Here is a 57671-nt window from a genome sequence, read left to right on the forward strand (position 1 = left end):
ACGACAACGGGCGCTTTGAACTCCTGTTACGCCAGCCCGGCATGTTACGTCCACTGACCGCCGCCGAGCTGTCCGACGGAACGTTGCGCTATCTGCTGTGGGTGGCTGCGTTGCTGACTCCAAGACCGCCGGAGTTGCTGGTGCTAAACGAACCCGAGACCAGTCTGCACCCAGACCTGTTGCCCGCCTTGGGCAAACTGATCGGCTCAGCCGCCCGCAACGCTCAGCTCATCGTTGTCACCCACGCCTCAGCACTGGCCGACGTGCTGGAGAAGCAGCCCGTGGACGTTCAGATGACCCAGCTCGTCAAGGAACTAGGCGAGACAACCGTTGAGGGACAAGGAAGACTCGATTCTCCCTTGTGGTACTGGCCGGACCGTTAACCTAAGTTTGTGCTAAGTGGGGGAGCGGAAACTGGAGCCGTAGACATAGGCGGCTGACAATCGGTGCCATGGCCCGAAATTTGTTTATGAACCGTCCTAAGCAGAGACGGGGGGTCGCGGCCTGTCTAGCACTTGCCGTGACCGCAGCGCTGATGGCGGCCTGTAAGGGGCGGGCGACCGCGCCGACTGACATCACCGCCACGACGGCGATCCTGCACGCGCAGACGGAATGTGTCGCCGACACCATGAACAACCCGTGCACCGGCTGGTTCCAGTATTGGGCTGACGGCAGCACGACTGTCCTCACCACGCCAAAAGTCACCGTCAACGCCAGCACCGGCGGGATGATTGACTTCAAGCAAACGGTAACCGGGCTGACACCGGACACGTTCTACCGGTACCAGTTCTGCGGTTACGGTGACACCAATGTCGCCCAGCCGGGCTTGTGTGTGGGCTCCTTCGGCGGAGTCGTGACGCAGCCGGGCACTCAGCCCGCCGCCTCGGATTACAGTGCCACGCAGAACTTCCGCACGGCCTCGGCCAGCACGGGCGGGACCGTCGACATTGGACGTGTTCTGTCTGGCGCGGACACGACGGCCAAGCCGATTGGCCGCGATGGCGGGCACAGCATCGCCTACTCGCCGAACCAGTCGCTGTGGCTGTTCGGTGACACCGTGCAGCGCAACGGCCCGGCGTTCCTGGCGCTGGGCACGGCCGCGGCAGGGCCCTTCGTTCCCGGGGTCGCGCCAACCACCCTGAACGAACTGCCCCGTCCACCGGCCGCTCCCATGCCTGGGCTCACCTCACCGGCAAATTTCTTCCCGACGGTGACCGGGCTCGTGACGCCAGACGATCCACCGGTCGCGTGCGGCAGCTCCGGCAGCGACAGTTATGCCGCCGCTTGGGAATCGGGCGGCGCCCGCATCCCGGGCACCAACCGCGTGCTTCTGTTCTGGGCGGAGATCTGTGTCGCCATTGGAGATGGCCGCGGCTGGCCGGTGCAACGCTGGCGCATGGCCGAATACGACCCGGCGACGAACCGGTTCCTTCGGTTCTTCACACCCTTCGTCTCCAACCCGATGTCGGCCGGGCTGCCGCCCGAGCTGACGATGTCCAACCCCGTGTTCGGTAACGACGGCTACCTTTATCTGTTTGGCAGCAAGCAGAACCCGGACACCGTCTTCGTCGCACGAGTCAGCGCCGACCCCGCGATGTGGGGCAACGCGGCAAACTATCGTTGGTGGGGCCGTCCTGGTGGCGCCGCCGCACAGTGGACAACCGACTACGCCTCGGTGACGTCGGTGGTCACGGGTATCCAGCCGTGGAGCATTCACGTCGCGGATTTCAGTGGCGTGGGCGGCGGCAAGAAGCTCGCCATGATGGTCAAGGACAGTTTCTTCGACAGCCCGCATTTCCGGCTCTACACAGCTGATTCGCCGCTCGGGCCGTGGACCGCGGGACCGGCCGGACGGGTTCCGGACCACTGCCAGGGTGGCGGCTTCGGCTGCTACGCGTTTGTCGGGCATCCAGAGCTCAGCTCAGCAACGTCCTATGTGTACTCGTGGTACTCACCTGGCGATCGTCAACCCGACGGCGGCCACGTCCGCCTCGGCACCATCCGCTGGTAAGTCCTTGCGCCCCTTCACCCACTGCGGCGCCACGGCGCTGCAGTGGGCGAAGGGGCGTGCCCCGCCTTACATGGGTGCGGAAAACGCGTACGCTCGCTGCCCGCGTATAGGGGGACTTACATCGGATGGGGATTGCGCGCGGAGCTGCTGGTCAGGACTCTGCACTAGTGCACACGGGCAACAGCGGCGAACGCCCAATGCGGCTGAGCTGGAAGCGGGCAAGGCCGTCACCTGGCGGTGTTGCCCGCTTCCGCTGGTGCAGACTCCTGACCTGTGCGAATGACTAAGCCAACGGATCGGATGTTAGCCCGCGTGTATGCGGGCAGAAACCATACGCACTCTGCGACTACCTACCGGCCATGGCGTCACCGCATGAGGCCGGCGGCAGTGGACCACGCGTAGGGGGCGGCAGGGTGACCCCACGTGGGCGGCGGCCGTTGACCCGCAGGCGCTGGCGGCGATGGCGCAACCTGGGGGCGGTTGTGATGGAGAACGTCAGGTGGTCGTGAAAGATTGCATGGCTTCGCGGGAGTTGGGCAGAGAGTAGGCGCTCATCATCATGCTGAAGTTGCCGAAGGTGGAACCGTTGTAGAGCCACGCGTTCGGGCATTCGGCTAGGCGGCTGGTGAACTGCCGCTGGCGGGAGTCCAAGGCGGAGAACGGGGTGCCGGGAGCGATGGCGCCGTTGGGGAACGCGAGCTGGAGGGCGGCTGCCGTGACGGGGAGTGAGGCGGTGCCGGACATGGAGCCGAAGCGGGCCAGCATGGCGGCGAAGGCGGCATCCGCGTTGGCGGGACCTGTTTGCACCGCAGCCATCGCGGCGTAGCCAGACAGATCGCCGTTGAGGAAAGGGATGCGCTCGTCAGCGGCGTCGGGGCTGGCCGTCCAGTGGAGGAGTTCGGTCACGGCGAGAGGGGGAGTGGTGTCGCGGTGCGTTTGGGCGAGTGCGACCGCGGCGCCCCAGCGGGTCAGTGGTTGCGCGTCGGTGAGGAACGCCTCACTGATGTCACTGCCGAGAAGACCAAGAGCGGCAACGGAAGTGGCCGACAAGACCGGGTCGCTGGCCGTGGCGGCGGAGAGCACCGGGATGCTGTCCGCTGCTTCTTCGGGGAACCAAGCCAGGGCGTAGGCGGCACGGGTCGCCACGGCGAGGTCTGGATCGGACAGAAGGGTCCGCAGGAACGCAACGCCGGCCTTCACCGCGTCGTAAGCGGCGACGGCGATATAAGCGAAGTAGCGGTTCTGGTCCTCATCGGACAGTTCCTCAAGGAACGCATACTCCTCTACTTCTTCGTCTTCTTCCAAGTCGTCAGGCGCGTAGTCGTGTGACTGCGCGACCAGTTCCGCACCACCGGCCGACTCTTCGCGATGTGCGGCGATCGGCAGCGGGAACGGCAGCCACTGCTCGTCATAGCCGATCGCGATTGAGGTGAGAAGACCCAGGATGTCCGCCCGGTTCGGTGCGGCCGGATTGCCAAGCAGCTCAAGCAAAAACGGGACGGCGTAAGCCGTGGCCTCATAACGCGTGCCCTGGTGGAAGATGTTGCCGTAGAGGTCGTATAGGGCTTTGCCGCGCAGGCCGGCGTCATCGGACGCGAGTGCCCGCAACTGGCCTGGCACATCGTCGGCGGTGCCGTAGGCGTGACCAAGGCGAGCCCAGTCGATTGAGTCGAGTCCCTCAAGCATGCCGGCCATCGTCGCACAGGCGGGGTGCAAGGAAACAAGTCCGTAACAAGCTCTTGACGCCGTGGACCTTACGGGTGCAGACTCCCGTAAACGTTTACAAGATGAGAAGCGGAGGTGCGGATCGTGGATCGTAAACGTTTACAACCTGCGGATGGACGGCCGACAGTGCACACGGTCGCCGCGCTCGCTGGAGTTTCGATCGCGTCCGCATCGCGGGTCCTCAATGGACTCGGAGCCAGCCCCGAAACGGTCCGTAAAGTGCGGGCCGCGGCGGCAGAGGTGGGGTATGTCCCGAATGCAATCGCACGCTCGCTGCAATCCCAGCGCACCGACCTAATCGCCTTCGCGGTTGAGGACATCGGCAACCCGGTTTACGTCGAAATGATGCGTGCCATCGAGGCAGTGGTGGCCGAGTCGGGCCGTCAGCTGGTCGTGCACGCGACCGGGGGAAATGTGGCTTCAGAGACGGCTTTGCTGCGCCGTCTGGCACACCGGTATGTCGACGGGATGATTATCTCGCCGATCCGTGTCACCGACGCCCACGTCGCGGCGATCTCAGATAGCCCCGCGCCCGTTGTCGTCATTGGACAGTTGCCAGACGCGGTTCCCGTGGACAACGTGCGCACAGACTCACGCACCGGTGTCGCGATGGCCGTCGAACACCTTGCGGCACAAGGGCGCAAGCGCATCGGCCTGATCAACGGCCCGCTCGACACCGTTCCGGGCGCCGCTCGTGACGCTGGATTCCGGGCCGCCCTGGCCGCGCATGGCATGACGATTGACGAGGATTTGATTGAGATAGGCGAGTTTCAGTACGCCGCCGGCCGTGCCGCCGCCGAAAGAATGCTGTCCCGGACCGTGCCTGACGCCCTGTTCTGCGCTAACGACCTGATCGCGGTTGGGGCCTTGCACGCTCTCCTGGTCGCGGGACTGCGCGTGCCACAAGACGTCGCCCTCGTGGGCATGGACGACACCGAGTTGGGGCGGATGTCGTTCCCGCAGATCTCCAGTGTGTCGCTGGGTTCGGCGGCCCGCGGGGGCATGGCGGCCAGGCTGCTGCTGGAGCGCATCAAGGACCCTGCCCTGCCTGCCCGCCGGGAACAAGTCGCACCGCATCTGGTGATCCGGGCGTCAAGCGAGGTGGCGCGGTGAAGCGGTCCGATCGCGCGACTATCTACTTCCTGCTGCTGCCGTCGCTGATGCCGATCGTGCTGCTGTCGCTGTTTCCCTTGCTGCGCGGCATGTACCTCGGGTTCACCGACGCCAGGGCGGGCCGCAACGTTGACGTGACGTTCACGGGACTGGCCAACTATCAGGAGCTGTTGCAGGACGATCTGTTCTGGAGCGCGTTCAAGGTCGGCCTGATCTGGGCGTTCGGCGTGACCGTGCTGCAGTTCTTCGCCTCTCTTGGCCTGGCGCTGTTGCTCAACCAGCCGTTGCGGTTCCGTGGCCTGGCCCGGGTGCTGGCACTGGTCCCGTGGGCGATGCCGCCCGTCGTGGTAGGCATCCTGTGGCGGCTCGTGTATCACCCCGACGCCGGACTGCTCAACGAAGTGCTCTATCGCGTGGGGGCAGACGGCTTGCGTACCAACTGGTTGGGTGATTTCTCGACCGCACTGCCCGCGGTGATTCTGGTCGGAGTCTGGGCGGGCATGCCACAGACGACCGTCGTGCTCTTGGCTGGATTGCAAGGCGTGCCAAAGGAGCTGCACGAAGCCGCCGAGACTGACGGCGCCAGCCCGTGGCAACGGTTCCGCAACGTCACGCTGCCCTCGCTCATGCCGGTCATCGTGGCGATCACGTCGCTGGACTTCATCTGGAACTTCAACTCCTTCGGCCTTGTCTACGTGCTCACGCAAGGCGGTCCGGGCGGAAAGACCATGCTGCCCATGCTCTTCGCCTATGAGGAGGCGTTCCGTTACGGCAACTACGGTTACGCGGCCGCTCTGGGCAACGTGATGGTGCTGATCATCGTGGCACTCCTGGCTATCTACTTGCGGCGCCGGCTCCGGGAGGCGAACCAGTGAAACGTTTCCTGCAATATGTGGCGCTCACGGCGTACCTCATCTTCCTGGGTTTTCCCTTGGTTTGGATGTTGTCGACGTCGTTCAAGCCACCTCGTGAACTCGTCCAGTTGCATCCGTCGCTGATCCCGGATGCGCCCACCGTGAACAACTACGTGCAGGCGTTCACGGAGCAGGAGCTCGGCAGGGCCGCGTTCAACAGCCTTCAGGTCTCGCTCGCGTCGGCGTTGCTGACGGTGCTCGTGGCCCTGCCAGCTTCCTACGCCCTGGCCCGGTTCAAAACGAGACTCGGCACGCTCGCGCTGGGCTGGGTGCTGCTGTCCCAGCTGTTCCCGTTCGTGCTGCTGATCATTCCGATCTTCCTCATCCTGCGGGAGGTTCAGCTCGCCAACACGCACACCGGGCTGATCCTGATCTACGTCGTGTGGGCCTTGCCGTTCGCGCTGTGGATGCTGCAGGGATTCGTTCGCAACATCCCACGGGAGCTGGAGGAAGCCGCGTCGGTTGACGGGGCGACTCGCCTGCAAGTGTTGCGGAAGGTGGTCTTCCCGTTGCTCGCACCAGGGGTGGTGGCCACCGCACTGTTCGCCTTCATCTCGGCGTGGAATGAATTCTTCTTCGCCCTCGTGCTCCTCAAGAGCCCTGATCTCGCGACGTTGCCAGTGACCCTGGCCAGGTTCGTCGGGATCGAGGGCACAGCCCGGCTCGGTCCGCTGGCGGCGGGTTCCCTGCTCGCCACCATCCCCAGCCTGCTGTTCTTCGCCTTCATGCAACGCCGGCTTTCCTCAGGATCCCTAGCCGGAGCAGTAAAAGGCTGACGGCGTCTCTCACACGCCGTCAGCCAGTTCCCTTCAACAAGGAGGTTCAATTATGTTCCGTCGACTCGCTGCCGTCACGGCGGCGGCCGTCGTCGGTTTAGGCGTCCTCGCCGGGTGCAGCGGAAGCGACCCTGGCGATGACACCACCGGCCCCGTCAAGCTGCGCTTTCTTTCCCTTGCGTGGCAGAAGGAATCGCTCCAGGCCAACAAGGATCTGGTGGCGAAGTGGAACGCCGAAAACCCCAACATTCAGATTGAATATGTTCAGGGAGACTGGAACTCCGTTCACGACCAGCTGCTGACCTCGTTCGAAGGCGGCGACGCCCCCGACATCTTCCAGTACGAGTCGGCCGCTATCGGCGAGTTCAGCAAGCAGGGCTACCTGGCCGACCTGTCGAGCCTGATGTCCAGTGAACTCAAAGGCCAGATCAGCCCCGGCATCTGGGACACCGTGACCTTCGATAACAAGGTCGCCGGAATTCCGTTCCTGCTGGAGTCACAGGTCATCATCGCCAACAAGAAGCTGCTGGACGCGGCGGGCGTCGCTGTTCCCCCGGCGACGGGCGGCTGGACCTGGGACGAGTTCCAGGCCAACGCGCAGAAACTGACCGCTGGCGAGAACTACGGCGTGGCGTGGGCACTCAAGTCGCCGACGAACCGCGTCATGAACCTGTCGCTGAACTTCGACGGCAAGTTCTTCTACAACGAGGGCGGCAAAAACGTCGTGAAGATCGGCGACGCCGAAACCGCTGTCCCGAAGCGGATTCACGACATGCTCTACACGGCCAAGTCGGCCTCGCCCGCGGCACTGGGAATGTCCGGAGCGGACAGTCTGCCGGGCTTCTTCGCCGGAAAGTACGCGATGCTCCCCGGATCGGTGTCGTTGCGTCAGCAGATGGTCGAGCAGGCTCCCGCCGGGTTCGAGTGGGTCACCATCCCGCCGCTGAAGGGGGTTTCGTCGAACCACGCCGCCAACCCGCAGACACTGTCCATTTCGGAGGACTCGAAGGCCAAGAAGCAGGCCATGCAATTCCTTGAGTACTTCCTCAACCCGGCCAACATGGCCACGCTGGCCAAGGGCGACTGGCTCGTGCCCACGGGCACCAAGGCCAACGAGGAACTCGTCAAGCTCACCCAGGGCAAGCAGGGCTGGGATGTGGCCGCCGACAGTGCCAAGGACCTGACCGTCTCGGCGTTCCAGAAGGTTCCCGGCTACCCGGAGTGGAAGACGAAATACGCCACCCCGGCGCTGCAGCAGTACTTCGCGAACAAAATCACGCTCGATCAGCTGAAAACCCAGCTGACCGACGGAGGCAAGGCGGTGTTGAAGTAATGAGCACCCTGCTCGACAGGTCGGTGGGCTGCCTCGTTGGCGCCGCGGTGGGCGATGCCCTCGGCGGTGCCACCGAGACGGCGTTGCCTGAAGAGATCCGCGCCCGGTACGGCGGATGGGTAGAGGGCATCGTGGCCCCGTTCTATGAGAACTGGGCGACGGGCCGTCCACTCGCGCCGTATCACAAAGGCGACGGGCATATCACCGACGACACCCTGCTCACCCACGCCCTCGTGCGGGTGTATGCGCGCAAGCGCGATCACCTCGACGCGTTCGACGTGGATGCGCTGCTGGTGCCAGATCTGGTCGAGCAGGTGGTCTACATTCCGGACATGGAACGCGAGGCGGTGGCCTTTCACCGCCTCGCGGCCGCGGAACGCTGGCTGATCACGCGGCTTCGGCACGCTCACGCCGATCCGCGTGAGGCCGGCGTGGGCAACATCTGCAACTGCGGTGCGGCGATGTACATGGCTCCGGTGGGTGTGGTGAACGCGGGCGATCCGGCCGGGGCCTATGCCGAGGCGGCCGACATCGCCGGCGCACATCAGCACAGCTTTGGGCGCGAAGCGGCCGCTGTTTTCGCGGCCGCGGTGGCGGCGGCGATGTCGCCGGGCGCCACGGTCGAAGACGTCGTGGACGCTTGCCTTTCGCTGGCCAAAGACGGGACGTATCAGGCGATCGCGGCGGTGCGGCAGGCAGCTATGAAAACGGGTGACTGGCGTTCGGCGATCGTGCCGTTGCGTCAGGCGATCGCGCCGTTTGACACCGTCGGGGAGGACTACCGCAATCCGGGACTGGGAGCACGACGGCCCAGCCGGCTGCACTCCATCGAAGAGCTGCCCGTTGCCCTGGGCATGCTGCTGGTGTCCAAAGGCGACTACCGAGGCTCCGTCCTGGGCGCGGTCAATTACGGCCGGGACGCCGACTCAACCGCGACCATGGCGGGAGCCATCGCTGGCGCGCTAGGTGGAGAGGTCCCCTCCGCCTGGGCCGAGTCGGTGTCCCGTGCTTCGCAGACCGATCTCGCCTCGCCGGGCCGGGTGCTAGCTGAAGTGGCAGCCGAGGTCTTCGACCGGGACCAGACGCGGTTTGCTCTGCGCTCGCAACGGTTTCTGGCGCTGCGGGGGTGAGATTCTAGATGCGCTTGACGTGGGTGCAGCCCGAAGACTTGTTGCCGCACGAGCTTGCGGCCTGCCGGGACGAGGGCCGTGACGTGTCCGAGGTGCAGCGGCGCTGGGTGTCTGCCGGAGGCTCAGTCGTTGCTCCCGTGTCCGGCGCGTCGGGCGTGGCGGCTGATCCGTTGCTCCGTGCGCTAGCCGTCGAACTGCTGGACGAGCTCGACGCGGTGGCGGGACCCGTTCCGGTCATTAATGAAACGCTGCAGGCGACGACGCACGCGGCGGGGCTCGACGTGGAGCGGGTGCACCGGGCGTGGGCCGGGCGGGCTGCTGGGTGCCTGCTCGGTAAGCCCGTGGAAAAGATTCCGCGCCAAGGGATTCGCGAGATTCTGGAGTCGAGCGGGCGTTGGCCGCTCAGTGGGTACTTCACAGCCAACGGTGTGCCCACGGAAGTTCTGCGGCGGTGGCCGTGGAACCGGCGCAGTGCGCCCACGTCACTGGCGGAAAACATTGATGGGATGCCCGAGGACGACGACCTCAACTACGCGTTGCTAGCGTTGCATCTCCTGGAGACTCACGGCCGCGAGTTCACTTCCGCGCACGTCGCGCAGGCGTGGCTCGATCTGCTTCCGGCGGGGCGGGTGTTCACGGCTGAGCGCATCGCGTACCGCAATCTGCTCTTGGGTCTAACGCCACCGCAAACGGCACGGCACCACAACCCGTTCCGGGAGTGGATCGGAGCGCAGATCAGGGCTGACGTTTACGGTTGGGCTAGCCCGGGACAGCCCATTCTTGCCGCCGCGATGGCCGCGCGCGACGCGGCGGTCAGTCATGTGGGCGATGGCATCCACGGGGCGAGATGGGTGGCGGCCATGACCGCGACGGCTGTCGTCGCGTCCACCGTGGACGAAGTGCTCGACGCCGGGGAAGCGGTGCTTCCACAGGACTCCCGGCTCGGGGCGGCCGTCCGCAAAGCGCGGCGGCTCACGGGCGACTGGGAATCGCGCGTGGACGAGATCTACCGTGAACACGGGCATTTGCATTGGGTGCACGTGCGCAACAACGCCTCGCTCGTGGCCGCAGCCTTGGCATATGGGCGGGGCGACTTTAGCGCGTCCATCACGGCTGTCGTCAGCGGCGGCTGGGACACGGACTCCAACGGGGCTACCGTCGGCTCCATCGTTGGCGCACTGAGCGGTTCGATCGCTCCACAGTGGACAGATCCGTTGAAAGACACGTTACGCAGCAGCATCTCCGGATTCGACGGCGTGACGTTCTCCGAACTAGCAGCGCGGGTGGCAGCAGTATGACCAAGGTCGCCGTCGTCGGCAGCGTGAACATGGATCTGGTCGTGAGCACGGTCGCCCTGCCCAAGCCGGGGGAAACCGTGCTGGGCGAGTCTTTCGTGACCATCCCGGGTGGCAAAGGCGCCAACCAGGCGATCGCGGTGGCACTCGCTGGCGGGCGGTGCACGTTCATCGGGGCCGTGGGCACCGACACGTTTGGACCCACGTTGCGTGGCAACCTTGAGTCGTCTGGCGTTGGTATCTCGAGGCTGCGCACGGTGCCCGGACCGTCAGGCGTGGCGCTCATCGCCGTCGACAAAGCCGGTGAGAACAGCATTGTCGTGGCCCCAGGCGCCAACGCGACCGTGACGAAACTGGAAGTCCAGGACCGGCTCACGATTGAAGAGGCCGACTCGCTGTTGTGCCAGCTGGAGATTCCGCTTCCCGCCGTCGCCCAAGCCGCCGCCGCCGCGAAATCAGCGGGCACGTTCGTGGTGCTTAACGCGGCTCCAGCGCGGCAACTGCCCGCCGAACTGCTCGGCGCGGTGGATCTGCTCATCGTGAACCAGACGGAAGCCGCTGCCATTGGCGGACCGCTGGCGACAGTCCAGGATCTGCTGCGGCTCGTGCCCAGGGTGGTGCTGACGCTCGGGGCGGCCGGTGCCGAATACGCCTCGCGGGATGGGGAATTCCTGACGGTTCCGGCGCCACGGGTGACTGCCGTGGACACGACCGCGGCGGGAGACGCCTTCACCGGCGCGCTCACCGTCGCGTTAGGACAGGGCCGTCCGGTGGAAACCGCGCTGCGCTGGGCGTGCGCGGCCGGGGCGGTGTGCGCGACAAAACGGGGAGCCGTGCTGCCAACCGCAGCGGAGATCGATCAGCTATTCGAGGCCAGCTCATGAACCCGTACGTGCCCAGACCCATCGACCTGCCGACCTCGCTGCCGCTCGTGCCGGGAGCCGATCTGTCGGCGATAGACGAAGCGAAGATCTTTGCCGGCCCGGATGACTTGAGGCTGCTGCCCTTGTGGCGCGAGCAGCTTGGCCGGTGGCGTGCCGAAGCCCGGGACCGGATCGCCTACGACGGCAGCCACTACGACGAGGTAGATGGCGATTGCTTCACCATCAGCCTGGCGTGGCTGTGGGACGAGACGCTCTATGACCACGATCGCGGTGTCTTCACCGTTGACACGTTTGTCGACGCGGCCGAGCGTGACTTCGGCGGCATCGATGGCGTGGTGCTCTGGCACGCCTATCCCGTCATCGGGATCGACGACCGGAACCAGTTTGACTTCTACCGCGATATTTCCGAGCTTTCGGCTGTGGTGCAAGCGTTTCAAGCTCGTGGTGTGCGTGTGTTCCTGGACTACAACCCGTGGGACACGGGAACCCGCCGGGAGACCGCGACCGACGCCGAACTCATGGCCGAACTCGCACGGGAATATGGCGTTGACGGCATCTTCCTCGACACTCTCAAGGAAGGCGCTGGAGAACTGCGCCGTGAACTCGACGCCGTGCGTCCCGGAATCGTGCTCGAAGGCGAGTCGCGGGTGCCGCTCGTCCGCATTGGCGATCACGCGATGTCGTGGGCACAGTGGTTCGCCGACTCGGAAGTGCCAGGTGTCTTGCGGGCCAAGTGGTTTGAACGCCGGCACATGCTGCACCACACGCGCCGCTGGCACCGGGATCATCTTGAGGAGCTTCAGTCAGCCTGGCTCAACGGCTGCGGAGTGCTCCTCTGGGAAAGTGTGTTTGGCGTCTGGGTCGGCTGGAGCGAACGCGATCGTAATGTCCTCAAAGCGATGCGCAGGGTGCAGAAGCGCTATCCAGAATGGCTGCGTTCCGAGGACTGGACGCCCTTAGCGTCGGCCGCCAACGGCGTTTACAGCTCGCGGTGGGTCCACAACGGGCAGCCACTGTGGACAGTCGTGAACCGCGGAGATACGTATGACGGCCCGTGGCTGATCACTGAGGAACTTGAGGGCTGCCACTGGTTCGATCCCGCCAGCGGGATTCCGCTCACGGTCACGCCTATTGGCGGCGGGCTCATCGAGATTGGCGGCCTCCTGCCGCCGGGCGGGATCGCGGCGGTGTTCGCCTCACCCGTGCCAGAGGAAGTTTCCCGCCTGAGCGAGGGCGATCCGTCGTTCCCGGCGCGGTGCGCCGAGCGGGTTCCCGTCGCACGAGCTTTCGTGCCTAACGTGCCGCTGGGGATGGTTGCCGTCGATGGTGGCCGATATGAGCTCACGGTGCGCTATCGCCAGCGGGAGACCGGGCTTTACGGCGAGACGCCGTATGTCAACGAGTGGAAGCCGTTGCCGCCACGCTTGCACCACCTGGCGACCGTGGCGCGCAGTGTCCACTTGGGACGGTTCGCCATCGCGACGCACGAGGTGAGCAACGCCGAGTTCCGAGCTTTTCTAAACGCCACCTCCTATCGGCCTGCGAGGGAGGAACGTTTCCTGGCCGGCCACGGTCTCGATGACGCTCCGGTGACGCACATCGACCTCGACGACGCTCGTGCTTACGCGCGGTGGGCCGGGTTGCGGCTGCCGACGGAAGACGAATGGCAAGTCGCCGCTGCCGCAGGGCTTTTGGAACGCCGCGGCCCCGCCGTGTGGAACTTTACCGAAAGCGAGCACACGGACGGGCGTACCCGCTTTTGTGTGCTCAAGGGCGGAGCCGCCTTCCAGGCCGCTGGCTCCGACTGGTATTTCGACGGCGGACTTCGCTCAGCCAGTGTCTCGGCGAAGCTGCTGCTCCTCGGCGCGGGCATGACCCGTTCCGCCTCCATCGGCTTCCGTTGCGCGGCCGACTTACCCCACTGAGGTGTGTCCATGAAACGCACGCTGACGTCCCTCGCGTTAGCTCTCACCCTGGTCGCGGTGTCAGCCAGCGCCGCTCCCGCCAACAAGCCCCGCCTAGGCACCTTGCAAACGGCCAGTGCACCGTCAGCGGCGCTCGGGTCAGCTATCGACTACACCGTCTACTTGCCCTACGGCTACACGGCCGGAAACGCCCGCTATCCCGTGCTGTATTTGCTCCACGGCCGTGGCGACACGATGACCGCGTGGGCACAGGTCAAGTCCGAACTCGACGGCCTCATCGAATCCGGTGCCGTGCAACCGGTTATCGCCGTCATGCCGGACGCTTCCTGGAGCAGTCGCGGAAACTATTACGTGGACTCGGCTTACACCGGCGCCGACGATCCGGGCCGTCCCGTCGAGACCGCGTTGACCCGTGACCTGATCGGCCACATCGACGCCACCTACCGCACGGCAGCGCATCGCGGTGCACGCCTTGTCGGCGGCTATTCGATGGGTGGCGCGGGCGCGTTGCGCTATGCCTTGGCGCATCAGGACCTTTTCGCTCACGCGCTCGTGCTCAGCCCCGCTGTCTACACCCCGCAGCCGCCGGATGATTCGTCTGCCCGAGAATTCGGCGCGTACGGCAACGGAACGTCGCGGTTTGACGAATCGGTCTACGAGCGGCTCAACTATCCCGCTCTGTTGTCTGGCTTGAACGAAGAATTGCCGGTCCGCATGTTCATCGCGGTCGGCGACGATGAGTGGGCTGGACCGGAACCAGACCACGACCTCGACTTCGAAGCCGCCAAGCTCTACAACACGATCCGTCGCAGCGAAGCCGTCTCGGCCCAGTTCCGTGTGCTCGATGGCGGACACGAGTGGGCGGTCTGGCGCGCCGGTTTCGTGGACGGGCTCAAACACCTGAGCAAAACCCTGAGCGCCAAGCTTCCCGTTGGCCTGCCAACGCCGTTGTACGGCGGCGCGACTGTCGACCGGGCAGGCGGAGTCGCCGCGCACGCCGACGGAACGATCACCCTCGGGCTGTCCGAAACCGGTGCCACCTCGGGGCTGGACGCTGTCGTGACGAAACTGAGCAACGGGACACCGTTGTGGCGCAAGCAGTTCTCGACACCATCAAACGACCGTCTCTATGGTGTCATCGGGTTGCCTGACGGCGGCGTCATCGCGGCCGGGTACACCCGCGGCAACCTCGACGGCTCGCACCCGGGCAGCCCGGCCGACGACATGTTCGCGGTTCGCTTGTCCGCCTCGGGAGAAACGTTATGGCTACGCCAATTCGGCGACGTGGCCAAGGCGGACCGCATTTACGGCATCGCACCCGCTCCCGATGGCGGCGCCTACCTGACCGGCTACACGAGCGGGACCTTCGCCGGCCCGAGCGCTGGCGACAAAGATGCCGTCCTGATCAGGATTTCCGCCGACGGCGATCCACTGTGGACGAAGCAGTTCGGCGCGGCGACCGAGGACAAGGCCTTCGCCGTAGCCGCGAACGCCAGCGGCGCCTACGTTGTTGGCTCGGCCGGCGGGGGTGGCTGGATCGCCCGCTTCACCGCTTCAGGTTCGCAGGAATGGCTCAAGCAGGACGGGACTTTGCTGGCAGGCGTCGCTATCGATGCCGCGGGGCGCGGGGTCGCGACGGGCGCCGCCGGCGGTGATGTGCTTGCTGTCGCCTACACCTCAGCTGGTACTCCTTCGTGGCGCACGATTCTGCCCAACCCTGGCAACGATGCTGGGGCGGAGGTCATCGCGCTGCCCGGTGGCGACGTGACCGTCGTCGGGTTCACCGATGGCATCTGGACTCTCCCGGCCGGTGGCCGTGATGTCCTCACCGTGCGCTTGGACAGGCGCGGCAATCAGGTGTCGGCCGCACAGTTCGGCTCGGCGCGCGACGATGGCGCTGACGCGTTCAGTGAAGAGAATGTCTACGCGACGCTGGCGGGTGGCCGGATTCTCGTCACGGGACTGACTAACGACGACGTCTTCCTCGCCACCATCGATCCGGCGACGGGACTGCCATGATTCCCGCGCTGAACGGAATCAAGGTAATAGAACTAGCCACGTTGTTCGCCGGCCCGCTGGCCACCGCGTTCCTCGGTGACTTTGGTGCCGACGTGGTGAAAGTCGAACACCCCCGCAAACCCGACCCGTCGCGTGGGCACGGCCCGTCTCGAGACGGAACCGGGCTGTGGTGGAAGGTGCTGGGGCGCAACAAACGCACCATGACCTTGGATCTGTCCGCACCCGACGGTGCCGCCGTGCTCAAGCGGCTCATCGCTGACGCGGATGTCGTCGTGGAGAACTTCCGGCCCGGCACGCTAGAGCGGTGGGGTATCGGGCCGTCGGTTCTGCACGACATCAATCCACGGCTCGTCATCGCGCGGATCACGGGGTTTGGGCAGAAGGGGCCATACTCAGCGCGCCCCGGGTTCGGGACATTGGCGGAAGCCATGAGCGGGTTCGCCGCGGCCACGGGAGAACCTGACGGTCCGCCCACGTTGCCGCCCTTCGGGCTCGCCGACTCGGTGACAGCGCTCGCGACGGCATATGCGGTGAGTCTGGCTCTTTTGGGACGCTCACACAGTACCCGCGGACAGGTTATTGATTTGGCGATCATCGAGCCGATCATGGCGATGCTAGGTCCGCAGATCACCTGGTTTGACCAAGTGGGATATGTGCAGCCGCGCCAAGGGAACCGGTCGGGCAACAACGCTCCCCGCAACACCTACCGTTGCGTGGACGGCAGTTGGGTTGCCGTGTCCACAAGCGCCCTGAGCATCGCCGAGCGGGTGATGACCCTGGTCGGCCGGGCGGATCTGATGACGGAGCCGTGGTTTGCTACCGGATCGGGCCGCGCGGCCCATGCCGATGTGCTCGACGATGCCGTGTCGGCGTGGATCGGCAAGCGCAGCCGGGCCGAGGTCATCGCCGAGTTCGAGAAGGCACAGGCGGCCGTAGCACCGGTTTATGACGTGCGCGATGTGCTGGCCGATCCGCAGTTCGCGGCTCTGGAGACAGCGGTTTCGGTGCCGGACGAGGACTTCGGCTCGGTGCGCATGCAAAACGTCCTGTTCCGGATGTCGGACACACCAGGCCAGATCAAGCACACCGGCCGTGCGCACGGCCAGGACACCGAAGCGGTGCTCGCGGAACTTGGGCTGACCGCTGAGGAGCTGTCTGCCTTGCGGGGCAAGGGCGTGATCTGATGCTGCTCACGTGGCTCTATGTGCCGGGAGACCGCCCGGAGCGGTTCGCCAAGGCACTGTCATCGGGCGCGGACGCGGTCATCATCGACCTTGAGGACGCGGTCGCCTTGTCCCGCAAGGACTACGCGCGGTCGGCCGTCGCGGAGTTCCTGTCCGCGCCACACGAGGTGCCTGTCTTCGTACGTGTCAACGAGTTTGGCAGCCTGGGTTACTTCGCGGATCTTTCAGCTGTCGGGGCATTGCCTGGCACCGCCGGACTCCGTCTGCCCAAAGTGGACAGTCCCGCACAGGTCACCAGAACGGCCGGGCTGACAGCGAAACCGTTGCACTGTCTCATCGAGTCGGCCTTAGGACTAGAAGCCGCTTACACTATAGCGTCAGCGCACGCGTCGGTCGCCGGCATCGGCTTGGGTGAAGCGGACCTGCGGTCGGACCTTGGCGTCACCAGCGAAGCAGGCCTGCTCTATGCGCGCAGCCGGATCGTCGTCGCGGCACGGGCGTCCGGACTCGAACCGCCGATGATGTCCGTCTACTCAAATCTGTCTGATGTGGACGGTCTGCGGGCTAGCTGTGCCGAAGGCCGCGCACTCGGCTTCGTGGGCCGTGCCGCGCTGCACCCTAAACAGCTGCCAGCGATTGTCGAGGGGTTCCGGCCTCACGAAGGAGAAGTGGCAGCGGCTGCCGCGTTGCTGGCCGCGGTGGCAGGAGCCGCCGCTACGGAAACAGGCACCGTGGTGCTCCCCGACGGCCGGTTCGCCGACCGGGCGATGATCGCCGCCGCTGAACGGACCCTGTCGCTGGCACGCAGGTGTACGCCAGGCGAAGGTGGGGAATGAGTCTGGCATGAGCAAAATTGGATCTGAACGGTTCTGGAGCTCGCCCGGCAGCCTCGACGAGACCGATTGGCCCGCCGCCACCGACCCGGACCTCGTGGACCCGGCCGAGAAGGAACAAGAGCAAGCTAAAGACAAAGAAGCCAGCTCGGCCGAAACCGAGGACTGACAGCCCCGCACCTGGGTATGTTGCGGTCATGAGCGATGACAAGAAAGCCGTCGGGGAGGCGCTCCAGACAGCGCTCGCAGACCTCATCAACCTCGGTCTCCAGAGCAAACAAGCGCACTGGAACCTGACCGGCCCACACTTCCGGCCCATACACCTACAGCTTGATGAACTCGTGGACTTGGCCCGCGAGCACGCTGATACGATCGCCGAGCGCGCTGTCGCCATCGGCTTCGCCCCGGACGGCCGTCCGGAAACCGTCGCGCGCGAAGGACAGCCCGACAAGTTCGGCGCCGGCCCCGTCAAGGACACCGCCGTAGTCGCGGGTATCACGGCCCTGCTCGAAGCCGTCAGTCACCGCCTGCGCGAAGGCATCAACGACACGGCCGACCCAGACCCGGTCTCACAGGACCTCCTGATCGCGGCCGCCCACGACCTCGAGAAACAACGCTGGATGTTCGCCGCCCAAATCGGCTAGGCGCAGGGAAGCGTTACATCCACGGGCGGGTGCGGGAGGACCAGCGGCGCATGGCGGGGGAGATCTCGCGCCAGCCGAGGTCCATGGCTTCGAGGTTGGCGTGGGCGGAGGCGATGGCACGAAGGTCGCGTGCTTGCTGCGTGCGGGATTCGAAGCTGGACGTCTCGGTCCAGTCGCACTTCTGGCACTCGGCGACCAAGTAGATCCCGTCCTCGTCTGTTTGCGGTATCAGCAAGACGCGGTGCTCACGGGAATCCCTCATGGCTGCCACGGTAAGGGATATTGTCCAGCGAGGTAGCCTGCAAGGCGTGGACGCGGACAAGTATCTGGAGCGGATCGGGGCCGGAAGGCCAGAAAAAGCGGACCTCGGCGCGTTGCGGGAGTTGCAGTTGAGGCACCTGAAGACGGTGCCGTTTGAGAACCTGAGTATCCACTTGGGCGAGCCGATCGTGCTGGAACAAGAAGCCTTGTACCGCAAAGTGGTTGAGCGCAAGCGTGGCGGATTCTGTTACGAACTCAACGGGCTGTTTGGCGGTCTGCTCACGGAACTCGGGTATCAGGTCACGTATCTCGCGGCGAAGGTCAATGGCGGTCCGTTGTTTGACCATCTCGCCCTGCGCGTCGATCTGGACGAGCCGTGGCTGGTGGATGTCGGGTTTGGACGGTTCAGTCATTACCCGTTACGGCTGGACACGGCTGAGCCGCAAGACGATCCTGCCGGCAAGTTCGTGCTGACACGGACCGCTGACGGTGACGTCGAAGTGACCCTGAACGGTCAGCACGAATATGTCGTGGAGACCCGGCCGCGGCCGATGAGCGACTTCGAGCCGACGTGCTGGTGGCACCAGACGTCACCGAAGTCGCACTTCACCCGGTCGCTGACGTGCTCGCTGCTCACTGACGAAGGCCGGATCACGCTTAGCGGGCACACCTTGATCACGACGACGGACGCTGCGGGCCGCCAGGAGCAGGTGCTCGATGATGAGGGCGTGCTTACTGCGTACCAGCGGATATTTGGCTTTGTTCTGGATCGGCTGCCGGTGGTTAGTGCAGTGTCGCGGTGAAGCTCTTGCCGTAGGCGTGGCGAGTGGCGACGGTGATGAGGGTGCCGCCGGGGATGGGCACTACGCGTACTCCAGGATCGGCCTGCTGAGCACGCATCGGCCTTCCACGCACGACGAGGACGACGGTGTCACGCAGCATGGTCGGATCGGAAACGGCGATCCGGTTGCCGTGCAACAGAACGGAAGCCTGACCGTGGATCCAGAGCCGTCCGGCGTGATGCAAGCCGTCGGTGAAGGTGTTGGCGCCCAGCAGACGCAGCCCATCGTGCTCGATCGCCTGAACGCGGGTTGAGTTCTCCAAAACCCGCAGCCGCCCGTCAGCGTAAGAAGCCAACTGAGCATCAGAAGCGTTGGGCACGAGCGCGTAGGCGAGATGTGAGCCATCGTGAGTCGCCGTGAACACTTTCTTGGTGACGCGGGTGTCTGGATTGGATGTTCGCACGACACGGCGGCTGCGCGTCACTTCGGTTACCGCAGCGGTTGGCAAACTGCCATCGAGCAACAGGTAACCGACGGCAGTGCCCTGAGTGTTGTTGGCGTAACGGATCCAGCCGGGTCCATTGGCGACGGTCACGTCGTCGGCGGGTGCGGCGATACGGCTATCGAGCGTCGTCGTGCCGTTGCTGACGCCAGCGGCCAGCGCGACGATCTCGTCGTCAAGCATGAACCACGACTTGGTGGCCTCGGCGTTGCGGTAGACCACGAAGTCATCCGGCAGCTGCCCGAGTTGCTTGGCCGCGTAGGCGGCGTCGTCGGACTGCACGAGACCGGCCGCGCCATAAGCGCCGAGCGAGACTCCGCCCGAGAATTCGTGTGTACCACGGGGAAAGTAGACGTAAGTGTTCTGCTTCTCCGACGACGAGGTGAAGCCTTGTGCCGGGTTCTCGTACCACAATGTGCCATAGCTCTCGGGCACGGTCAGCCGGGTTTCCGGGGGTGCCGTCACACCAGCCAGGCGGTAGGGCGAAACGGCCGTGTAGTAGTCAACACCGTAGGCCTGGGTCTGATCCTGCCCGGAAAGGTAGAGGTAGAAAGCGCCATCGCCTTGGAACCAGGGCATCAGGTTCTCGCCACTCATGTATTCGTACTTGCTGATCCGGCTGGAACTGCGCGCCAATGCGAAGGCGTAACCCGGGCGGCGATGCACGGTCTTGTCCATGGCGTTGAACGCGACGTGACGTGCGCTGGGGTTCAAGTCAGCGGCGGGGGCGCTGGCGTCAGCGAGGATATCGGCGTACCGGGCGATGCTCACCGGCGACACGAAGCTGGTGGGGTTGAGCGGAGTCTTGGACACCTCACGCACGTGCTTGACGTAACCCTTGAGCGCCAGGGCATCCGGTGCAGTGGCATAGCCGGACAGGTCAACCACGGCTTCGATGATGATGGCGACATCGGCATAGCCGGTGGTGGTGCGCGAAACCGCCCGCCCCTTGACGATTTCCATCATCCAGCCCTCGAAGATGAGAGGGGCGAACCCGTTGACCACCCAGCCCTGGACCACGCCAGGCAAGCTTCCGCCCTGGGCATAGCTAGTGCCATCAAGGAGTTTGATGGACTGCACGACGCGCGTGAGCAGGGCTTTGCCATAGGAACCGGTGTAGGCGACCGAGGAGTGCTGAATGAACGAGCCGTCGGTGTAGTAGCCATCGGTGACCCCGTGCTGCAAGTTATGGGGGTCCACCGTGGCGAAAACGGTGAGCTGATCGGCGATCGCCTTGCTCACGCGCGCGTCGTCGGCCAGGACAGCGCCTTGCAGAATCCGGTTTCCCGTGATGTCAGCCAAGTTGGCACCGGTGTGGAACCGGGAGTCGAGGTCGACGTCGCCGTTCTTGCCGCTGCGCAGATAGGCGTCCATGGACGCGACATAACGAGCAGCCAGACCGTCGGGCAGCAAGTCCTTAAGCAGGACAAGGGTTTTGCTGACCTGAGTCGAGATGCCGATTTCCCAGTTGTGCCAGTTGCCGTAGTAGCCTTTGGACTGATCGCCATAGTAGTTGTGGTGCAACCACAACATACCGTCAATCACTCGTCTTTGGACGGTCGCGTCTTCTTTCAGCGAAGAGCCTGGTGCCTTCGTCGCGAGCGCGATCTCGTAGAGATAGCGAAACGATGTCGTCAGGTTGGGATCGTTGGTGCCCAGTGGCACCCCGTTGAAGAGCTCGCCCGGCCGCGCGGAATCCATGGCGGACAGCCAATTTCGCGCATTCGTCTCGAGAGCTAGCAGCTTGGCGGCGACTTCGGGCCGGGCGTTGGACGTGGGCGTCCCGGCGAACATCGCCACCATGTTCGCGAGGAGGACCGCGTGATCGGTGGCGCTGGCTTGCGACGTGTTCGCGCGCGCACGCAGCGGCTGAGCCAAGGCGAGGAGGGCGGCAGCAGGGACGATGGACAGCACAGCACGTCTCTTCACGCGCCAGACACTACCGGTTTCGTAAATTGTTGCCAAGGATGCATCTCTGATTGACAATAATTTACGTCGTCCTATCTCGACCTCCGGAGACGTCATGAGACGAGTCGCCCCGGTCTTTGTGCTGGCCATTCTTGTCGCGTTCACCGGCGCCCCGCCAGCGTCGGCTGACGTCGGTGCGCTGGCCGTCACACCGATCGCGCCCGGTCTGACGCTGACGAACACGTCTGGCAGCGGTCCTAATCAAATCAACATTCTCACCGCCAATCTGGCTGAGCCCACGTTGAAGCCGAAATACCTGAACCCGGGAACCGTTGGGGCCACAGCGACCCTGACCACGATGGCCAACCGGGTCGGCGCGGTCGCGGCCGTCAACGGCGACTTCTTCGATATCGGCGTGACGGGTGCCCCACGGGGCGTTGGCATCGACAACAGCGCGCTCCTGCACGGACCGTCTTCCGGCTGGAACAACGTGGCCGCGTTCTATCCCGGTCGAGGCGGCCTGGCCACGATCTTCCTCGACGCTTCGGTGACCTTGCCCAGTGGCACCAGCCTCACCGCGACCAACCTCAATTCACCGAACATCACCGCCAACGGCATTGGTGTCTACAACGAGTTGTGGGGTGACGAGGCGCGCAGCCAGGCTGTTGACGGCGCGGCCCGAGTTCGCGAAATTGAAGTCACCGCTGGCCGGGTGAGCAAGGTCAGCACCAGTGCGGGTGGCAAGGTCGCGGCGGGAACCGTTGCGGTGCTTGGTGTTGACGCCGGCGCGGATGCGCTGGCAGGTCTTGCCGTAGGCAACACGGTGACAGTCAGCTATGCGCCGCGCGGCGGAGACGGAGCCGCAACGGCGGCGATCGGCGGAAACCTCGTGCTCGTCAAGGATGGCGTGGTCACGACCGTGTCGCACCCTAAGAACCCGCGCACCGCCGTCGGTTTCTCCGCTGACGGGCTGAAGATGTGGATGGTTGTCGTGGACGGCCGGTCAACCGCGAGCGTGGGTATGACCTATGTTGAGCTGGCCAACTACATGAAGTCGCTTGGCGCCGACGACGCCATCAACCTCGACGGTGGCGGCTCGAGCACTTTGGTGGCTCGCATGCCGGGCGCGACTTCCGTGTCCGTGCGCAACACGCCGTCGGATGGGACACAACGCTTGATTCCCAACGGGATCGGCTTCGTGTCGACGGCGCAGCCGTGGAGCACGACCATCGACAACACGACGGCCGGCCGCTTCACGGCCAGCGCGAACTGGGGCACGTCGTCGTTCTCGTCGCAGCGCTTTGGCACCGACTATCGTTTCGCCAACCCTGTCGCTGCTAGCGATCCAGCTTGGTACAAGGCGAATGTGCCGGCGACGGGCAGCTATGAGGTGTCGGTCTGGTATCCCGCTAACGCTGGCTATAACGACTCCACGCCGTACATAGTCGTCACCACCACAGGCAATCAGACGGTACGCGTCAATCAGCGCACGAACGGCGGGAGATGGGTTTCCCTGGGCGTGTTCACGCTTGCCGCTGGCGACAGCGACAAAGTGGGCGTCAGCCGCTGGACGTCAGGCACGGGCTACGTCATCGCTGACGCGGTGCGGATAACGCGCGTTTAGCCAGGCTGGAAACGTTCCGCTATAAGGTCCTTGATGCTCTCGTGCGCTTCAGCGATGAAGCGCTCGAGTTCAAGGGCGTCGCAGCGGTGCGTCGTCACCGTGATGTCAGCACGGGCGCCAGACCCCTCCGCGACGACGAGCACCTCGACCTGCCACGGGCCGTCACGCCCGTCGACGCTGAGGTAAGTCTGGTCGCCTGGCTGCTCCATTAGGCGTACCCGGATGGTGCCTGGTCCTTGATCGTCCAACTTCAGTGGCCGGGGCAGCCATCTGGTGACCTGCTCCGGCTCGGTGAGCGTGGCGTACACCAGTTCGGGTACCACGCCATAGGACTGTGCGTAGGGCAGCGTCATTTCCCTGGCCTCCGGCATGGTGGACGCATACCCCGGCCCAAGCGTGTCTAATCCGCCGCAAACGGGGTAACGGATAGATATGACCTTGCCGATAGACCCAGAATCCGAGGGCCTGCCGGACAGTGCGGACGATGAGTCATCCGCATATGACGAGCATGACCGGCCACGCTTCGACTCTTCTGCCACCACGTCTGGTGATGACCCGATGGGAGTGGATGAATACGGGGTCACCGCGGAGGAGAGTTCTCACGATGCTCCGATGAACCGGCGGCTGTGGCGCGAGGAAAAAGACATCTCACCGGACGACCCCGAGACACCCCGCGACCGGATGATCGCCGAGGAAGCGACCACGGAAGAAGACTGGGCTCAGGCCTCCCTGGACGCCGATGTGCTCAACGACGACTCTGTCACTGACGTCTACGAGCCCCGTCCCGTCGGACGCTTGATTGATGCTGACTACGACGGACTCAACGACACCGAAGCCGAGTCGATCGCCTTTGACACGGGCGAGATCGAAGGCCAGTCCGCCGAAGAGTCGGCCATGCATGAGATCTCCGGTGACGAGGTGCCCTATCGGTAGGCGTACGCCAATTCGCCTCCCCCGTGCGCACGGGGGAGGTGAATGCCTGTTCTTAAAGCGTGGCAAAGAACTCCCGGATATCGGCGCTAAGCAGATCGGGGACTTCGAGCGCGGGGAAATGGCCGCCGCGGTAGAACTCTGACCAGTGCACCACGTTGTGTGCCTTCTCGGCGAAGCGGCGAATCGCGAAATCAGCAGTGGTGAACACCGCGACGCCGAGCGGGGTTGGCGAAGGGGCCTTGGGCATCCACATGCTCGCGTCGTGGAAGCGTTCGTAGTAGGAGTTGGCGACACTGCGCGCTGTACCGGTGAACCAGTAGACACTCACCGTCGCCAGGAGCCGGTCCCGCTCGATGGGCTGTTCGGCCCACTCCTGGTACTTCTCGGCGATCCAGGCGAGCTGGCCAACCGGGGAGTCGGCGAGTGCGTGCGCGATGGTTTGCGGCCGGGTTCCCACGATCTGCATGTAGGCCGATCCATCGTCCTGGAACTGCTTCATCGCTTTGAGCCGGGCCTGCTCTGACTCGGTGAGCGCGGCCATGTCGGCCGGGTCGCCGGCTGGAAAAGTGACCAGGGCGTTGGCGTGGACCCCGACGACGTGATCGGCGTCGACGCGGCCGATTAGCGGGCCGAGGAAAGCACCAACGTCTCCGCCGTGCACTCCATAGCGCTCATAGCCAAGGCGCGCCATCAGCTCGGCCAGTGCCGCCGCGACCTTGCCATCGGTCCAGCCCGCTTCCGTAACCGGTCCCGAGAAGCCGAACCCCGGCAGGGACGGAACGACCAGGTGGAAGTCGCTTTTCAGCTCTTCGATGAGCTCGAGAAAGTCCAGGACGGTGCCAGGCCAGCCGTGCAGCAACAGGAGTGCGGTGGCATCAGCATTTTCAGATTTCACGTGTACGAAGTGGAGCTTCTGGTCTTCGACGATTGTCGTGAACTGGGGCAACGCGTTTAGTTGCCGTTCGGTGGCGCGCCAGTCGAACTCATCTGCCCAGTAGGCGGCAAGTTCCTTGAGGTCAGCCACCGGAACACCCCGCTCCCAGCCAACGCCCGGAAGCGAGTCGGTCCAGCGAGCGTGGCGCAGCCTGTCGTTGAGGTAATCAAGGTCGGCCTGGGGGATCTCGACGCGGAAGGGGCGGATTTCAGAGGCTGTGTTCGTCATGCCATTAAGGCTGGCCGTAAAGAGGGGCAGCCCGAATCTAGAGATCTCGTTATCTTTGGGCATGATCAGCAGGGCGTTCGTCGGCAGGGCAGCTGAAATATCCACTTTAGAGCGCGCGTACCAGGATGAAAGCGTCCATACAGTACTGATCAGTGGCGAAGCCGGCCTGGGTAAATCTCGCCTTGTGCACGAGTTCACCCGCCGGCTGGGCTCGCATCCGCTCGTGCTCACGGGACGGTGTCTCGAGTTCGGCAACGACGGTCTCGCGTACGCGCCGTTCCTGCCGTTGATGCGCACCCTGCCTCAAGTTTCTGCCAGCAGGGCGGAATTGTTCAGTGAGCTTCTGTCCACTTTGGAACGTTCCGCGGCGGACCGCCCGGTGATGCTGGTGCTCGAAGATCTGCACTGGGCCGACGGTGCGAGTCGTGAGCTGCTGTCGTTCCTCGTCGCGAACGTGATGGATCCCGGCGTTTTCATGATTGCCACGCACAGGCCGCCCGCAGGGCAGTTCTTACTGGAGTTGGGCCGCTCCGCGTCGGTAGTCCGGCTGACCCCCGCCCCACTCACGCGTCACGAGGTCGGCCGTCAGCTGGCCGGCTTGCGCCAACGCGAACCAGATCCGGTGACGGTCACCAAAGTTTTTGAACGCAGTCAAGGCAATCCACTGTTCGTGGAGGCTCTGAGCCAGTCTCCCGACGATACCCCAGCCGAGCTACGCGAACTCTTGCTCGCCCGCCTGCCCGAGCTAGCCGCCGCGGCGAAGCACCTGCTCGAAGTCGCGGCGGCCGCGGGCGTGCTCGCTGAACATCAGGTCCTGCAGACCGTCGGTGGACTCCCGGAAAACGAACTGCATCAAGCTCTTCGGCAGCTCGTCGGCGAACACCTCCTCGTCGTTAGCGGACCGGGTTACGCGTTTCGGCATGCCCTCATCCGCGACGCCGTCTATGACTCACTCCTGCCCGCGCAGCGCAGGTCCTTGCATGCGGCGCTGGCCGAGGCGGCGTCCGATCCGGGGCAACGTTCCGCGCATGCCTCCGCGGCCGGGGATCACGCTCTCGCCCTCGAAACCTCATGGCAGGCAGCCGCGACGGTTACCTTCGCCGAGGCTGCGCGACTTCATTTCCTGCAGCGCGTACTCGAGCTATGGTCCGAAGTGGACGATGCCGCGGCGATCGTGGGTGTGGACCGCCTCACCGTCTTGGACCATGCGATCAAAGCGAGTGTGGAGACAAGTTCGGCACCCGTGGGACTGCGGCTGTGTGCCGAAGCTCTGGCACTTGAGCCGTCAGTACAGCGTTACCTTCATCAGGCCCGTCTGAAGAATCTGACCAATGCGAGCGGTGACGAGGATCTGCGGCAGGCTCTGCTGCTGTCGCCACCGGATCCGCTGCGGGGCGAAGTGCTCGCGGAATTGGCTTCGCTGAAGGTCTTTCGGGGTGACACGGCAGGCGCTTTGGCGGATGCCACCGCGGCACACGAGATCGCCGAGAGGCTGGGACTGTCCAGTCTCCTAGCTCACGCGCACACCTTCCTGGGTCTAGCGTCCTCAAGCGATCCGGTTGTCGCCAAGGAACACTTCGCCCGTGCACGTGCTGTCGCTGACCCGCATGCCCTGGTCACCGTCGCCACATGGGAATCCGCCTTGCTGACCGCTATCGGGGAATACGACACCGCGATCGACGTCATTCAGCAGGGTTTGGGTGCCGCTCACCAAACGTATGAGTTCAGCAGGCACGGCCCGATCCTGCTCGTCAAGTGGGTCCAGTCGCTCATTGGCTTGGGCCGGTTTGAGGAAGCTTTGGAGTTGATCGACGAAACCCAAGGCGGACAAGACTTGCCGTCACTGAGCAATGCCGCTCTCCTGATCAGCCGCGCTGATGCGTTGCTAGCGCTGGGGAGTGCTGACGCGGCACAGTCCGCTGTGGACAGTGCGCAAGCCCTGCTCGGCCCGGAACCCTGGGTGCGGTCCTATCGCCTTCGGCTTCGGACCGCTCAAGCGCGGCTGACCCCCGAGCGTGCGGCCGCGCTCTATGCCGCCGCCATCGAGGACGGTCTCGCGGAACATCCGCATGAGGCATGGGCTTTGGTGGCGGCGGTTAAACCGCATCCGTTGCCCGATCTTCCCGTGATTGGCCCCGTCGACGCTGCTTACCGTGCTGAGGCGCTGGGTCAGACGCGGCCCTCTGCCGGCACTCGCGCCCGCTCGGGGGCAATGGGCCTGACTGCCCGTGAACTGGACGTCCTACGTCTCGTGGCCGAAGGCAAGAGCAACCGTCAGATCGCCCAGGAACTTTTCATCAGTGGCAACACCGCTGGAGTGCACGTCTCTCGCATTCTCACGAAGCTGGGAGCTTCGACGCGTACGGAGGCGGCCCGCAAGTTCCTCGACGCGCAAAGGTGATCATTCCGCCGGATTCAGTCCATCGAGCTTCGGGCGGGGCCATACTGATGGTATAGACCCGGGGGGCTGCGATGGAGCCGGAGGAGCAGGCCAAGAAGGCTGTCCGGACCGCGGTGGTAATCGTCCACGGTATGGGTGAACAGCTGCCACTTGACACTCTCAACGGGTTCGTTCACACCGCGTTGCCGAGGGTCAACGGGGAGCGGGTTTACTTTTCCCGGCCCGAAAGAATCACTGATTCTTACGAGGCGCGTCGTCATTTGGCTTATCTGCAACGCAAACCAGAAGGCAGCGGGATCGTTTATGGACAGACGGAGTTCCTGGAGTATCACTGGTCCTACCTGATGACTGGCAACAAGCTCGGTGACCTGTTGCCAACGCTGCGCCGCTTGTTGTGGCGCAAGCCCTCAACCGTTCCGTACGGCATCAAGGTGCTGTGGTGGATCGTGTGGGCGCTGATCGTGCTTGTGCTCGCCGTCGCGGTAGTCATCATCTCCCGTGGCAAGACCGCCGCCGGGCTGGCCACTTTGCTTGTGGGGCAAGGGATAGTCGTCACGATCGCGCTGCAGCTTTTCAACCGGGCGAGCAATGTCGTGACACGGTCTTTCGTCGACGTTGTCCGTTATCTCGACCGGTCGCCACGGTCATACGAGGTGCGCCGCGCGATCCGCAAAGGAATGGTGGACCTCCTCACCGCCCTGCACGCCAAGAAACGTTACTCCCGCGTCATTATCGTCGCGCACAGCCTCGGTGCCTACATCGCCTACGACGCGATCACCTATCTGTGGCCACAGATGTGCAAGCTGCACTGCGGTCCGCTTTCCGACGGTCCCGTGCAGCGCTTGGCAGGTCTCAAGGACCTGGAAAAGGCAGCTGTCACCATTGACGCCCACCCGCTCACTGAGCTGACACCAGAGCAGCAAGGGGAGCTGGATGACTTCCGTGCCAAGCAGTTCCGGCTCTGGCAGGGGATGCGGCAGCAGGGCAACCCTTGGCTGATAACGGACTTCATTTCCGTGGGCACGCCGATGTACTTCGCCGATCTCCTGTACACCAAGAATCGCCAGGCGTTCGACACGCTGGTTAAGAAGGCCGAGCTGCCGGTGTGCCCGCCGCGCTCGGAAACGCAGACGGTCGATGGCCCCGACAAACCAGCTGGTAATTATGGCTTCAATAATTTGGGGCGCGAAGTATTAGCTCACGGGGCTGCCTTCGCCGTCGTGCGCTGGACCAACCTTTTCTTCCCAGCCGAGCGGAGCTGGAATGGGGACTGGTTCGGTGGACGTCTTCGTCCCTTGTTCGGCAAAGGCGTTCTTGACCGCCCGATCGAGGGCAACCTGCCGGGCCGGCGCACACCCGGATTAGCGCACTCAAAGTACTTCAGCTACCCCGACGACACCGGTCCCCTTGACGTGGCCACACAGCTCCGCGGCTTCCTCCAGCTAGATATCCACCAGGAGCTGCACGCCTTGCTTTCCGCGCCCGACTATCTCGAAGAGTCTGATGTGACCCGGTGAAAGGAGCCTTCCGGTGGAGCAGAAACAGGCAGTGTATGGGCGTGAATCCTTGGAGGGATATGTACCAGGGATACAGCCACCAGCGACACGTCCGCTGAAGATATTCGCCTTTGACCCGAGCCTTCGCCGGTCAGCTGGCAATCTAGCGGTCGTCAATGTCGTCAACGAACAAGTCGGTCCCGGGCCGGACGGCAGACTCGTGCAAGTCATTGATTACAACGCCACCGAGGACGTCTACTACCCACCGGTCGATCTCGACGAACCCGATGTGCTGATCCAGCGGGGTCTCGACCCGTCGGATTCCGACCCGCGTTTCCACCAGCAGATGGTCTATGCGGTGGTGATGAAGGTGATTGAGAACTTCGAGCGGGCACTAGGCCGGCCGTTCGCCTTCCGCCGTCAGCAAAAGCTCGTCGTCCTCCCGCATTCCTTCGAGGGGGAGAACGCCTTCTACGACCCGGTGACCATGTCGCTGCATTTCGGTTACTTCACCGCCGATCTCGAGGATCCGGGCCCGAACCTGCCGGGGCAGACGGTGTTCACATGTCTGTCGCACGACATCGTGGCGCACGAGACCACGCACGCGATCGTTGACCGGCTTCGCGACCAGTTCAACTGGCCGACGAATCGCGATGTGCTCGCTTTCCACGAGGCGATCGCCGACATCGTCGCGATCTTCCAGCACTTCAGCTTCCCGGAGGTGCTGCACGACCAGATCCGGGCCACTAGGGCGGACTTGTCGAAACCGGGACGGCTATTGGAGCTCGCGCGCCAGTTCGGCTACGCGACCGGTTCGGGCCAGGCGTTGCGCTCGGCGACCGGACTCGACCAGGCCGCGCCTGATCCACGGCAATATGCCGAGGTGCTCGAACCGCACGACCGAGGGTCCATTTTGGTCGCCGCGGTCTTCGACGCGTTCTTCCGCATCTACCGCAACCGAACCGCTGGTCTCGTGCGCGCGGTCACGGGTGGTTCCGGCATCCTGCCCGAGGGCGAACTGCAGGCCGATCTGGTAACGCTAGCCACGCGTGAGGCTTCCAACGCCGCCCAGGATGTCTTGACGATGTGCTTGCGGGCCTTCGAGTATTTGCCACCGGTCGACGTGACTTTCGGCGACTACCTGCGGGCTATCGTGACGGCCGACTTCGAACTCAACCCGCGCGACGAGTTCGAGCGGCGCGTCTCGTTCATCGATGCCTTCCGGGCGCGCGGAATCTATGCCCCGGCTGTCTCATCGCTGGCCGAGGAAGCCTTGCGGCTGGACCGGCCACGCGAGCTGGAGGATGTCAGGATTCCGCCGGAACTCGTCACCGAGGCGCTGGCCAGTCAATTCAAGATCTATGACGATTACGATCAGCCGGAACGTGAAGCGGTGGTGCAGTTGCGGCTGCACGAGTTCGCGATGGCCAACGCCGCGGCGCTCCAACTCGATCCGGACCTGTCGAAGAATCTGCACCTAGCCGGGTTCCATCCGAGCTTCCACACCGACGAGAACGGGCAGCTTCGCATCGAACTCGTGGCGCAGTGGATGCAGACCCCGCCCGAGGGCGACCCTCGGCGAGTGGAGATCGGCGGGGTAGTGCTTCGCGCTGGCACCACAGCGGTTTTCGATAGCGACGGCAAGGTTCGCTATATCGCCGCGCGGCCCTTGCCCGGACCACACCTGACCTACGAGACACAAAAAGCTGTTGCGGAGCAACGTGTTGAGGAGTTCAAGCGCTACGTTGGCGCCCTCGACGAACGCGACGCCCTGCAACCGTGGAGTAGCGAGGGCTATGACGCCACACGCATGCGCCGCCGGGCGAAGCTGTCCGCCGCCCACTTGGCGCGCCCGTCCTGGAGGAGATCCAATGTCTGAGCACGTGCGGATTCGGATGTACAACGTCGGCTTCGGTGACTGCTTCCTGCTTGAGTTCCCGCGTGCGAACGAGACACCGTTCCGGGTTCTCGTCGACTGCGGTGCGCACACCTCGGGCTATCCGAGGCCGGGGTGGAAACCAGCCGAGGCGGTCGCCCAGATCATCGAAGACATCACCGAGCCCGGTCAGGACCCCGCGCTTGACGTCATCGTCGCGAGCCACGCCCACCAGGATCACGTGAGTGGATTCGGTGCCCCAGCGTGGGACGACGTCACCGTGGGCGAAGTCTGGCTGCCGTGGACGGAAAATCCCAAGGATGAAGAGGCGAAGGTGATCCGCGACCGCCAAAATAAGCTCGCGATGGGCCTGGAGTTGGCGTTTCAGCAGCCGGCCTTCAACCAGCGCTGGCTGCCAGCGAAAGAGGGCCAGGCCCAAATGAACGCGTTACGTGCGCTCGCGGCCAACTCGCGCAAGAACGAGACCGCCATGAACACGCTGCATCACGGGTTCCGGGGAAAGCCGAAGCGGCGCTTCCTCAGCAGCGTCAACTCGCGCAAGATTGTCCCTAGAGGATGCCCGGATCTGACGGTCCATGTGCTGGGCCCGTCGCGTGATCCAGAGGTGATCCGGGACATGGATCCTCCGGCCGGTCAGTCCTACCTTCGCTACCGCACTTCGGTCAACGCGGTCGTCGACTCGGTGCTCAACAGGCCGTTCACGAGGAGCTTCACGCTGTCTCCGGCGGACTACGAGGCCTCTTACGAGGCAAGGGTTTCCGACGAGATCAAGGAGGCGGCGGCGTCGATGATGCGCGATGACGATCTCACGGTCGCGGTCTCCCTCGACAAGGCGGTCAACGGAACGAGCCTGATGCTGATGTTCGAGTTCGGTGAAGCGTTCCTGCTCTTTCCAGGAGATGCCCAATGGGGTACTTGGAACGCCGCACTAAGCGATTCGGACGCCCGGGAACTGATGGCGCGCACCACCTTCTACAAGGTGGGCCACCACGGCAGCCACAACTCGACTCCCATCGACTTCGTGGAAGAGGTGCTCCCGGAGGCCGACAAGCTCTGGGGCGCAGCGACTTCGGTGCACGAGATCGATTTCTGGCCCGAGATCCCGCGTCTGCCGTTGCTCAAGGAGCTGAAGAAGCGTTCCGACCGCCTCGTGCGCAGCGATAAGCCTGGCCGTGGTGGGGAAGGAGTTGAGGTCCGGCGCGGCATAGGCGTTGACTTCGCGGTGCCCTGCTGAGGCAGGCTCAATCCGCGTAGCGGCGGCCGATTTCCGTCCAGTCGGGCGCGGGTCCCGGCAGCGGCGAGGCCTTCTGGTCCCGGAGGCCGTCGAGCATGACGGTCAGATAACGCTGGCGTAGCACCGCTGTGCGGGCCGCGTCACTAATGCGCACGGCCTGAAGCTGCTCAAGCAACAGCGAGATGTCCCCGACCTCGATGTCTTGCCGCAGGACGCCGGCCGCCTTCGTCAGGTCAAGCAGGCGCTGGGTGAGCCGGTGTGCCTCCGTCGCGGCGGCCACGATCTCGGGCGTAATGGTAAAGCCGCCAGCCAGCCTGATCGACAGGGCGCCGGAGCCCGCCTCTACACAGCCACTCATGAACGCGGCGAAGGCCTGCCAGCGATCGCCTTCGGCAGCCGCGGCGGCCTCGGCCAGCTCGTGGTAGCGCGCCATGGTGTCGAGTGAAAGCCGTTGCAGCAACTCATCTTTGCTGCGATAGCGGCGGTAGAGAGCACCGATGCCCACGCCGGCCTTCTCGGCGACGGCGGAGATGGGCGCGTCTGGCGTCGCGGTGAACACCGCCTTCGCCGCGGTCAGGATGACCTCATCATTGCGAGCCGCCTGTGCCTTGCGCCCGCTCAGTGGTGATGTCTGCATGAGCTGAGATTAGCACTTGAACGGAGCGCTCCATTCCGCTAAACTGAAACGGAGCGTTCCGTTCCGATAGAAAATGGGGAGCAGTCATGATCAAGCCATTCCGTATCGACATTCCGCAGGCTGACCTCGATGACCTCAACGACAGGCTCCGGGGTACCAGGTGGCCCAAAGAGCTCCCCGGGATCGGCTGGGAGCGGGGCACGGACATCTCCTACCTCAAAGGTCTCGCCGATTACTGGCTGAATGAATACGACTGGCGTGCGCAGGAGGCGGCGCTGAACGCCTACCCGCAGTTCACGACCGAGATCGAAGGGGAGAACCTCCACTTCATGCACATCAAGTCGCCGGTCGGCGATGCTTTCCCGCTCTTGCTGCTGCACGGCTGGCCGGGGTCCATTGTGGAGTTCACCAAGGTGATCGGGCCCCTGACGGAAGCTGGTTTTGAACTGGTGATTCCCTCGCTGCCCGGGTTTGGTCTCTCGGGTCCGGTCAAGAGCCTCGGCTGGAACACCGGCCGGGTGGCCGACGCGATGAAGGAGCTGATGAGCCGTCTGGGCTTCGAGCGCTATGGCGTGCAGGGCGGCGACTGGGGTGCCGTGATCGCTCCCGAGCTAGGCGCCCGCGACGCCAACCACATCGTTGGCGTGCACGTGAATGCCGCGAGCGTGGGCTTCATCCCGTTCGGGCCGGTGGATGACGAGGTGACCGCGAAGCTTTCCGAGGCGGAGAAGGCGCGCTTGGCCAAGCTCGGCTGGTTCATGGAGGAAGGCAACGGCTACTTCCAGCTGATGGGCACGCGGCCGCAGAGCCTCGCGTTTGGACTGGCCGACTCACCCATCGGTCAGCTCGCGTGGATCGCCGAGAAGTTCAAGGAGTGGACCAACGCCAGCTCCGAGACACCGGAGGACGCGGTCGGGCGGGACCACTTGCTGACCAACGTAATGCTCTACTGGCTGACAGACACGGCGAACTCTTCGTCGCAGATCTACTACGAGAACATGCACTCTGGCGAATGGCCGCGGCAGTCGCCCGTGCCGACGGGCGTCGCGGTCTTCGCTGAGGACGTGTCGCAGCGGTTCGCCGCGGAGCAGCTTTACAACATCGTGCACTGGTCAGAGTTTGACGCCGGTGGCCACTTCGCCGCGCTGGAAACCCCTGACCTGCTGGTCGAAGACGTCAAGAAGTTCTTCGCCACCGTGCGCTAAGCACTGACCGCTGGGCGGGCGCGCTCGAAGAGCATCTTCAATCCGAGCGCGCCCAGCACAGTACCCATGAAATATCGTTGCAGCGCAACCCAACGCGGCCTCGCGGCAAGCCACTTCGCGATGCCGCCGGCGGTTATGACCCATAGTGAGTTGAAGGTCAAAGCGACCGCGCACTGCACCAGGCCAAGCAAGAACCCCTGCACCGCGATGTTTCCCCGGGACGGGTCGATGAACTGCGGCAGCAGCGAAACGTAGATGATGGCCACCTTGGGGTTGAGCAGATTCGTCAGCAGTCCCATGGTGAAAAGCTTGCGGGCCGGATGAGCGGGCAGCTCCCGTGTCGTGAACGGACCGCCGCCCGGTGAGCGAAATGCTTGGTAGGCAAGCCAAAGCAGGTATACCGCTCCGGCCACCCTGATCACGTCGTAGAGCAGTGGCACCGCGGTGAAGATGGCGACCAGTCCCAGTGCGGTCGCGGCGATGTAGAGCACAAAGCCCACGCCGACTCCCGCGAGCGAGATCAGTCCCGCGGCGCGCCCTTGAGCCAGGGTCCGTGAGACGAGGTAAATCATGTTCGGACCGGGTGTGAGCACCATGCCAAGGGCGACTAAGGCGATGCCCAAGGCGGCGGAAAGACTGATCATGACTCCAGCCTGCATCGCCAATCTCATCTTGCCGACGGCCAATTCCGGTTATGTGGCTCGTCCCGGGGACGACCGGCGGCCCTCCCCGGGAGCCGTTCTCTAGTAGCCGAAACGAACCCGGTACTGACCGCCGTCGCCGGTGTACGTGACTGTCGATCCGGGGGAGTGATAGGCGGTAGCGACGCGATCGTCGTTGTACGTGTAGTCGTCGGCCATCGACCACAGCGTCGCCCGCAACTGGGTCGTCACGAACGGGTTGCCGAACCAAGCCTGGTAGGTGTTGTACATGTTGTTGCTGATGTTCTGAAGCTCCAAAGCGGACAGGTCATTGCCGTCATCCTCTTCCAGCATGATGCTGATGAGGAACCAGTTGCTCGGGACGTTGCTGATGATGGTCGCGTTGGGATAGTGGATCTCATCCGTGGAAACATTGTTGTCGAGGTAACCCGGACCCCACTTGCCAAACGCCGTGGCGTTGGGATTCGTGGGGGATGCGGCGAACACCAGGTAATACGGGCTGTCGTCGCCGTTTTCCGAAGTCTCCTCAACGCAGTGCACCGCGAGGACGCGCAGGGCCGGATAGGCGGCCTGAGCGGGGGAGGCGAGGATGAGGCTGGTGCCGACGGCGAGTCCGGTCAGTGCGAGACTGAGCGCGAGCTTGCGGATATTAACGGTCATGCTTAGATGCTGCTAACTGGCATCACAGTCGGCTCAAGGCGTCTTCAAGGTCTGCTTCTAATAGAGCGTGGGCCCGAATTGGTCGAAGAGGCAAAACAGGACCCCGGATCCGGCTGCGGGACATCCGTGCTTGTACTCAATCAGCCCTAAGCACGCTGACGCTGCTTTGAGTCAACCCTGATCGTCCTTCCTAACGTGCGTGGTGCCATCGGCCGCCACGGCTGGTCGGCTCAGACGGTTGGGAGGAACAGTGAGACGCAAATCAATGATGGTCACGCTCGTGCTCGCTGTGGCGTTGGCGGGTGCGGCTCCGGCGAAAGCGAACTCCACTTTGGACAAAGTGCCGGACGGCTTCACTACTTGGACGGAGCTGCTGACCGTTCAGGACAGGCTCTTGGCGGCGGCCGAGAAGATAAGCGCCGCAAGCACTGACGGCTTCGCCGGTTTCGAACTCAGGCTGCGGTCACGTGAACTTTACGTCTACTGGAAAGGCACACCTCCGTTAGGAGTGATCGCGGCGGTCCGCGACCAGGAAGGAGTGCGAGTGCTGCCAGCCCCCTTTAGCGAGAAGGAGTTGCTGGCACTGGCGACGACTGTTCGTGGCCCAGAGGTCGTCGCCACAGGACCGCTTCCCGACGGCAGCGGCATCATGGTGTCCGTTACAGGTGCGGCGGCTACTGGCGCGGCGGTCGCCCAAGTCGAGGCTTCCGGTGCCCGGGTCGTCGTCGAGCCCCATACGCCAGCGCCGAAGCCGTTTTATGACCGGCAGGACGACAAGGCGCCGTACTACGGCGGGGCGATGTATCACTACCAGGTCCAGGGCGGCACAAGCTTCTGCAGCACCGGTTTCGCGGTGAAGGTCGGCACGGAATCGAAGATTTTGAGCGCGGCTCACTGCGGCGTCAACGGCCAGGCCGTCAAAGACGGCGGCGGGCAGGTAATGGGCACCTTCGAGGGCGACAACAACACCAACGACATCATCCTCATCGACGCCCCAGCAGCCGGAAAAGCCTTCGTCGGCTCGTACTCCTCGGGGGTGTCCGACAAAATCATCGGCGCCATGGCGAGCATGGCCGGGATGTGGGTCTGCACCTCAGGGGCGAACTCAGGCGATCACTGCAATATCAAAGTCAAATACGTCAACCAGACCATTTCGCTGCCGACAAGTGAGGGCACCTTCACCATCTATCCCCTGGTACGCGCGCAGGAGTACGACCACGAAATCGCCGCCGCCCAAGGCGATAGCGGTGGCCCGGTAATCGTGACGACGCAGCACCCGGACCTGGTCCGGGCGGCCGGCACGATAACCGCCGGCGGTGGCCTGGTCGACGACTGCGGCCCCATGTTCCTGCCCGACTCGATTTGCGGCTGGGACATCTACTACGTCCCGATCGCTACGTCGCTGACCTACTACGGCGCGACGCTGACAACCTATGAGGCACACCGAAAGTAACGCCTTACGACACGGCTACGGCAGCACGGGCGCGGGTCCGGCGGCGCTTTAGCACCAGCGCCCAGGCCCCTGCGGTGAGTAGAAGACCCGCGCCCAGCTGCACCGGAAAGCCGAACATCAGCGTCGCCCACGTTGTTAGCGGCGCCTTAGCCCCATGGTTCGATGAGGAACCCGATTGTGCGCTCGCTGGGCCACCTGTCACGTCGTAGATGACGACGACAGCGGCGGCTTCTCGCTGATCTGCCGTCCGGTGCACCCCTCGTCGTGACCTGCTCACCTGGCGGGCTGCCCTGGGCCTGGCAGCTGGAGTCCATTGCGCTGACAGTCACCCGGATCGAGCTGCCTTCACCAGCGGGGTGCCCTGGCTGGTCGCTGCCGCGGCACCGCCGCCGGCAAGACGGCTAGCCACAGCTACCCCAACGTCGGCGCCACCTATACGGTTCGCCTGACCGTGACGGACAGCAAAGGCCAGCCGGGCACCACGACGCGTCAAGTGAAGTGCTACAAGCACATCAGCACCCCGCTTTGCTTCTACGGGCCCTGATAGCGTGGCCGCCGTGCCGTTGGTGCGGCGGCCATCTACTGCAAGCATTCGTCCGGCAGTTCAAACCAGCGCAGTTCTTCGAACCGGGCTGACACACGGGGACTGGTTCCGTCAACGCATGGCCTGAAGGCATAGGTAGCGAACAGGTCCCGGGCTTGCGCGAGGTAGCTGTCGAACGCTTCCTCGCCAGCGGTCTCGTGGTGTGCTGGCCATCGCAGCTGCCCCGCGGCGTCGTAGCGCAGCTGGGTGAGCCGCAGCGGTGGTTCGACGACGCCCAGGCGATGGCGCCACAATCCGGTCACCGGGTTGAAGCGATAGTCAGGAAGCAGCTCCCACCCCTGAGACGCCACCAGGTGCACGGCGTCAACGATGTACCGGAACGTGGCGTCAGAAATGAAGTAGTTGAAGCTGACCCGGGTCCAGCCGGGCTTGATGCCCTCGCAGCCGGTGATGATTTCCTCCTCGAACCGGTGCGACCGGGCGGCGTCGATGCCCAGCAGACGGTGCCCGTACGGCCCGGCACACGAACAGCCGCCACGGGCCTGGATGCCAAACAGATCGTTGAGCAGCGCCACGACGAAGTTGTGATGCAGATATTTGCCGCCGGAACGCCGTACCACAAAGGAGATTATCGAGAGCCGGTCGGCGTCGAGGTTGCCAAGCAGTTCGAGGTTGGGATTCTCCCGCCAGGAGGCGATGGCCTGATTGAGGAAGCGCTCCTCCTCGACCTTAATCACCTCAACTCCGACCGCTTCTTTGAGCTGGAAGACCAAGCCGGCCCGAATCGACTCCACGATGGCGGGAGTTCCGCCTTCTTCGCGATGCTCCAAATTGGACAGATAGTGGTGCTCCACGGAACTCACATAGTCGACTGTGCCCCCGCCCGGGACGGCGGGCACCCGGTTGCGGACCAGGTCCCGCCGCACGATGAGGACGCCTGGAGTGCCCGGACCGCCAACGAACTTGTGCGGGGACAAGAAAACCGCGTCCTTGTACGCGTCCGGATACCGCGCCGATTGGCCATACATCCAGATTCGGGTGTACGGCGCCGCCGCCGCATAGTCCCAAAAGGACAGTGCGCCATGCTTGTGCAGCAGATCCGAGATCGCGTCGGTGTCGGTGAGAATCCCGGTCACGTTGGAGGCGGCGGAGAACGACCCGACCTTGAGCGAACGGTCGGCATACTTCACGAGTTCGGCTTCGAGCGCCAGCAGATCGATGTGGCCGCTGGGGTCTTCCGGGATCACGACGACGTCGGCGACGGTTTCGCGCCAGGACAGCTCGTTGGAGTGATGCTCAAACGGGCCGATGAACACCACCGGCCGCTCGTGCGGCGGAATCTGATCGCTGAACCCGTGCTGGTCATCGAGCACGTCGGGGATGCGCAGGCCGAGGATGTGCACGAGCTTGTCGATGGCGCCGGTGGAGCCAGAGCCGGTGAAGATCACGAGCGTCTGGTCGTCGCCACCCACCGCTTCACGGATAAGTGACCGGGCGTCCTCTCTTAGCCGTGTGGTCTGCAGGCCCGTGCCGGAGGCTTCGGTGTGCGTGTTCGCGTACCGGGGCAGTACCTCGGTGCGGATGAAGTCCTCGATGAAGGTCAGCGCTCGCCCCGAGGCGGTGTAATCGGCATAAGTGACCCGGCGTGGGCCATAAGGTCCCCACATCACCTGGTCGTCCCCGATGACGGACTCCCGAACCCGCAGCAATAGAGGTGCGGTCATACCCACATTATGGGGGCCGTGGAGAGCCTCAAGCGCAACTAAGCCAGGTGCTAGCTAAACGTTTGGTCTAGCATGCCTGAGTGTTCAGTAGACGCGTGTCGATCACTGTGCTCACGTTGGCCGTCCTGCTATTGGCGGGGTGTGCCCAGGACTCGGCGGTCTGGCGGGCAGCTCCGGCGGGCAGTTCGGCGCCGTCTGCGCAGCCCGCATCCAGCTCACCGGCTCCGGCGGCTTCTCCCACGCCCGCCGTGGTCAACGGCAATCCGGGCGCTCGGGTGCCAGTGCCGGCCGAAGGGCAAGCGGTCGACACCTCGCGTCCCGACCGCGTGATCGGCACCGGAACGGCGGCCAGCTGCACCTCAGCGGCGGTCGTTAGCGCGGTGGCGGCTGGTGGGATCAGCACCTTCGACTGCGGTGCCGATCCGGTCACGATCGTCATGACCGCGACGGCCAAGGTGCGCAACAACAACGGCCGAACGGTCCTCGATGGCGGAGGCAAGGTGACGCTCAGCGGCGGTAACGCGCGGCGGATCCTTTACCAGAACACCTGCGATAGTTCGCTGGGGCGCAGCGGAACGGACTGTCTGCAACAGACGAATACCCAGCTGATCGTCCAGAACCTAACGTTCGCCGACGGCAACTCGACCGGTGAGATGACCGAAGGCGGCGGTGGCGGGGCCATCCTTGTGCGGGGCGGCCTGCTCAAGGTGGTCAACTCCCGTTTCGTGCGCAATCGCTGCGACCAGGCCGGCCCCGATCTCGGCGGAGCCGCCATCCGGATCACCATCCAATATCACCGCAAGCCCAATTACATCGTGGGCAGCACGTTCGGTGGTGCGGCCGGGCAGGGCGGCTCGTGTTCCAACGGCGGTGCGATCAGCGGGCTGCACGCCTCGCTCGCGATATACAACAGCCTGCTGACCCACAACAACGCGGTCGGTAAAGGAGCTAACCCGGCCCGGCCGGGCACAGCTGGAGGCGGGAGCGGCGGCGCGATCTACACCGATGGGAACACTTTCACCGTCGGCATTTACGGCAGCGTCATCGCCGACAATCGCGCGAAAGAAGGCGGTGGCGCCATTTTCATGGTTAGCAACGACCGCAGCGGCACCCTGACCATTGACTCGTCAACGCTGCAACGTAATCCGAGCGAAGGATTCCAGAACAGCCCCGGCATCTTCTTCATTGGCTCCGGCAAACCTAGGGTCATCTCAAGCACCGTCAAGTGAGCTCAACGGCTGGGCTTTCGTTCCAGAGGCGATCGAGTGTCGTGACGCAGTAGGCGTTTCGCCGCCCGGATGTCGCGGTCGCGTCGGTCCAACTGGTCGCTCCCATCACGACACCGATCAGCTGCGCCGGATCCTGGCTGGAAAGGTCAGCGCGGTAGATGGCGTGGCGGCGCAGGGGAAGGTCCTCACCGGCCTGCCAGGTCAGCGTGACCGTGCCGTTGTCCGCGCGACGGGCATGCGCATTAATAGGCGCCAGTGGGCGGACACCAGGAAGAAGCGGCATGGCAGGCACCAGTGCCGGCTGCCGGTAATGCGCCTCGCGGTACCGAGTCACCCCACCAAGAGCATCATCGCGTACTTGGCTAGCGCTGAAGTGAATGCTGCCGCTAACCGGATACTTGCGGTTGAGAGCGAGCTGGCGGTCGATCTCGCCCGGGTCACTCCAAGGACCCGCCTGCCCGATGCGGTAATCGGCCTGCCCAATGTAGAGCTGCACTTGGGTGCCCGCGATTGCCTTGGACCACCACGGCAGCAACACCTCATAGTTGGCGACGTCGAATCCGATGTGCCAGTAGAGCTGTGGCACCACATAGTCGAGCCAGCCCTTGGTAATCCACAGTCGCGTGTCGGTGTAGATGTCGTCAAAGCTTTGCAGCCCACGTGTCGCCGAGCCGGAGGGGTCGGTCTGCGCGTTGCGCCAAATGCCAAACGGGCTGATCCCAAATTTCACCCAGGGCTTGAGCTGCTTGATTCGTGTGTGCAGCTCCTGGATGAACACGTTGACGTTTTCTCTGCGCCAGTCGGCTTTGCTGGCTCCGCCGCCGTAGCGGGCGTAGGCCGCATCGTCGGGAAAGTCATGCTTGCCAACGGGATACGGGTAAAAGAAGTCATCGAAGTGGATGCCGTCGAGGTCATACTTGGCGGCGGCGTCCAAAATGGAGTCTTCAACGAAGCGCCGGGCCTCAGGAATGCCGGGGTTGTAGTAGAGCCGGGCCGAGCTTGATTCAGCGGGCGACGGGTAGACCACCGCCCACTCAGGATGCTTATGCAGCGGATGGTTGGGCGGCAGGCTCGCCATGGTGCCGGTCTGTGCCGCCTTATAGGGGTTGAACCAGGCGTGGAATTCCAAACCGCGGGCATGAGTCTCCGCGACGATGAAGGCCATCGGGTCCCAGCCGGGTGACTGCCCGTCGGTGCGGCCGGTCAGCCAGTGCGCCCACGGAGCATAAGAGGAAGGCCAGAAGGCGTCGCCGCTCGGTCGCACGTGGACGAAGATGGCGTTGTGGTTCATCCGCTGAGCGAGATCGAGCCACGAGCGGTACTCGGCTTTGATCGCCTGTTCATCGAGCCCAGGCTTGCTCGGCCAGTCACTGTTGCGGACGGTCGTGAGCCACATGCCACGCAGCTGGCGAGGCGCCGCCACGGTGCGTCCCGCACAGGTCACCGGTGCCGCGGAGGCCAGCAGCGTGGGCTTAACAGCAGGCTGGGAAACCGGCGCTGGCTGGGAGTTGTCCCGCAGCGCCAAGAAGGCTCCCGCCGTCAGGGCGAGTCCAAGGAGAGCGACCGCGACTAGCCTCGCGGCCGGGTGTGAGTGCCACGATCGGCGTCTGTGAGACCTGATCAGCGGGCGTCGCATCAAGGCAACAGACTGACACGACCCGTGGGGTCCGGTCGAGCCGAGTGATGTTTTTCGCTCTCCGTAGGCATGGTTGTCGTCTTACGTAACCGCCGGTCATTGTGTACGCTCCAGTGAATTCTTCTGGGCCGATGCCGTCCCTCCAAACTCATGATCAGAGCCTTTCTGGCGCATGACGTTTCGGGAGGCCGACACGTGACATTCTCTGCTGCACCCTACGCTCAGGGCCTCTACGACCCAGCCAACGAACACGACGCCTGCGGTGTCGCCTTCGTCGTGGACGCACGCGGCCGGCGCTCGCACGCCATCGTCGAGGCGGGCCTGACCGCCCTGCGTAACCTCGAACATCGTGGTGCCGCGGGCTGCGAGGTCAACTCCGGTGACGGCGCGGGAATCCTGGTTCAGGTGCCGCACGAGTTCCTTCGCGCGGTCACCGACTTCCCGTTGCCGGAGCCCACCGCCTCCGGCGAGCCCGCCTACGCCGTGGGCAACGCCTTCCTTCCTGCTGACGTGAGTCAGCGGGCCCGTGCCATCGAGGTGATCGAGCGGATCGTCGCCGAGGAGGACGTGAAGCTCCTGGGCTGGCGTGACCTGCCCATTGACGCGGAGGCTGCCGATCTTGGGGCGACTGCCCGCTCGGTACAACCGCATTTCGCCCAGCTGTTCATCGGCGGTGAATCGGGCCTGGCCCTCGAACGGCTGGCCTTCGTGGTGCGGCGCCGGATTGAGCGGGAGACCCGCGAGCGCGGTGTCGAGGTTTACTTCCCTTCACTGTCCGCTCGCACGGTGGTCTACAAGGGGATGCTGACCACCGATCAGCTCCCGGCGTTCTTCCCCGACCTGTCTGACGCGCGCCTGGTGAGCTCGATAGCGTTGGTACACAGCCGGTTCTCCACCAACACGTTCCCGAGCTGGCCGCTGGCGCATCCTTATCGCTACGTCGCGCACAACGGCGAAATCAACACGGTCAATGGCAACCGCAACTGGATGCGCGCCCGCGAAGCGCTACTGGAAAGTGACCTGATCCCAGGTGATCTCAGGCGCCTGTTCCCGATCTGTACCCCGGCGGCGAGCGACTCCGCGAGCTTCGACGAGGTCCTGGAGCTGTTGCACCTAGGTGGCCGTTCGCTGCCACACGCGGTGCTGATGATGATCCCGGAGGCCTGGGAGAACAACGCCACCATGGACCCGGCGAGGCGTGCGTTCTATGAGTTCCACGCCTCGGTGATGGAACCTTGGGACGGTCCGGCCTGTATCGCTTTCACCGATGGCACCCAGATCGGCGCCGTGCTCGACCGCAACGGCCTGCGTCCGGCCAGGTGGTGGCGCACCAATGACGACATCGTCGTGTTCGCCAGCGAGGCTGGTGTCCTTGACTTCGATCCGGCCACCATCGTCGCGAAAGGACGGTTGCAGCCCGGCCGGATGTTCCTCGTGGATACCGCCGCGGGGCGCATCGTCGACGACGAGGAAATCAAATCTGAACTCGCCGCCGAGCACCCCTATGCCGACTGGCTGCGCGCCGGCCTGATGCGGCTATCCGACCTGCCCGACCGCGAGCACATCACTTATGGCCACGAAGCGGTGCTGCGCCGCCAGCTCACGTTTGGTTACACCGAGGAAGAGCTCCGGGTCCTGGTCACCCCGGCGGCCCGTGATGGTGCCGAACCGATTGGCTCGATGGGCACGGACACTCCCATCGCGGTGCTGTCCGAGCGCCCACGGCTCCTGTTCGACTACTTCAGCCAGCTGTTCGCGCAGGTGACCAACCCGCCGCTGGACGCGATCCGCGAAGAGATCGTCACCTCGGTCGCTCACACGATCGGGTCGGAGCCCAATCTGCTGGCACCATCAGCGGAGTCGTGCCGTCAGATCGTGCTGCCGTTTCCCGTGCTGGACAACGACGAGCTCGCCAAGCTGATCCACAACGATCTGCCCGCCTTCAAAGCTGTCACCGTTTCCGGCCTGTACCCGGTACGCGATGGCGATGCGGGCCTCAAGGCGCGGCTGATCGAAATCTGCCGCCACATTTCCGATGCCATCGAAGATGGCGCGCGGCTGATCGTGCTGTCCGATCGCGACTCCACGGCCGACCTGGCGCCGATCCCGTCGTTGTTGCTCACCGCATGCGTGCACCATCACCTCATCCGCGAACAGACCCGCACCATGGTGGGGCTGGTCGCTGAGGCCGGCGACGCTCGCGAAGTGCACCACATGGCGCTGCTGCTGGGCTACGGCGCCTCCGCGGTGAACCCTTACCTGGCCTTTGAATCCATTGAGGACATGATCGCCACGGGTGCGATCACCGGCATCGAGCCCTACAAAGCCGTGCGGAATTACGTCAAAGCCATGGGTAAGGGTGTCCTCAAGGTGATGTCCAAGATGGGCATCTCCACGATGGCCTCCTATATCGGTGCCCAGGTCTTCGAAGCCGTTGGCCTGTCTCAAGAACTCGTCAAGCGTTACTTCACCGGCACACCGAGCAAACTCGGCGGGATCGGGCTCGCGGAGATTCACACGGAGGTCGCCGCCCGCCACTCCCGTGCCTGGCGCGAAAATACGAGACTGGAGACCGGCGGGGAATACCAGTGGCGGCGTGACGGCGAAGTGCACCTGTTCAACCCTGAGACCGTCTTCCTGCTGCAGCATTCCACCCGCACCGGCCAGTTCGAGGTCTTCAAGAAGTACACCGCCGCCGTGGACGCTATGTCCCGCAAGGCGGCCACGTTGCGCGGCCTCTTCGAACTCAAGCCCGGCACACCGATTCCGCTCGATGAAGTCGAATCCGTGGAAAGCATCGTCAGGCGGTTCTCCACCGGCGCGATGTCTTACGGCTCGATTTCCGCTGAGGCACACGAGACGCTGGCGATCGCGATGAACTCGATCGGCGCCAAGTCCAACACCGGCGAAGGTGGCGAAGACGTCGACCGGCTCTACGACCCGGCTAGGCGCAGCGCCGTCAAACAGGTCGCCAGTGGACGGTTCGGCGTCACGAGCGAGTATCTGGTCAACGCCGCCGACGTCCAAATCAAGATGGCGCAAGGGGCCAAGCCCGGTGAGGGCGGACAGTTGCCCGCGCACAAGGTGTATCCGTGGGTCGCCCGCACACGGCACTCCACACCGGGCGTCGGACTCATTTCCCCGCCGCCGCACCACGACATCTACTCGATCGAGGATCTGGCTCAGCTGATCCACGATCTGAAGAACGCCAACGATCAGGCCCGGGTCCACGTCAAGCTCGTCGCCGAGGTCGGCGTGGGAACCATCGCGGCGGGCGTTAGCAAGGCGAAAGCCGACGTGGTCCTCATCTCCGGGCACGACGGCGGCACCGGAGCCTCACCGTTGACGTCACTCAAGCACGCCGGAGCGCCGTGGGAGCTGGGCCTCGCCGAGACGCAGCAAACCTTGCTGCTCAACGGATTGCGCGATCGCATCGTCGTGCAGGTCGACGGTCAGCTCAAGACGGGCCGTGATGTCGTTGTCGCCGCACTCCTTGGCGCGGAAGAGTTCGGCTTCGCGACCGCGCCACTGGTGGTGTCGGGCTGCATCATGATGCGCGTGTGTCACCTGGACACCTGCCCGGTCGGCGTGGCCACACAGAACCCGGAGCTAAGGAAGAAGTTCAACGGCAAGCCGGAATTCGTGGTCACGTTCTTCCAATACATCGCCGAAGAGGTGCGGCAATACCTGGCTGAACTCGGGTTCCGCAGTCTCGATGAGGCGATCGGGCACGCCGAGATGCTGGACGCCCGCCCGGCTATCGATCACTGGAAGGCAAGCGGCCTTGATCTGTCCCCGATCCTGGCGACGGTTGAGGGCACGCCGCGTAACGTCGTGACTCAGGACCACGGTCTGGACAAAGCGTTGGACAACAAGCTAATTGAGCTTGCCGAGGATGCGCTTAACGACAGGCAGCCAGTCCGAATCGAGCTGCCGGTGCGCAACGTCAACCGGACCGTCGGCACGATGCTCGGCTCACGGGTGACGCGTGCGTTTGGTGGCAAGGGTTTGCCCACCGACACCATCGAGGTCGTGCTCACCGGCACCGCGGGCCAGTCGTTCGGCGCGTTCCTTCCGCCGGGAGTCACGTTGCGGCTGTTCGGCGATGCCAATGACTATGTGGGCAAAGGCTTGTCCGGTGGGCGAATCATCGTCCGCCCACATGAGAGCGCGACGTTCGCGGCCGAGGAAAACATCATCGCCGGCAACACCATCCTTTATGGAGCGACGGCGGGGGAGCTATTCCTTCGCGGCCGGGTCGGCGAGCGGTTCTGCGTGCGCAACTCCGGTGCCGTCGCGGTCGTCGAAGGCGTCGGCGACCACGGTTGTGAATATATGACCGGCGGACGTGTTGCGGTGCTTGGGCCAACCGGACGCAACTTCGCCGCTGGAATGTCCGGCGGTGTGGCTCACGTTCTGAATCTGGACCATTCCTTGGTCAATACCGAGATGGCCGACATCGAGCCACTGTCCGCCGAAGACGCGGTCGAGTTGCGGTCGATGGTGCAACGCCATTACGCCGAGACGGGTTCGGTGGTGGCCGAGGCCATCCTCGCCGACTGGCCGGGGCAGGTGGCCGCGTTTTCGACGATCATGCCGCGTGACTACAAACGTGTGCTGCAAGCAAGCCGGCTGGCCGAACTGGCCGGTCGTGATGTGGATGAAGCAATTATGGAGGCGGCTCGTGGCTGATCCAACTGGGTTCATGAGGTACAACCGGGAGCTGCCCAAGCGCCGCCCTGTAGCTGTCCGGATCTCAGACTGGCGCGAGGTCTATCAGCCCTTCGCGCCCGGCCAGATTCAGACACAGGCGAGCCGCTGCATGGACTGCGGAATCCCGTTCTGCCACAACGGCTGTCCGCTCGGAAACCTCATTCCGGAGTGGAACGATCTGGTGCGCACCAACGGTTGGCGTGCCGCGATCGACCGGCTGCACGCCACGAACAACTTCCCGGAGTTCACCGGGCGGCTCTGTCCCGCTCCGTGTGAGGCCGCTTGCGTGCTCGGCATCGGCTCCGATCCGGTCACCATCAAGCAGGTCGAAGTCGAAATCATCGACCGGGCTTGGGCAGAGGGCTGGATAGCACCGCAGATTCCGTCGCGCCTGAGCGGAAAGAAGGTCGCCGTCATCGGCTCCGGCCCAGCCGGGCTGGCCGCCGCACAGCAGCTCACCCGTGCTGGCCACGAGGTGACCGTTTACGAATCCGCTGACCGCATCGGCGGGCTGCTGCGTTATGGCATCCCCGAGTTCAAGATGGAGAAGCGGCACATCGACCGGCGGCTGGCGCAGATGGAGGCCGAAGGCACGCGGTTCGTCACCGGTGTGCACGTCGGCACCGATCTGACCGCCTCGCAGTTGCGTGCTGACTTCGACGCGGTCGTGATCGCTACGGGCGCAACGGTTCCCCGGGACCTTCCCGCGCCGGGGCGTGAGCTGGCGGGCATCTACTCCGCGATGGAGTATTTGGTGCCGGCTAACCGCGTACAACTTGGTGATTTTGAATCCTCGCCCATCGACGCGGCCGGAAAGCATGTCGTCATCATTGGCGGCGGCGATACCGGAGCTGACTGTCTCGGCACCGCCCACCGCCAAGGCGCCCTGAGCGTTACACAGCTGGAAATCATGCCGCGGCCAGATGACGAGCGGCCCGGCTTCACCCCGTGGCCGACTTGGCCCCTCATCTACCGCACCTCCAGCGCACACGAGGAGGGCGGCGAGCGTCTGTTCGCCGTCAACACCGAGCGGTTCGTCGGCGACGACAACGGCAACGTGCGAGCCCTTGCGCTGCATGAAGTCCAGATGTCCGAAGGACGATTCGCCAAAATCGAGGGTACGGAACGTGAGATCCCAGCCGACCTCGTGTTCCTGGCGATGGGCTTCGTGTCCGTTGGCGACGCGGCCAAGGGCGGCTTCCTGGACACGCTCGGCGTCGAGGTCGACTCGCGTGGCCGTGCGGTCCGGGACGCCGCCTGGAAGTCCACAGCGGACAGTGTTTTCATCGCCGGAGACGCCGGACGCGGACAGTCACTGATCGTGTGGGCCATCGCCGAAGGCAGGGCCGCGGCAGCGTCAGTGGATGCCTATCTGACCGGCTCGTCGGTTCTCCCGTCCCCGATCCGCCCGGACACGGTCGCCCTAGCCGCCCGCTGAACCGGTCATGCCGAACGGTCGTAGGTAAGGAATATCGCGCCGCTGTCCAGGACGGTGTGGCTGACCAGGTTCCAGGTCCGCGGCGCGAAAACCGCCTCGCGGCCGAACAGTGGAATCCCCGTGCCTATCGTCAGCGGAGCCAGCTTAACGATCAGCTGATCGATCTCGTCGTAGAGCGCACCGGCCAGAGCACCGCCGCCGATCACCCAGATGTCCTTGCCGTCGTGGCGTTTGAGCTCACGTGCCGTGGCGACCGGGTCTGTGGACACGAGCTCGACGGCGGGGTCCGGGCTCTCGCGCATCGTGCGTGAGAACACCAGGTGACGCAAGTGCGGGTAGGCGTCGGTCAGCCCGGCCTTTAGCCCAATCTCGTAGGTGTGCCGTCCCTCCAGCATGGTGTCGAACCGTGCCCCCTCGCCGTCGATGCCGAACGCTTGCCGCGCTGGGCCTGGCAGCGTCTCCGGGTACTCGGCGATGAGGTGCCGCAGGTAGTCCTCCGGGATCGGCCAGAACCCGCCAGGCCCGGTCGGGTCAGCGCCATCCGGGCCGGCGATGAAGCCATCCACGGTGGTGGCTATGTAGTACACGAGCTTGCGCATGAACTTCTCCTAGCTTGCTTCAAGGTCAAGTCTGGAGCCTAGCCGGTGTCTCAACCCAGACTGACAGTGAAGGATTTCAGCACGCCTATTTAAACTCCGGGGACAACCCCTACCTCCTGGAGGCGATCAGCATGAACGTGCGACACAAAGTCAGAGGGCGGTTGCTGACCACACTCGCTGTGGCAGCCGCGGTCATGTTCGCTTCGGCCGGTGTGGCGTCCGCCAGCCCGTCAGAGTCCCGTGAGCTGTCACCCGCCGCGCTGCAGGCTCCACGCGTGATGCGCATCTTCCACGACTGGGGCGCCCGTTTCCTTGACGCGCATGAAATCTCGTCCATGGACTACAACGTGGTGACCAGACCGCACCAGACCGACACCACCCAACTCTGGGTGCTCACCGACAAAGGTTCCGGCCTGTACACCCTCGTCCAGTGGAGCAGCGGCCGCTACCTCGACGCGCACGAGATCGCGAGTCTCGACTACCGCGTCGTCACGCGTCCACAGCAGAACAACAGCACACAGCTCTGGCGAGTGCAGAACATCGGCGGCGACTATCACACGATCCAGCAAGTTAGCAGTGGCCGTTACCTGGATTGGCACAACTCCAGTGCTCTGGACTACCGCGCCGTCACCCGGCCAGCGAACGCCACCGGCTCCCAGCAATGGCGCATCGTCTGTCCAAACGGGGCACCCACCTGCTAGTACCCGGCTGAGGATTACACTACATTTCCATTTATCGCCCGGGCCACGGCTCAGCCAGAGGCCCCGCCTGCCGAGGCCCGCGTTCAAAGTTTGTGGAATCTGCCGCTACTACAAGACACTCTCGCACTATTGCTGCAGGTCCATGATGAACACCATCCTGCGATACAGCTGTGCAAAGAAAACCTGAAGCAGCTCGGGTAGCGGCTGGGGAAACGAAAGCCCTGACTGGATTCCCGCGCCCCGCCCATCACGCCGCGCGCCCGGCTGCGGCAGGCGAGCCGGAAAACCCCGTTGGGACAACGCCCGAGCCGGGCCTAATCACGTTGAGCTAGCCCGGACGGTCGTTTGTGGACCGTCCGGGCTGGGGGAGAAGGCTGGACGGCGCTTGCCGTTGGTAACCTGCACATCGCCCGCCGATGACGATCGCGTCGTACATGCCGCCCATCCAAACATCTGCATGTGCTGCACGGATCGGTCTATTGGCTGTTTGCGGCTACGGGCTCGGTGTCGTATCCGGATTTACCGGCGTCGTCGCCGGAAGGCTGTTTACGCGGTCGGTCTTGCCGATGACAAAGTAAGTACTGACCCGTTTGGGCTTCAGGTTCACTATTTCGTAGGCGAGCAGCTCACCCGTCTGTGTATCGAAAATTAACAATTGCTGTTGATCGTTACCGGGATCGTCAATCGTGATGGCTACACCGTCGCGGCCCGACCGGTCGGTCACCTCACCCCGCCACAGGAAACCATTCGTGCCAGCAAGGATTCGCAGGATCTCGGTCCGTACCGGCCGGTCAATGGCGTACTTGTCATAAGCCTTGAATACCGAATTGGCAACGTGACCCGGCCCCTCCGAGACATTGAGGAACTCCTCCAGCCCCGCCCGGCTAGCCGGCAACGGCGGCACGGCATGCGGGTACAGGCGGGTGGTGATGGGATCGGTTGGGATGTGTTCCGGTCCGGAAACGGCCGCCCAGTAGTCACGGGATTCCTCGTCCGGGAACTCCGGCTGCTGCCGCACCGAGATCTGGATGCCCGTCCCATCGGGGGCTTCCCAGATCTTGCTTTCGCTGCCGTGCCCGATGAAGTAGCGATTACTCGCGTCCACGATGGTCGGATCGCCCCAGGTTCTCGTCTCGTGATAGGCGTAAATGCCCGGCTTTCCGTCGTAGGGCGCATTCGTCAGCCGCCCAGCCAGCTCCAGCAAGAAGGAAGCCGCTGGCGGTGCGTTTTCTTCGAACTGATACGCGATCGGGACGATCACGTTGCCTTTGCCAGGCGGGTACTTCTCTGGCCCCAATGCCACAGCCGTTGCCGTGGCAGACAGGACAACGACACCGGCAGTCAGCACGAGCCGCCTGGTATGCCGGGGAATCCGGCGCTTGGCCGGTCCGCCGCGCGATTCTGCCTCAACAATCAGGTCATGCGCATTGCGCCGCGGCGCGAGCACGGCCGTGCCCGCTGCCGGATCGGCCGGGCCGAGAAGCGTTCGGGTTCGCTTTTCACCAAACATCATTGAATCCTTTGGGTACGGGCAAGTACAGGTGGATTTGTGTCCTGATGCGACAGAGCAGCGCCGTTTTCCTTCTGGCGCGGTCGAGCCGCGGAGCTTTCGTCCTGACGCGACAGTGCGGCGGCCAGGCGCTTACGGGCCCGGTGCAGCCGCACCGCGGCCGTAGCGCGGCCACAATCGAGGACCACCGCTGCCTCGGCCACTGTCAGCTCCTCCCAGCCAACCAGGCGCAGAATCTCCTGATCGAGCTCGGATAGACCCGCAAGAGCCGCCCGGATATCGGCGATGCCGATCCCGGTATCCGACCCCGGACCGTGCGCTTGCCACGCCTCGAGCGGAAGCAGGCCCGGCCCACCGTGCTGGCCCCGCCAATGGTTGGCCAGCAAGCGCCGGGCCACCCCATAAAGCCAAGGCAGACAATGCTCGGGCACCTCGTCGCGGCGCCGCCAGGCCACCACGAACACCTCCTGGGCCAGTTCGGCCGCCGCATCGGCATCACCGAGACGGCGCCGGCCGTAGTTCACGAGGTAGGGGTAGAGCGTGGCGTAAATGTCGGTGAACCAGCCCTCGTCATGGTTTCCGGGCGGGCCCATAGGCTCTCCTGTGTTCTTGGACAGTCGTCATACCTGTACTTGTGTCACCGGTCGCCAGATCATTACCGCATGATTGGCACCCTGAAGACGATCGAATCAGTGCACGTCACGGCATGAACCTTGCTGCCGTACTAGGGCGGCTTCGGCAAGAGCAGATCAAGCAGCGAGAACGCTAAGCACCAGGCTCTGCAGAAGAGGAAGACTAGCTCTCTACTGCGGAGCCTCGACGCGACGACCACCTTGGGGTGCCATAGAAAGCGCTGGCGAAGATCTACTAACCACATGCCGTCCATCGGCGATCGGACAGGCGAAGAAGACTTAGCAAGGGCCGGCGGAACCAAGACTATTGAAGTTCAGGCTCAAATATCAGAGCCAATCGATCAGATAGATCGTTGATCAGTGCCCTGAAGTGAAAAGATAGAGAGCGGGCGACGGGAATCGAACCCGCGCAATCAGTTTGGAAGACTGAGACTCTACCATTGAGCTACGCCCGCGTTGCGCTGCCGGAGCAGTGCGAAACCTAGGATATCGGGACTCTGCGGAATCCCAAACACCAGGGTCAGTCGGGGTGGCCGGATTCGAACCGACGGCCTTCCGCTCCCAAAGCGGACGCGCTACCAAGCTGCGCCACACCCCGATGGTGTGCCGGAAAGCAGTGTACACAGACCCCCGGGCGACCCTTCAACGAGATTACAGACCGTTCGCGAGGTTTTTCCGTATATGGGTGCGAACCTGGGCAAACGTGGATACGGTTGGGCTGGGACGGGGAGTGTCCGGAGCCGACGGCAGACCCCCGGTGGGGCTTTGTCCGATCAGGCGGATGGGGCTCCACCGGGCTGTCTGGGGCCGTATTCGCGGCGGGCGACCTCGGGGGTCAGGAACTCAGGGCGCACGATGCGCTGCAGCCACAGCGACAGCAGCACCGCCGCGAAGCCGAGCATGATGGCCACCAGCCACGCGTAACGGCGTACCCCCTCATTGTCTTGAACTTGGTTGAGGTCCGTAGCGCAAGCCGGAACGCCGGCGGAAGTGTGCACGCAAGCCGTGGCCGGGATGTCGGAACGGGAGGCGTGCGCGTCGACGGTTCCACTGATGGTCAGGGTGCGGGTCTCGCCAGCGGCCAGTGTCGTGCGCCACGCCGCGGCATTGGCCACCACGGTCGCATCGGTCGCGTCGACCGTGGAGAAGACGCCAGCTGGGAGGGTGAGCCGGATGGTCACCGGCAGTTCCGAGCCGCTGTTGTTTTCCACCCTCAGGGTGTACTCAGTGAGCTGTCCTTTAGCGACAGACCGGGCCTCATCGGCGATGGCGATGTTGACCGCGGGAGGGAAAGTTTCGGCGGGGCGGTCGGTCACGCCCATGAGCGGGCCACCGGCGTAAGCGAGCATGGCGAAGAGCGTGTGAGCCGCGGGACCCAGCATGGGACCACCTCTCATTGAGATACTCGCCCCATTCTGGAGGCTTTGTACCCTTATGGTGGCATCGCCACTCCCGCGATGATGTGACATCCGCAGGGAAAGGGTGCCCGATGCGGGTGACCCGGAGCTGATTCGCCTACACTCGACCGGGCTTGATTTACGTCCCGCCATCAGTTGAAGCGAAAAAGTCTTTAGGAGTACGCCAGTGAAGAGCACCGTCGAGACTCTGAGCCCGACGCGCGTGCGGCTCGCCATCGAGGTGCCGTTCGCCGAGCTTGAGCCAAGTCTCAAGAAGGCGTACCGCGAGATCGGCGCCCAGGTCAACATTCCCGGCTTCCGCAAGGGCAAGGTGCCCGCGCAGGTCATCGACCAGCGAGTCGGCCGTGGAGCGGTGTTGCAGGAAGCGATCGAGGACATGATCCCGCAGCAGATCTTCGCCGCCGTGCGTGAGCACGACGTCAAGCTGCTCGGCCGTCCGGCCGTGGACAACCTGGAGTTCTCCGACGGCCAGCCGCTGAAGTTCACCGCTGAGGTGGACATCCGTCCCGAGCTGGTGCTCCCCGAGCTGAGCAGCATCAAGGTCGAGGTCGACCCGCTCGAGGTTGGCGACAGTGAAGTGGACGAGCGCCTCAACGGGCTGCGGGAAAAGTTCGTGACGCTCAAGACCGTCGAGCGCGCCGCGGCCGAAGGTGACTTCGTGCAGATCGACCTGAACGCCACCGTGAACGGTGCCGAGGTCGAGGGTGGCAGCGCCACCAACCTTTCCCACCAGGTCGGCTCGGGCACCCTGCTCAAGGGCCTCGACGAGACCGTGGTCGGCCTGTCGGCCGGCGAGTCCGCCACGTTCGTGACCCAGCTCGTTGGCGGGGATCACGCCGGCAGTGACGCTGACGTCGCCGTCACCGTGCGGACCGTCAAGGAGCGCGAGCTCCCCGAGCTCGACGACGACTTCGCCCAGCTGGCGAGCGAGTTCGACACGCTCGACGAGCTGAAGAACGACCTCAAGGAGCAGATCACCCGGGTCAAGAAGGTCGAGCAGCTCTACGCCGCTCGCGACAAGGCCCTCAAGGAGCTTGTTGAGCGCGCCTCCGTGCCCGCGCCCGAGGGTGTCGTGGCCGACGAGGTCGCGCAGCGCAAGCAGTCCATGGTGGAGCAGCTCGAGCGCATGGGTGCCAGCCTGGCTGAGTACCTGAGCGTTGAGGAGAAGACCGAAGAGCAGATCGACGCCGACCTTGCCGAGGCGGCATCCGAAGGCGTCCGGATCCAGCTCCTGCTCGACTCGATCGCCGAGGCGGAAAACGTCGAGGTGTCCGACGACGAGTTCGGTCACGAGGTCGTGCACCGCGCGCAGCGGGCCGGCATGGCTCCGCAGCAGTACTACGACGAGCTCGTCCGGGCCGGCGCGGCCGGAGCTGTCTATGGTGACGTGCGTCGCGGCAAGGCTCTTGCCCTGGTCATGGAGCGAGTCATCATGACGGACACCAACGGCGAGGTGCTTACGCTGGACGCGCTTCGCGCTCCCGGCGACCACGACGGGCATGACCACGGTGACCACGAAGGTCACGACCACTGAGAATCACGTTTGAGGGACCCGCGCTTGCCGGGTCCCTCTGCTATTGGCGAACACGCCGTAACTGGGGAAGCTCCGCTGTTAATCAGCGGTTAGGGTCGGCATAAGGCTTTGACGTAGAAGGGCTGCCACCACATGAGTGCTTTGCATGTTCCCGAACTTAGGGGTTCCGATCCGATCGCAGGCGGCCTCGATGATTCTGTCTACAACCGGCTGCTGAAGGAGCGCATCGTCTTCCTCGGCAGCGATGTGAACACCGTGATCGCGAACCGGATCTGCGCGCAGCTGCTGCTGCTTTCCGCGGAAGACCCGGATCGCGACATCAGCCTCTACATCAACTCGCCCGGTGGTTCCGTCTATGACGGCATGGCCATCTACGACACGATGCAGTTCATCCCGAACGACGTGTCCACGATCGCGCTTGGCATGGCCGCTTCCATGGGCCAGATGCTGCTGTGCGCGGGCGCCAAGGGCAAGCGATACGCGCTGCCGCACGCGCGCATCATGATGCACCAGGCTTCCGGCGGCATCGGCGGCACCGCGGCCGACATCGCTATCCAGGCCGAGCAGATGATTTACACCAAGCGGCTGATGCAGGAGCTCATCGCGAAGCACACCGGTCAGTCCGTTGAGCAGATCGAAGCCGACGGCGACCGTGACCGGTGGTTCACCGCCGAACAGGCTAAGGAATACGGCTTCATTGACCACGTGATCACCGCCACCTCCCAGGTGCCGGTGGGGAACTGAAGGAGCGTTAGGGATGAAGCCCAACTTCGCTGAGGTAACGAACCGTTACATCCTTCCGTCCTTTGTGGAGCGCACCTCCTATGGGATGAAGGAATCCAACCCGTACAACAAAATGTTCGAAGACCGGATCATCTTCCTGGGTGTGCAGGTCGATGACGCGTCGGCTAACGACGTGATGGCCCAGCTGCTGGTGCTTGAGGCCTCCGATCCGGACCGTGACATCACGATGTACATCAACTCGCCGGGTGGCTCCTTCACGGCGATGACGGCCATCTACGACACGATGCAGTTCGTTCGCCCGGACATCATGACCGTCTGTCTTGGACAGGCAGCCAGTGCCGCGGCCGTGCTGCTCGCGGCAGGAACGCCGGGCAAGCGTCTCGCCCTGCCGAACTCGCGGATCATCATGCACCAGCCGGCCACCGAGGGCGGCTACGGTCAGGGTTCCGACATCGAGATCCAGGCGCGCGAGATCATGCGCATGCGGCACCAGCTCGAGGACATGATCGCGAAGCACACCGGTCAGTCACTCGACAAGGTGAAGAAGGACATCGACCGTGACAAGATCCTCACGGCCGAGGAAGCTGTGGAATACGGCGTGGTCGACACGGTGATGGGCTACCGCAAGAAGACCCCGTTTGCCGTGCCGGCAAGATAACGATTTGGGTGGCGCCGTCCGGCAACCGGGCGGCGCCACAATCGTGTCGTAAGCGCGTGTCAGAATCACTGACGCTGGCATGTCGGGAAGCCAGAAACCGGCGCGAAGCGAGTAACGTCGGCAATAGAGATCGGGCACGAGGGCAGGGGAGTGGCGGGTGGCACGGATCGACGGCGGTGATCTGCTGAAGTGCTCCTTCTGCGGTAAATCGCAGCGGCAGGTAAAGAAACTCATCGCCGGCCCCGGTGTGTATATCTGCGACGAATGCATTGACCTCTGCAACGAGATCATCGAAGAGGAGCTGTCGGGCGAAGAGCAGGTCCGCTGGGAAGAGCTTCCCAAGCCGATGGAGATCTGCCAGTTCCTCGACTCCTATGTGGTCGGTCAAGATGGAGCGAAGAAGGCCCTGGCCGTCGCCGTCTACAACCACTACAAGCGCTTGCAGCACGAGTCGGCCAACCACAGCCGCACCGGTGAGACTGTCGAAGTCGCCAAGAGCAACATCCTGCTGATCGGCCCGACCGGCACGGGCAAGACCCACCTCGCCCAGACCCTCGCGCGCATGCTGAACGTTCCGTTCGCCATCGCTGACGCGACCGCGCTGACCGAGGCTGGTTATGTCGGCGAAGACGTCGAAAACATCCTGCTCAAGCTGATCCAAGCGGCCGACTGGGATATCAAGCGCGCCGAGACCGGCATTGTCTACATTGACGAGATCGACAAGATCGCGCGCAAGTCAGACAGTCCGTCCATCACGCGCGACGTGTCGGGCGAAGGAGTCCAACAAGCCCTTTTGAAAATCCTTGAGGGTACGAGGGCAAACGTCCCGCCACAGGGCGGCCGCAAACACCCGCACCAGGATTTCGTTGAGATCGACACGACCAACATCCTGTTCATTTGCGGTGGTGCCTTCGCCGGCCTGGAGCAGATCGTCGAGCAGCGGACAGCTCGCTCCGGTCTCGGTTTCGGCGGTCACCTGCGCGCGGTCTCCGAGCGCACGACCGACGAAGTGCTCGCCAAGGTCATGCCGGAAGACATGCTGAAGTTCGGGATCATCCCCGAGTTCATCGGCCGTCTGCCCGTCATCACGACGGTCCGCAGCCTTGACCGCGAAGCGCTCGTGAAGATCCTCACCGAGCCCCGCAACGCGCTGGTGAAGCAATACCAGCGGTTGTTCGAGCTCGACAATGTCGTGCTGGAGTTTGAGCCAGCGGCTCTCGAAGCGATCGCTGACCAGGCCATGCTGCGCAACACGGGAGCCCGTGGTCTGCGCGCCATCATGGAAGAAGTCCTGCTGTCAGTGATGTATGAGATCCCGAGCGACCCCAACGCTGAGCGGGTTCAGATCACGCGGGAAACCGTGCTGGAAAAGGTCTACCCGACGATCGTGTCGCGTGCGCAGATGCCAACGCGGCGGGCCCGGCACCACCGCGAAACGGCCTGATCACTAGCGCTGGCGGGGCATCCGGCGGTCGTCGCCCGGCGGCACCGTGACCACCATGATGAGGCGAGCGGGTGCGTCAGTGGTGTTGCGGTAGGTGTGGAACCGGTCGCTACGGAAATCCAGTGTCTGGCCGGCCTTGACGGGATAGCTCTCGCCATCGACCGTGATCAGGATTTCCCCGACGAGCACATGGGCCATTTCCCTGGTACCAGGCTGATGTTCTTCTGATTCGTAGCGCTCGTTGGGCGCGAAGCGCCAGTCCCAGAGCTCGACCACGTTGGGGTCATTGACATTGCGCAGCAGGCGGCCCGCTCCGCCGCGTCCGCCCTGCCACAGGATCGGCGCGTCCTGGATATCGCTCAAGTGCACGGTCCGGTCGGCGGCAGGCTGAAGCAAGCGGGCGACGGTCACGCCGAAGGCTTCCGCTATGCGGGCGAGCGTCCCAATACTTGGGTTGGTGCGAGCCGCTTCGATTTGCACGAGCATGCCCTTGCTGACGCTGGAGCGGCCCGATAATTCGTCCAGCGACCAGCCCCGCCCGGTC

49 protein-coding genes and 2 tRNA genes (2 of these 51 only partly in view) are annotated in these 57671 nt (G+C 64.1%); 33 read left to right on the forward strand and 18 right to left on the reverse strand.

Annotated elements, in window-relative coordinates; all coding sequences use genetic code 11:
- Both A3E1_RS0111975 and A3E1_RS0111980 read left to right on the forward strand, forming a co-directional pair.
- Positions 1-383, forward strand: partial view of an AAA family ATPase gene (locus A3E1_RS0111975; RefSeq protein WP_020521009.1) — the 3' portion only. 784 nt of this gene lie to the left of the window's left edge; 383 of the gene's 1167 nt are visible here — the last part of the coding sequence; its start codon lies off the left edge, out of view; its stop codon occupies positions 381-383.
- Positions 384-520: 137 nt separating this feature from the next.
- Entirely contained in the window at positions 521-2011 is a 1491-nt protein-coding gene (locus tag A3E1_RS0111980) for a hypothetical protein (protein ID WP_020521010.1), read from the forward strand.
- A gap of 495 nt (positions 2012-2506) precedes the next feature.
- Here A3E1_RS0111980 and A3E1_RS39970 read toward each other — a convergent pair whose 3' ends face one another.
- Positions 2507-3697: a HEAT repeat domain-containing protein gene (locus A3E1_RS39970; RefSeq protein ID WP_157631464.1), complete on the reverse strand. Its 1191-nt coding sequence runs from the start codon at positions 3695-3697 to the stop codon at positions 2507-2509.
- Positions 3698-3820: 123 nt separating this feature from the next.
- On the opposite strand from A3E1_RS39970, the gene A3E1_RS0111990 reads away from it, so the two are divergent.
- Genes A3E1_RS0111990 through A3E1_RS0112050 form a run of 13 tightly spaced genes read left to right on the forward strand, consistent with a single transcriptional unit; the run spans position 3821 to position 17786 of the window.
- Positions 3821-4849: a LacI family DNA-binding transcriptional regulator gene (locus A3E1_RS0111990; protein WP_051104993.1), complete on the forward strand. Its 1029-nt coding sequence runs from the start codon at positions 3821-3823 to the stop codon at positions 4847-4849.
- The gene (locus A3E1_RS0111995; protein WP_020521012.1) at positions 4846-5724 is read left to right on the forward strand and encodes a carbohydrate ABC transporter permease; all 879 of its coding nucleotides are present in this window, start codon (positions 4846-4848) and stop codon (positions 5722-5724) included. The genes A3E1_RS0111990 and A3E1_RS0111995 overlap by 4 nt, the downstream gene beginning before the upstream one ends.
- Positions 5721-6539: a carbohydrate ABC transporter permease gene (locus A3E1_RS0112000; protein ID WP_020521013.1), complete on the forward strand. Its 819-nt coding sequence runs from the start codon at positions 5721-5723 to the stop codon at positions 6537-6539. Before A3E1_RS0111995 ends, A3E1_RS0112000 begins: the two co-directional genes overlap by 4 nt.
- Positions 6540-6591: 52 nt before the next feature.
- Positions 6592-7872 carry an ABC transporter substrate-binding protein gene (locus A3E1_RS0112005; RefSeq protein ID WP_020521014.1) on the forward strand — a complete coding sequence of 427 codons (1281 nt, stop codon included), beginning with the start codon at positions 6592-6594 and terminating at the stop codon, positions 7870-7872.
- The gene (locus A3E1_RS39975) at positions 7872-9002 is read left to right on the forward strand and encodes an ADP-ribosylglycohydrolase family protein (protein WP_020521015.1); all 1131 of its coding nucleotides are present in this window, start codon (positions 7872-7874) and stop codon (positions 9000-9002) included. The genes A3E1_RS0112005 and A3E1_RS39975 overlap by 1 nt, the downstream gene beginning before the upstream one ends.
- A gap of 8 nt (positions 9003-9010) precedes the next feature.
- Positions 9011-10300 carry an ADP-ribosylglycohydrolase family protein gene (locus tag A3E1_RS0112015; protein ID WP_020521016.1) on the forward strand — a complete coding sequence of 430 codons (1290 nt, stop codon included), beginning with the start codon at positions 9011-9013 and terminating at the stop codon, positions 10298-10300.
- The gene (locus A3E1_RS0112020) at positions 10297-11181 is read left to right on the forward strand and encodes a ribokinase (RefSeq protein WP_020521017.1); all 885 of its coding nucleotides are present in this window, start codon (positions 10297-10299) and stop codon (positions 11179-11181) included. Before A3E1_RS0112015 ends, A3E1_RS0112020 begins: the two co-directional genes overlap by 4 nt.
- Positions 11182-11189: 8 nt before the next feature.
- On the forward strand, positions 11190-13106 hold the full coding sequence (locus A3E1_RS49115; RefSeq protein ID WP_407637356.1) for an SUMF1/EgtB/PvdO family nonheme iron enzyme: 1917 nt from the start codon (positions 11190-11192) through the stop codon (positions 13104-13106).
- A 9-nt stretch (positions 13107-13115) separates the two neighbouring features.
- Positions 13116-15125, forward strand: a complete 2010-nt coding sequence (locus A3E1_RS0112030; protein WP_020521019.1) for an alpha/beta hydrolase-fold protein — start codon at positions 13116-13118, stop codon at positions 15123-15125.
- The gene (locus tag A3E1_RS0112035; protein ID WP_020521020.1) at positions 15122-16309 is read left to right on the forward strand and encodes a CaiB/BaiF CoA transferase family protein; all 1188 of its coding nucleotides are present in this window, start codon (positions 15122-15124) and stop codon (positions 16307-16309) included. The genes A3E1_RS0112030 and A3E1_RS0112035 overlap by 4 nt, the downstream gene beginning before the upstream one ends.
- The gene (locus tag A3E1_RS0112040; RefSeq protein WP_020521021.1) at positions 16309-17145 is read left to right on the forward strand and encodes an HpcH/HpaI aldolase/citrate lyase family protein; all 837 of its coding nucleotides are present in this window, start codon (positions 16309-16311) and stop codon (positions 17143-17145) included. The genes A3E1_RS0112035 and A3E1_RS0112040 overlap by 1 nt, the downstream gene beginning before the upstream one ends.
- Before the next feature lie 7 nt (positions 17146-17152).
- Positions 17153-17311 (forward strand): hypothetical protein, encoded by a 159-nt coding sequence (locus tag A3E1_RS47060; RefSeq protein ID WP_020521022.1) that lies wholly within the window; start codon positions 17153-17155, stop codon positions 17309-17311.
- Between the two features lie 28 nt (positions 17312-17339).
- Positions 17340-17786: a Dps family protein gene (locus A3E1_RS0112050; protein ID WP_020521023.1), complete on the forward strand. Its 447-nt coding sequence runs from the start codon at positions 17340-17342 to the stop codon at positions 17784-17786.
- 13 nt (positions 17787-17799) lie between these two features.
- Here A3E1_RS0112050 and A3E1_RS0112055 read toward each other — a convergent pair whose 3' ends face one another.
- Positions 17800-18048, reverse strand: a complete 249-nt coding sequence (locus A3E1_RS0112055; protein WP_020521024.1) for a hypothetical protein — start codon at positions 18046-18048, stop codon at positions 17800-17802.
- Positions 18049-18094: 46 nt separating this feature from the next.
- Here A3E1_RS0112055 and A3E1_RS0112060 point away from each other — a divergent pair, with 46 nt between their 5' ends.
- Positions 18095-18850: an arylamine N-acetyltransferase family protein gene (locus tag A3E1_RS0112060; RefSeq protein ID WP_020521025.1), complete on the forward strand. Its 756-nt coding sequence runs from the start codon at positions 18095-18097 to the stop codon at positions 18848-18850.
- On the opposite strand, the gene A3E1_RS0112065 is transcribed toward A3E1_RS0112060, so the two are convergent.
- Complete coding sequence (locus tag A3E1_RS0112065) at positions 18831-21260, reverse strand: polysaccharide lyase family 8 super-sandwich domain-containing protein (RefSeq protein WP_051104977.1); 2430 nt, start codon at positions 21258-21260, stop codon at positions 18831-18833. The two genes, A3E1_RS0112060 and A3E1_RS0112065, sit on opposite strands and share 20 nt — an antisense overlap.
- A gap of 94 nt (positions 21261-21354) precedes the next feature.
- On the opposite strand from A3E1_RS0112065, the gene A3E1_RS39980 reads away from it, so the two are divergent.
- Positions 21355-22863 carry a golvesin C-terminal-like domain-containing protein gene (locus A3E1_RS39980; RefSeq protein ID WP_020521027.1) on the forward strand — a complete coding sequence of 503 codons (1509 nt, stop codon included), beginning with the start codon at positions 21355-21357 and terminating at the stop codon, positions 22861-22863.
- Here the strand turns inward: A3E1_RS39980 and A3E1_RS0112075 are convergent.
- Positions 22860-23234, reverse strand: a complete 375-nt coding sequence (locus tag A3E1_RS0112075; RefSeq protein WP_157631465.1) for an SRPBCC family protein — start codon at positions 23232-23234, stop codon at positions 22860-22862. The genes A3E1_RS39980 and A3E1_RS0112075 overlap by 4 nt on opposite strands.
- 61 nt (positions 23235-23295) lie before the next feature.
- Between A3E1_RS0112075 and A3E1_RS0112080 the strand changes: the two genes are divergently transcribed.
- The gene (locus A3E1_RS0112080; protein WP_020521029.1) at positions 23296-23796 is read left to right on the forward strand and encodes a DUF5709 domain-containing protein; all 501 of its coding nucleotides are present in this window, start codon (positions 23296-23298) and stop codon (positions 23794-23796) included.
- 52 nt (positions 23797-23848) lie between these two features.
- Here the strand turns inward: A3E1_RS0112080 and A3E1_RS0112085 are convergent, their stop codons facing one another.
- Positions 23849-24958, reverse strand: a complete 1110-nt coding sequence (locus tag A3E1_RS0112085; RefSeq protein ID WP_026208346.1) for an epoxide hydrolase family protein — start codon at positions 24956-24958, stop codon at positions 23849-23851.
- 61 nt (positions 24959-25019) lie between these two features.
- On the opposite strand from A3E1_RS0112085, the gene A3E1_RS47065 reads away from it, so the two are divergent.
- The 4 genes from A3E1_RS47065 (at position 25020) to A3E1_RS0112110 (ending at position 31986) form a co-directional block, all read left to right on the forward strand.
- Positions 25020-27359: an ATP-binding protein gene (locus tag A3E1_RS47065; RefSeq protein WP_211215909.1), complete on the forward strand. Its 2340-nt coding sequence runs from the start codon at positions 25020-25022 to the stop codon at positions 27357-27359.
- A 71-nt stretch (positions 27360-27430) separates the two neighbouring features.
- Complete coding sequence (locus tag A3E1_RS0112100) at positions 27431-28876, forward strand: hypothetical protein (RefSeq protein ID WP_020521032.1); 1446 nt, start codon at positions 27431-27433, stop codon at positions 28874-28876.
- A 13-nt stretch (positions 28877-28889) separates the two neighbouring features.
- Positions 28890-30734, forward strand: coding sequence for a gluzincin family metallopeptidase (locus tag A3E1_RS39985; protein ID WP_020521033.1), 1845 nt, complete (start codon positions 28890-28892; stop codon positions 30732-30734).
- A complete protein-coding gene (locus A3E1_RS0112110) occupies positions 30727-31986 on the forward strand; it encodes a ComEC/Rec2 family competence protein (RefSeq protein WP_157631467.1) in 1260 nt (419 codons plus the stop codon). Before A3E1_RS39985 ends, A3E1_RS0112110 begins: the two co-directional genes overlap by 8 nt.
- A 7-nt stretch (positions 31987-31993) precedes the next feature.
- Here the strand turns inward: A3E1_RS0112110 and A3E1_RS0112115 are convergent, their stop codons facing one another.
- Positions 31994-32623 (reverse strand): TetR/AcrR family transcriptional regulator, encoded by a 630-nt coding sequence (locus A3E1_RS0112115; RefSeq protein WP_020521035.1) that lies wholly within the window; start codon positions 32621-32623, stop codon positions 31994-31996.
- Between the two features lie 86 nt (positions 32624-32709).
- Between A3E1_RS0112115 and A3E1_RS0112120 the strand changes: the two genes are divergently transcribed.
- Positions 32710-33828 (forward strand): epoxide hydrolase family protein, encoded by a 1119-nt coding sequence (locus A3E1_RS0112120; RefSeq protein WP_020521036.1) that lies wholly within the window; start codon positions 32710-32712, stop codon positions 33826-33828.
- On the opposite strand, the gene A3E1_RS0112125 is transcribed toward A3E1_RS0112120, so the two are convergent.
- Both A3E1_RS0112125 and A3E1_RS0112130 read right to left on the reverse strand, forming a co-directional pair.
- Positions 33825-34472 (reverse strand): LysE family translocator, encoded by a 648-nt coding sequence (locus A3E1_RS0112125; protein WP_026208348.1) that lies wholly within the window; start codon positions 34470-34472, stop codon positions 33825-33827. The genes A3E1_RS0112120 and A3E1_RS0112125 overlap by 4 nt on opposite strands.
- 99 nt (positions 34473-34571) lie before the next feature.
- Positions 34572-35150: a hypothetical protein gene (locus A3E1_RS0112130; RefSeq protein WP_020521038.1), complete on the reverse strand. Its 579-nt coding sequence runs from the start codon at positions 35148-35150 to the stop codon at positions 34572-34574.
- A gap of 250 nt (positions 35151-35400) precedes the next feature.
- On the opposite strand from A3E1_RS0112130, the gene A3E1_RS0112135 reads away from it, so the two are divergent.
- A complete protein-coding gene (locus tag A3E1_RS0112135; protein ID WP_157631468.1) occupies positions 35401-36603 on the forward strand; it encodes a S1 family peptidase in 1203 nt (400 codons plus the stop codon).
- A gap of 4 nt (positions 36604-36607) precedes the next feature.
- Here the strand turns inward: A3E1_RS0112135 and A3E1_RS0112140 are convergent, their stop codons facing one another.
- The gene (locus A3E1_RS0112140; RefSeq protein WP_157631469.1) at positions 36608-36880 is read right to left on the reverse strand and encodes a hypothetical protein; all 273 of its coding nucleotides are present in this window, start codon (positions 36878-36880) and stop codon (positions 36608-36610) included.
- A gap of 84 nt (positions 36881-36964) precedes the next feature.
- Here A3E1_RS0112140 and A3E1_RS49120 point away from each other — a divergent pair, with 84 nt between their 5' ends.
- Positions 36965-37147, forward strand: coding sequence for a PKD domain-containing protein (locus A3E1_RS49120; RefSeq protein ID WP_407637359.1), 183 nt, complete (start codon positions 36965-36967; stop codon positions 37145-37147).
- A gap of 35 nt (positions 37148-37182) precedes the next feature.
- Here A3E1_RS49120 and A3E1_RS0112145 read toward each other — a convergent pair whose 3' ends face one another.
- Entirely contained in the window at positions 37183-38871 is a 1689-nt protein-coding gene (locus tag A3E1_RS0112145) for an aminotransferase class V-fold PLP-dependent enzyme (RefSeq protein WP_020521041.1), read from the reverse strand.
- Positions 38872-38951: 80 nt separating this feature from the next.
- On the opposite strand from A3E1_RS0112145, the gene A3E1_RS0112150 reads away from it, so the two are divergent.
- The gene (locus A3E1_RS0112150; RefSeq protein ID WP_245571138.1) at positions 38952-40100 is read left to right on the forward strand and encodes a hypothetical protein; all 1149 of its coding nucleotides are present in this window, start codon (positions 38952-38954) and stop codon (positions 40098-40100) included.
- Here A3E1_RS0112150 and A3E1_RS0112155 read toward each other — a convergent pair.
- Entirely contained in the window at positions 40093-41625 is a 1533-nt protein-coding gene (locus tag A3E1_RS0112155) for a glycoside hydrolase family 10 protein (protein ID WP_020521043.1), read from the reverse strand. The two genes, A3E1_RS0112150 and A3E1_RS0112155, sit on opposite strands and share 8 nt — an antisense overlap.
- A 261-nt stretch (positions 41626-41886) precedes the next feature.
- Here A3E1_RS0112155 and gltB point away from each other — a divergent pair, with 261 nt between their 5' ends.
- Together gltB and A3E1_RS0112165 are read left to right on the forward strand one after the other, a co-directional pair.
- Complete coding sequence (gltB, locus tag A3E1_RS0112160; RefSeq protein WP_051104980.1) at positions 41887-46428, forward strand: glutamate synthase large subunit; 4542 nt, start codon at positions 41887-41889, stop codon at positions 46426-46428.
- Positions 46421-47887, forward strand: a complete 1467-nt coding sequence (locus A3E1_RS0112165; RefSeq protein WP_020521045.1) for a glutamate synthase subunit beta — start codon at positions 46421-46423, stop codon at positions 47885-47887. Before gltB ends, A3E1_RS0112165 begins: the two co-directional genes overlap by 8 nt.
- A gap of 5 nt (positions 47888-47892) precedes the next feature.
- On the opposite strand, the gene A3E1_RS0112170 is transcribed toward A3E1_RS0112165, so the two are convergent.
- Positions 47893-48486: a dihydrofolate reductase family protein gene (locus A3E1_RS0112170; protein ID WP_020521046.1), complete on the reverse strand. Its 594-nt coding sequence runs from the start codon at positions 48484-48486 to the stop codon at positions 47893-47895.
- Between the two features lie 131 nt (positions 48487-48617).
- On the opposite strand from A3E1_RS0112170, the gene A3E1_RS0112175 reads away from it, so the two are divergent.
- Positions 48618-49187 carry an RICIN domain-containing protein gene (locus A3E1_RS0112175; RefSeq protein WP_020521047.1) on the forward strand — a complete coding sequence of 190 codons (570 nt, stop codon included), beginning with the start codon at positions 48618-48620 and terminating at the stop codon, positions 49185-49187.
- A gap of 493 nt (positions 49188-49680) precedes the next feature.
- On the opposite strand, the gene A3E1_RS39990 is transcribed toward A3E1_RS0112175, so the two are convergent.
- The 5 genes from A3E1_RS39990 to A3E1_RS0112200 all read right to left on the reverse strand — a co-directional run bounded on the left by A3E1_RS39990 (position 49681) and on the right by A3E1_RS0112200 (position 52711).
- Positions 49681-50697 (reverse strand): CU044_5270 family protein, encoded by a 1017-nt coding sequence (locus tag A3E1_RS39990; protein WP_020521048.1) that lies wholly within the window; start codon positions 50695-50697, stop codon positions 49681-49683.
- Entirely contained in the window at positions 50697-51290 is a 594-nt protein-coding gene (locus A3E1_RS0112185) for an RNA polymerase sigma factor (protein WP_020521049.1), read from the reverse strand. The genes A3E1_RS39990 and A3E1_RS0112185 overlap by 1 nt, the downstream gene beginning before the upstream one ends.
- Positions 51291-51713: 423 nt before the next feature.
- Positions 51714-51784, reverse strand: a tRNA-Gly gene (locus tag A3E1_RS0112190).
- Positions 51785-51853: 69 nt separating this feature from the next.
- Positions 51854-51927, reverse strand: a tRNA-Pro gene (locus A3E1_RS0112195).
- Positions 51928-52102: 175 nt separating this feature from the next.
- Positions 52103-52711: a DUF11 domain-containing protein gene (locus A3E1_RS0112200; protein WP_020521050.1), complete on the reverse strand. Its 609-nt coding sequence runs from the start codon at positions 52709-52711 to the stop codon at positions 52103-52105.
- A 202-nt stretch (positions 52712-52913) separates the two neighbouring features.
- Here A3E1_RS0112200 and tig point away from each other — a divergent pair, with 202 nt between their 5' ends.
- From tig to clpX, 4 genes are all read left to right on the forward strand, one after another.
- On the forward strand, positions 52914-54281 hold the full coding sequence (gene tig, locus A3E1_RS0112205; RefSeq protein ID WP_020521051.1) for a trigger factor: 1368 nt from the start codon (positions 52914-52916) through the stop codon (positions 54279-54281).
- Between the two features lie 132 nt (positions 54282-54413).
- Entirely contained in the window at positions 54414-55025 is a 612-nt protein-coding gene (locus A3E1_RS0112210; protein WP_020521052.1) for an ATP-dependent Clp protease proteolytic subunit, read from the forward strand.
- Positions 55026-55038: 13 nt separating this feature from the next.
- A complete protein-coding gene (locus A3E1_RS0112215) occupies positions 55039-55683 on the forward strand; it encodes an ATP-dependent Clp protease proteolytic subunit (RefSeq protein ID WP_020521053.1) in 645 nt (214 codons plus the stop codon).
- 157 nt (positions 55684-55840) lie between these two features.
- Positions 55841-57127, forward strand: a complete 1287-nt coding sequence (gene clpX / locus A3E1_RS0112220) for an ATP-dependent Clp protease ATP-binding subunit ClpX (protein WP_020521054.1) — start codon at positions 55841-55843, stop codon at positions 57125-57127.
- Between the two features lie 3 nt (positions 57128-57130).
- On the opposite strand, the gene A3E1_RS0112225 is transcribed toward clpX, so the two are convergent.
- Positions 57131-57671, reverse strand: partial view of a helix-turn-helix domain-containing protein gene (locus A3E1_RS0112225; RefSeq protein WP_020521055.1) — the 3' portion only. The gene runs 77 nt beyond the window's last position; the window shows 541 of its 618 coding nt (coding positions 78-618); the start codon falls outside the window, past its right edge; it ends in the stop codon at positions 57131-57133.

Source organism: Catelliglobosispora koreensis DSM 44566, assembly GCF_000379685.1.
Taxonomy (GTDB): Bacteria; Actinomycetota; Actinomycetes; order Mycobacteriales; family Micromonosporaceae; genus Catelliglobosispora; species Catelliglobosispora koreensis.

What these genes read in the sequence shown, in the direction of transcription:
- A3E1_RS0112125 (WP_026208348.1), bottom strand. Translation starts at nt 34,472, where the DNA reads ATGATCAGTCTTTCCGCCGCCTTGGGCATCGCCTTAGTCGCCCTTGGC.
- A3E1_RS0112215 (WP_020521053.1), top strand. Translation starts at nt 55,039, where the DNA reads ATGAAGCCCAACTTCGCTGAGGTAACGAACCGTTACATCCTTCCGTCC.
- A3E1_RS0112130 (WP_020521038.1), bottom strand. Translation starts at nt 35,150, where the DNA reads ATGACCGTTAATATCCGCAAGCTCGCGCTCAGTCTCGCACTGACCGGA.
- A3E1_RS0112035 (WP_020521020.1), top strand. Translation starts at nt 15,122, where the DNA reads ATGATTCCCGCGCTGAACGGAATCAAGGTAATAGAACTAGCCACGTTG.
- A3E1_RS0112075 (WP_157631465.1), bottom strand. Translation starts at nt 23,234, where the DNA reads ATGCCGGAGGCCAGGGAAATGACGCTGCCCTACGCACAGTCCTATGGC.
- A3E1_RS0112115 (WP_020521035.1), bottom strand. Translation starts at nt 32,623, where the DNA reads ATGCAGACATCACCACTGAGCGGGCGCAAGGCACAGGCGGCTCGCAAT.
- gltB (WP_051104980.1), top strand. Translation starts at nt 41,887, where the DNA reads ATGATCAGAGCCTTTCTGGCGCATGACGTTTCGGGAGGCCGACACGTG.
- A3E1_RS0112055 (WP_020521024.1), bottom strand. Translation starts at nt 18,048, where the DNA reads ATGAGGGATTCCCGTGAGCACCGCGTCTTGCTGATACCGCAAACAGAC.
- A3E1_RS0112030 (WP_020521019.1), top strand. Translation starts at nt 13,116, where the DNA reads ATGAAACGCACGCTGACGTCCCTCGCGTTAGCTCTCACCCTGGTCGCG.
- A3E1_RS0112020 (WP_020521017.1), top strand. Translation starts at nt 10,297, where the DNA reads ATGACCAAGGTCGCCGTCGTCGGCAGCGTGAACATGGATCTGGTCGTG.
- A3E1_RS0112200 (WP_020521050.1), bottom strand. Translation starts at nt 52,711, where the DNA reads ATGCTGGGTCCCGCGGCTCACACGCTCTTCGCCATGCTCGCTTACGCC.
- A3E1_RS0112120 (WP_020521036.1), top strand. Translation starts at nt 32,710, where the DNA reads ATGATCAAGCCATTCCGTATCGACATTCCGCAGGCTGACCTCGATGAC.
- A3E1_RS0112175 (WP_020521047.1), top strand. Translation starts at nt 48,618, where the DNA reads ATGAACGTGCGACACAAAGTCAGAGGGCGGTTGCTGACCACACTCGCT.
- A3E1_RS0112015 (WP_020521016.1), top strand. Translation starts at nt 9,011, where the DNA reads ATGCGCTTGACGTGGGTGCAGCCCGAAGACTTGTTGCCGCACGAGCTT.
- A3E1_RS47060 (WP_020521022.1), top strand. Translation starts at nt 17,153, where the DNA reads ATGAGCAAAATTGGATCTGAACGGTTCTGGAGCTCGCCCGGCAGCCTC.
- A3E1_RS39990 (WP_020521048.1), bottom strand. Translation starts at nt 50,697, where the DNA reads ATGTTTGGTGAAAAGCGAACCCGAACGCTTCTCGGCCCGGCCGATCCG.
- A3E1_RS0112080 (WP_020521029.1), top strand. Translation starts at nt 23,296, where the DNA reads ATGACCTTGCCGATAGACCCAGAATCCGAGGGCCTGCCGGACAGTGCG.
- A3E1_RS0112050 (WP_020521023.1), top strand. Translation starts at nt 17,340, where the DNA reads ATGAGCGATGACAAGAAAGCCGTCGGGGAGGCGCTCCAGACAGCGCTC.
- A3E1_RS39975 (WP_020521015.1), top strand. Translation starts at nt 7,872, where the DNA reads ATGAGCACCCTGCTCGACAGGTCGGTGGGCTGCCTCGTTGGCGCCGCG.
- A3E1_RS0112100 (WP_020521032.1), top strand. Translation starts at nt 27,431, where the DNA reads ATGGAGCCGGAGGAGCAGGCCAAGAAGGCTGTCCGGACCGCGGTGGTA.
- A3E1_RS0112185 (WP_020521049.1), bottom strand. Translation starts at nt 51,290, where the DNA reads ATGGGCCCGCCCGGAAACCATGACGAGGGCTGGTTCACCGACATTTAC.
- A3E1_RS0112210 (WP_020521052.1), top strand. Translation starts at nt 54,414, where the DNA reads ATGAGTGCTTTGCATGTTCCCGAACTTAGGGGTTCCGATCCGATCGCA.
- A3E1_RS0112005 (WP_020521014.1), top strand. Translation starts at nt 6,592, where the DNA reads ATGTTCCGTCGACTCGCTGCCGTCACGGCGGCGGCCGTCGTCGGTTTA.
- A3E1_RS0112170 (WP_020521046.1), bottom strand. Translation starts at nt 48,486, where the DNA reads ATGCGCAAGCTCGTGTACTACATAGCCACCACCGTGGATGGCTTCATC.
- A3E1_RS39970 (WP_157631464.1), bottom strand. Translation starts at nt 3,697, where the DNA reads ATGCTTGAGGGACTCGACTCAATCGACTGGGCTCGCCTTGGTCACGCC.
- A3E1_RS0112145 (WP_020521041.1), bottom strand. Translation starts at nt 38,871, where the DNA reads ATGACCGCACCTCTATTGCTGCGGGTTCGGGAGTCCGTCATCGGGGAC.
- A3E1_RS0112085 (WP_026208346.1), bottom strand. Translation starts at nt 24,958, where the DNA reads ATGACGAACACAGCCTCTGAAATCCGCCCCTTCCGCGTCGAGATCCCC.
- A3E1_RS0112040 (WP_020521021.1), top strand. Translation starts at nt 16,309, where the DNA reads ATGCTGCTCACGTGGCTCTATGTGCCGGGAGACCGCCCGGAGCGGTTC.
- A3E1_RS0112110 (WP_157631467.1), top strand. Translation starts at nt 30,727, where the DNA reads ATGTCTGAGCACGTGCGGATTCGGATGTACAACGTCGGCTTCGGTGAC.
- A3E1_RS39980 (WP_020521027.1), top strand. Translation starts at nt 21,355, where the DNA reads ATGAGACGAGTCGCCCCGGTCTTTGTGCTGGCCATTCTTGTCGCGTTC.
- A3E1_RS47065 (WP_211215909.1), top strand. Translation starts at nt 25,020, where the DNA reads ATGATCAGCAGGGCGTTCGTCGGCAGGGCAGCTGAAATATCCACTTTA.